Origin of the sequence: Nonomuraea turcica (assembly GCF_030718205.1) — a bacterium.
Classification (GTDB): domain Bacteria; phylum Actinomycetota; class Actinomycetes; order Streptosporangiales; family Streptosporangiaceae; genus Nonomuraea.
Genome location: NZ_JAUZQF010000027.1, coordinates 1 through 56,625, shown reverse-complemented (window position 1 = coordinate 56,625; position 56,625 = coordinate 1). Strand labels below are relative to the sequence as shown.

Sequence of the window (56,625 nt, the reverse complement as noted above, 5' to 3'; positions counted from 1 at the left end):
GTCATGGCGCTGGGCAGCGGCCTGTATGCGGAGTTCGCCGCCGTGCCCGCAGATCGGGTGGCCGTCCTGCCGAAGGACATCAGCATGATCGAGGCCGCGGCGCTGCCCACGGCCTGGCTGACCGCTTGGTACTGCATGCGGCGCCTGGCCAGGGTGGAGGCCGGCGAGACGGTGGTCGTTCAAGCCGCAGCCAGCGGGGTCGGCAGCGCGGCCGTGCAGATCGCCGCGCAACTGGGCGCGCGGGTGATAGCGGTAGCGGGCTCGGCCGGCAAGGCCGCGTGGGCGGCGGGCTTCGGCGCGCATGAGACCGTCGACACCTCCGACCACCCCGCGGAAGCGGCGGTGGCCGAGGTCATGCGGCTGACCAGCGGGCGCGGCGCGGACGTCGTCCTGGACGCGGTGGGCGGGCCTACGTTCGCGCACAGCCTGCGCCAGGCCGCCTACGCCGGGCGCGTGGTCGCTCTGGCCAACGTCGCGTTGGAACCGAGCATCATCGACACCCGTGACTTCTATCCCAAGAACGCCGCCATTCTCGGCTTTCAGCTCACCAATCTGCTGCAGCACGGCTACGACCCCCGCGACGACCTGCGGGAGATCGCCGGCCGGGTGGCGTCGGGGTCGTACCGGGTTCCGGTGGAGGCGGTCTTCCCGATGGATCGGGCCAGCCAGGCCCACGAGCGGCTCGAACGGCGTGACAGCCGTGGCAAGAACGTCCTCACGACTGCCGAGACCGGGTGAGCCCTCCGCTCGGCGGGCGCGCGCCGTGTGCTCTTCCCGGACGGCACGTGGGCGTGCCCCATGGAGGCGGCCGGGGTCGCCCTCGCCCGCTAAGGAGTCAGGTCAGAGCCGCCTCGCGGACCACGCCGTCGCTGATCTCCAGCACCCGGTCGGCCAGCGTGATCAAGCTGGGGTCGTGCGTGGCGACCAGGGCGGTGACGCCTTCGCTCCGTACGAGGGCGCGCAGCAGCTCCATGATCTGACGTCCGGTCTGCGAGTCCAGCTGCCCCGTCGGCTCGTCGGCCACGAGCAGGCGCGGCCGGTTCGCCAGCGACCTGGCGATCGCCACTCGCTGCCGCTGCCCGCCCGACAGCTCGTACGGCCGCTGGTTGGCGTGCTGCTCCAGCCCCACCAGGGCCAGCAGCATGCGGATGCGGGCCTCGCGTTCCTCGGCCGGCATCCGTACGAGCCGCATCGGCACCCCCACGTTCTCGGCGGCGGACAGGACGGGGATCAGGCCGAACGACTGGAACACGAAGCCCACCACGTCCCTGCGCAGTTCCAGCAGCGCCTCTTCCGACATCGCCGTGACGTCGTGTCCCGACACGGTGACCCGGCCCGCGTCCGGCCGGTCGAGGCCGCCGATCTGGTTGAGGAGGGTGGTCTTGCCGGACCCGGAGCGGCCCTTGATCGCGATCAGCTCCCCGGGAAAGACGGAGAACGACACGTCGCGCAGCGCCACGACCTCCTTGGGGCCGGTCCGGTAGACCTTGCGCAGCCCTTCCACCACGACCAGGGGCGAATCAGTCACTGGAGGGCTCCTCTCGGGACGGCCAGACGCCGATGTGGTCGGATTCGAGCTCCAGGCGTACGCGGCGCTCCATGTTGAGTGCGTTCATGAAGTCGCGCGGGAGCTGCAGCCGCCCGACCCGGTCGAGCACGGCGTACTCCTCGGCGATGATCTGGCCCTCGGCGCCCTCGCGGCGCAGCGTCTCGCTGCTGGTACGCCCGTCGCGAATGCCGACCGTCCGGTCCACCTGCTCCGACACGAGCGGGTCGTGCGTCACGATGACCACCGTGACCCCCAGCTCCCGGTTGGCGGTGCGCAGGGCGGCGAACACCTGCGCCGCCGTCTCGCTGTCCAGCTCACCCGTCGGCTCGTCGGCCAGGATGAGCTGCGGGGAGTTGGCCAGGGCGACGGCGATGGCCACGCGCTGCTGCTCGCCGCCCGACATTTCGGGGACCTTGTGGTTGGCGCAGTACGCCACGCCGAGCAGTTCCAGGAGCTCCATGGCCCGGCCCTTCCGTGCGGAGCCGGCGAGCTTCATCGGCAGCTCGACGTTCTCGCGCGCGTTCAGATACGGCAGAAGGTTCCGCGCCGTCTCCTGCCAGAGGAAGCCGACCACGGACCGCCGGTAGCGCAACCGGTCGCGCGGGCTCATCGACAGCAGGTCCATGCCCGCCACCCTGGCCACCCCGGCCGTCGGGACGTCCAGCCCGGACAGCACGTTGAGCAGCGTCGACTTTCCCGAACCCGACGCCCCGACGATGGCGACCAGCTCGCCCTTGTCGATCACGAGGTCCAGGCCCTGCAGCGCGACGACCTCGACGCCCTCGGTCTTGTAGATGCGGACGAGGTTGTCGCACACGATGTGCGCGTCACCGCCGAACGCGGCCTTCTTGCGCGTGGCCCTGGCTTCCAGCTCGGACAGGGTGCCGGACTCGGGCACGTCGGACACAGCGCCGGACTCAGGCACGTCGGACATAGAGCCGGACTCGGGCACGTCGGGCAGGGTCGGGTTCATCACGAATCTCCTACTCGGAGTGCGGTGCCGAGGCTGCGACGGCGGCCGATGGCGGTATACGCGTACGCGCCGAGCGCGGCGGCGACGATCAGCCCCGCCGCCAGCGCGCCAGGCGTGAGCAGGTTGGGGGAGTAGTCGCCGACGGGCAGGTCCCCGGCGTACGCGGACAGGTCCACACCGGGCCCGAGCGCGGCCGGCAACCCGAGCCCCAGCCCGAGCCCCACCAGTGCGGTGAGGAGAACCATGGGAAGCACCTCCAGCACGGTCAGCCGCCGCGCCTGCCGGTCCGACAGCCCGAGCGTACGCAGGAACGACACCGACCTGGCCCGGTCGGCGGCCCCCACGACCAGCGACAGGACGACGGCCACCAGCGCGTACAGCCCCAGCGCCACCGTCACCACGGTCAGCGTGGAGCGGACCGCGCCGGTGAGCGGATCGTCCCGGATCGCGGCCAGCGCCCGCTCCTGCGAGTCCACGGTGGACGCCGGCACCATCCGCGCCAGCTCGGCCGGCGGGACCTCGCCCTTGATCAGCAACGTGTTCACCTCGAGCCTGGGCAGCGCGCTCGTGGACATGACGATGAACTTCCCGCTGGACCAGAACCCGGGGACCGAATCGATCACACCCTGGGGGGTCACCCGCGGCCGCCCCAGCCACCCGACCTCGAACGCACCTCGCCCCCGCAGCTCGGGCGAGACCAGCGCGGATGTGCTGCCGGACAGTGCCGGCAGGCTGATGGGCGCGCCCGCGAGGAGCCGTCGCCACTGTGCCACGTCCACCGCGATGGCGGCGGCCCACTCGGGGGCGTTCGCGAGCTGCACCCGCCCGGTCTGCGCGAGCACCACCTGCTCCACGCCGTCCGTCGCGCGCACCTTCTCGATGACGGAAGCGGGGATCTCCCCGATCGACGTCACTTTGATCGGCGCCCCCACCAGCTGCCAGGACGCACGCACCTGCGTGCTCGCGATCCCCTCGGAGATCACCGTCGCGAACACCGACACCGCCAGCGCCGGCAGCAGGATCAGCACCGGCAGCCCGCTGGCAGAGCGCGCCCGGGCGGCCCTGGTCAGCCCCAGGAACGCCACGGCGGCACGGCCGCGTGCGGCCAGCCGTACGAGCAGCCGCAGCGGGTACGGGTAGCAGCGCAATGTGATCAGCGCGGCCGCGAGCGTCAACGCGACCGGCACGAACAACAGGAAGGGGTCCTGGGATAGCCCGCGCGCCCGCAGCAGATAGGCCCCCGCCAGCGCCAGCCCCACGACCAGCACCTCCAGCGTGACGCGCCGGGCGGACGGCCGGGCCGAGGCCACGTCGTCGCGCCGCTCGTGCAGCGGCGTGCGATGCGCGAACGACACCCGAACCGCGGCGAACCCCACGGCCGTGACCACCACGACCGCCGGGCCTGCGTGCACGACGGGCAGCACCGGCCCGGGCACGAGGAAGGACAGGGCGTACCCGGCCGCGGCCGCGGGCGCCACGGCGAGGCCGGTCAGTGCCGCCCCGGCGCCCGCCACCTGCCGGAGCGACCCGCCCCGTGCCCGCGCCAGCGCCAGTGTGTGCTCCATCCGGTCGGTCAGCGACCGGACCGCCAGCACGATCACGCCGAGCGCGACCGCGAGCAGCCCGCCGAGCGCCAGGTAGATCACGTTCTGCGCACTGGCGAGCGCCGCGCTGAAATCGCTGAGCAGGTTGGGCAGCCCGGTGTCCAGGCGGTGCGCGGTGGGGCTCACCACCTGGACCGACAGCAGCCGCTCGAGCTCGGCGACCGCGGCGCCGATGTCCGGCACGTCCAGCGCGCTCGCGGTCCGCCCGTCCAGGGGAAGGACCCAACGGTAGGTCAGGTTGCGGGACTCGCCGCTCAGCGCGGCGAGTCCCGCGTCGGACATCAGCGTCGTGACGTGGAACTCGAAGTCAAGCCCGCCCGGGGGCAGGTGCCTGGCGACGTGCAGGAGGTCGGCGTCGTGGCTCCAGGAGCGATCGTTCGGGTTCTTGGCCTTGAACAGGCCGACGATCTTCACGGCGACGTAGTCGCTCTCGCCCAGCACCTTGCTGTGGCCGACCGCGAGGCCCATCTCGCGCACGGCCTCGTCCACGACGCCCACCTCGATCAGCGGGATCGTCTCGCCCTCGTGGCGCGTCGTCGACACCGGGCCGGGCGCCCGGCCCTGGACCCAATCCACCCGCTGGTCGGCGTCGGACAACCAGCCGAGGTTGATGTACGTCCTCCCGCCGGTCCCGGCGACCGGCGTGCGGGAGGTCTTGGCGCTCATGTGACCGGCGGGCGTGACCAGCGGCCGAAGCGGCGCCGGGACGATCTGGCGCCATTGATGGTAGAGGGATGCGAACTGGCCGCGTTCGTGCAGATCCTGATCGGGAGTACGCGGCTCCGAGGCCACCGTCAGGTCGGTCTGCACGGCGGGAGCGGTGCTCAGCGACCGGCGCAGCGCCTGGTCGAACGACGCCTGCGTCGCGCGGGGCAGGCCGGCGACGAGCAGGCAGGCGACCGCCGTCAGCGCGACGAGCACGGCCAGGGTGCCCGCGTTCGCCCGGGCAAGGAGGGCAATTCTCATCGCTCCTCCAAGACGTGCCCGCGCCACAGGCGTCGCGCCAGCCCGGCGACGATCGCGAACAGCACCCCGGCCATCAGCACCAGCATCGCGGCCGTGGCCGTCCAGGGGATGTCGAGCAGCACGCCGGGCGTCACCGCCGACGCCTGCCCGGTCAGCACGATGTGCGGGACCACCAGCGTCCCGACGGCCACGGCGAGTCCGGCGCCGGCCGTCAGCGACAACCCGATGACGAATGCCTGCTCGATCGTCAGCAGCCCGAGCACCTGCCGGGAGCTGGTCCCGAGCGCCCGCAGGACGGCGAACTCCGCCCTCCGCTCCCGCGCCGCGACCGCCGCGTTCACCAGGAATCCGAGCGTCGCGAAGCCCAGCGCCGCGGCGAACCCCAGCATCAGTGCCCCTTGCAGCCCGCTGGCCAGCGGGTCGTCCCGCAGCGTGGCGGCCAGCTCGTGCTGGTCGACCGCGGTCACGTCCCATTCGGGGCTCTTGCGAAGCGTCGCCCGCGCCGGTGCGGTGTCGTCGGTGGCGAGCCACCACTCGGTGGCGGGCCTGGGTGGCTGCGCCGCGGCCAGCTCGTGCGCCTGCAGCGTGCCCCAGTCGGCGAGCACGGCCCTCTGGCCGGCCGCGGCGGTCGGCATGCTCTCCACGACACCCACCACCTTGATCTGCAGGACCCGGCCGGCGATGTTGACGCGCCCGGCCTGCCCGGCACTCATCTTGAGCGTGGCGGCCAGGTCGGCGGTGAGGACCACCGGCAGCGGGCCGAGGTCTCGCAGCGGCCCGAAGGCGGCCACGCCGGGCAGGACACCGGAGGGCTGGGGCACCGCCACGTCCCGGCCGTCCGCGCTCAGCCCGCGCAGCCTCAGCTCCGTCGGCGCGCTCGCGACGAGGCCGCGCAGCGACAACGGGTAGGTGATCTTCCCTGACCGCCCGGCCAGCGGCCGCAGATCGACGTCGATCCGGTTCTCGCCCTTCCGAAGCACGCCGAGCGGGAGGTCCCGCCACACGCCCAGCGCGTCGGACAGCACCAGCCGTGCCGGCACTTCCGCGTCCGTCGCGACCCGCACGGCGAGCGTGCGAGGCTGCCCGGGAAGATCCAGCCTGCCCGCCTGTTCGCCGACGAGGGCCCGGGACATCTCCGCGACCGTCTGCGCCGACAGGTCGGGGCGCAGCTGGAACAGCTCACCGAGCTGGGCCGCGTCGAGTCCGAGCAGCAGCGCGCTCTCGTTGCTCACCTCGCTCTGCCCGCGAAAGGCGGGTGCGGCCGCGGTGACGCCGGGCAACGCGCTGAACGCCGTGCCCCGCCCGAGCGACCCCAGCTCAGGCCCGTCCGGCGGCCCCGACAGCCGCAGGTCGGCCCCGGCCTGGTGGCGGGCCTGGTCGAGCTGGGAGGCCCGCCAGGTGGCGGCGGTGGTCATGGACAGGATGCCGATCGCGACCGCCATGGTGAGCAGCAGCGCGGGACCGCCGTACCTGAGCGGCCGTCTGCTCACCTGCCACGCCCCGAGGGCGGGGGCGAGCGTGGGCCGCCGGGAGGTCATCCGCTCGGCCAGCTTCGACACGCGCGGCACCAGTCGCAGCCCCAGCATGCCGCCCGCGAGCAGCGCCAGCGCGGGCCCGGAGATGATGAGCGGGTCGATGCCGAGCCCGCCCGCCGCCGTCGCGGTGACCGGCGCGCCGTAGCGCTGCAGCTGCCAGATCGCCAGCGCGGCCACCCCGAGCAGCCCCAGGTCCGCGCCCGCCCGCTCGATCAGCCCGCGCACACCGCCGCGGCCGCGCGCCGACATCTCCTCCACGTACGTGCGCCGCGCGCCCGCCAGGGCCGGCAGCATCAGCAGCACGGCCGACGCCAGGGCCACGCCGAACGACACGAGGAACGTGCCGAGGTCCGCCGACGGCGCCAGACGCACCCCCGAGGCCCTGATCCACGGCAGCTGATGGACCAGCGAGAGCAGCGGCGGGCCGAGGAACGGCGCGACGAGCGCGCACGGCAGCGCCACCAGCAGCGCCTCGCCCCCGGCCAGCGCGGCCAGGCGGATCGTGCCCGCGCCGCGCGAGCGCAGCAGCGCCACCTCCATGCGGCGGTGGTCGGCCAGCAGCCGCGCGGTGAGCATCAGCGCGTACCCGGCCAGCAACAGCAGCTGCAGCACCGGGATCAGCATGGTCGAGCGGGCCACCAGCGACGCGGTGTCGAGCTGGGTAAGGACTTCCGGCAGGCGGCTGGCCACCACGCAGCTCACGCAGCCGGCCGCGGTCAGCCGCTCGCCTACCTGGGCCACGGCGTCCGCCGTCGGGCGCAGCCGCTCGGGCGTCAGCGCGCTCAGGTCGGGCTCCGCCGTCCAGATGGCCCTGACGTTGGTGGCGAAGCGCGCCACGAACGTCTCGCGCGCCACCATCAGCGGCCCGTAGGTGGTGAAGTCGCCGCGCTCGACGCCCCTGCTCAGCAACTGCTCGCCGGCCCAGCGCTCCTCCGATGGGTCGCGAAGCTGGAAGACGCCGACGATGCGGACCGTGACCGGGCGCGGGTCGAGCCGGCCCTTCGTGACGATCTCCCTGCCGACCTCGAAGCCGGTGGCCGAGGACGCCGGCAGCGAGATCGCCGCCTCGATCGTCGATCCGCCGGCGCGCGGCCAGCTGCCGGAGATCAGCTCGGCGTGCCGGTCGAGCCCGTCGTAGCTGCCGAACCTGAGCAGCTCGGGCTGTTCCCTGCCGTCCTGGCCCGGCATGACATATGAATCGGAGCGGAAGCTGGTGGTGATGGCCGGGACCGCGGCGTAGGCGCGGGCGAGCTCCTCACGCACCGCCCGGTCGTACGTGGGGAAGGTCTCGGCGGTGATCTGGGCGCCGACGGTGGCTGCCGTCTGGCGGTAGGAGGCCGTCTCCATCGTCCTGCGCACGCCGGCGTCGGCGATGGACGAGGCGTACATGGTCAAGGCGACCAACGTGGTGGTCGCCAGCAGGATCGACCCGAACGCGGCCAAGAGGAGCAACGGCTCGCTGAAGGCCCTCTTGACGATCAATGGCCCCCGCATGCGTCCCATTGAATGCGCTCTGAGCGAAGGACCGGAAGGCGATCATCGCAACGGTGACGGACCCGGTATGCCCATGTGATATCGAAACTGTGACAAAAGCGCACACAAAACAAGAACGCCGCACCCTGATCCGGGTGCGGCGTCTGTCTGCCAGGTCTTACTTGGCGGCCAGCGCCGCGGCCTGCTTGGCGATCGCCGACTTGCGGTTGGCGGCCTGGTTCTTGTGAATGACGCCCTTGCTGACGGCCTTGTCCAGCTGACGGGCGGCGGTCTTCTGCAGCGCCACAGCCTGCTCGACGTCGCCCTGCTCGGCGGCCTCGCGGAACTTGCGGACGGCAGTCTTCAGAGAGGACTTGACCGCCTTGTTACGCAGACGAGCCTTCTCGTTCTGCTTGTTGCGCTTGATCTGGGACTTGATGTTCGCCACGAAGAAGCCTCGGTGAGAGTCTGGGTGATGGATGGGGCGCGCGGGCTCGAGAGAGGGCGCGCCACACGCAGTTGAACAGCATACCAATAACCTGGGGAGGCCGCTCAAATCAGCGCCAGCGTGTCATGTACTCTCGCCAGTCTTCTTCCGTGGCGGCGAAGTCCACGTAGAGGGCGAGGCCGAAGCGCTCGCGGCGGCCGTGCTCGGTCAGCGCCAGCCTAGCGCCCTCGGCGGCCATCGCGACGCTCTCGGCCGCGTCGGCCCAGGCCAGCCCGTGATCGTGGTAGGCCGGGGCGCCGATGAGCACCAGTTTGTCGTCGGGGGCCAGGTCCAGGGCCAGCTCTGCCTGGCGGGCCACGTAGCCGCCGTACAGTGACTGCAGCGGGGTGAAGGAGTCGTAGGTCATGACCGCGACCTGGTCGACGCGGCTGACGACCTGCTGGAAGTAGCCGTGGGACCAGTATTTGTCGTGGGTCAGGATCGCTCTGGCGGTCAGGCGCATGCCCGGGTACGGCTCGATCTGGGGGACCGACGTGGACAGGAGCTTCGTGTGCGGTCTGGTCCGCTCCAGCAGGTCCAGGAATTCGGCGTCGTCGTCGCCGATGGGCTCGAAGTTGTAGTGGATGCCGTCGTAGCCCTGCTTCATGATGGCGGCGACCCCGGCGAGGACGTTCTCGCGGGACCGGGGGTCGTCGAGGTCGAGGCCGTTCTTGACGCTCTGGCCGAGCCAGGCGGAGACGCGGACGGCAGGGAGGTGCTTGTGCATCAACGTCACGAAATTTGCGGCGTTGGGGTATTTGGACGGTTTTAAGCTGCCGTCCCACTCGAAAGGGCCGGAGTGCACGTACACGTCCTTGACGCCCGTGGTGCGCAGCCGTACCGCTAATTGTTCGACGTCGCGTTCCGTGCGGCGGCCGTCCACCCACATGTGGCCCAGCCAGAGGGCGTCGTTGCCGGTGCTCTTCGCCCAGGCCGCTGGCGCACCGGTAAACTGAAGGCGGAGCGCGGCGGCGAGGAGGCCGGCCAGCGCCACCACGACGACCAAGGCAAGCGCGAGCAGGCGCAGGCCGCGGCGGATGACGGTTCGGGCAATCACCTGGGCATGTCACCATGAAAGACGCTTGACCTCAACCCTGTCGAAACGGACTTCGGTGCGCACTCAGCCTGGCCAGACCGACCCCGCGTTGATCCGCAACTTCTGCATCATCGCGCATATCGACCATGGCAAGTCGACCCTTGCCGACCGGATGCTGCAGATCACCGGCGTGGTCGACGACCGCTCCATGCGCGCGCAATACCTCGACAGGATGGACATCGAGCGCGAGCGCGGCATCACGATCAAGTCGCAGGCCGTCCGGCTGCCGTGGGACGGCCATGTGCTCAACATGATCGACACTCCGGGGCACGTCGACTTCACCTACGAGGTGTCCCGTTCGCTGCAGGCGTGTGAGGGCGCGGTCCTGCTGGTCGACGCGGCCCAGGGCATCGAGGCGCAGACGCTGGCCAACCTCTACCTGGCCATGAACGCCGACCTACACATCATCCCGGTCCTCAACAAGATCGACCTGCCCGCGGCGCAGCCGGAGAAGTTCGCCGAGGAGCTGGCCGGGCTGATCGGCTGCGACCCGTCCGACGTGCTCAGGGTCTCGGGCAAGACCGGCGAGGGCGTGCGCGAGCTGCTCGACCACGTGGTCCAGACGGTCCCGGCGCCGGTCGGCAACGCCGACACGGCCGCCCGGGCGCTGATCTTCGACTCGGTCTACGACACCTACCGTGGCGTGGTGACCTACGTCCGGGTCATCGACGGGCACCTCGGCAAGCGCGAGCGCATCCTGATGATGTCCACCATGGCCACCCACGAGACGCTGGAGATCGGCGTCATCTCGCCCGAGCCCAAGGTCTCCGACCGGGGCCTCGGCGTGGGCGAGGTGGGCTACCTCATCACCGGCGTCAAGGACGTGCGCCAGTCGCGGGTCGGTGACACCGTCACCTCGGCGGCCAAGCCGGCCCGCGAGATGCTGGCGGGCTACGAGCACCCGAAGCCGATGGTGTTCTCCGGGCTCTATCCGATCGACGGCGACGAATACCCCGAGCTGCGCGAGGCACTCGACAAGCTCCAGCTCAACGACGCCGCGCTCGTCTACGAGCCGGAGACCTCGGCCGCGCTCGGGTTCGGCTTCCGCGTCGGCTTCCTCGGGCTGCTCCACATGGAGATCGTGCGCGAGCGGCTGGAGCGCGAGTTCGGGCTGTCGCTGATCTCGACCGCGCCCAACGTGGTCTACCGCGTGGTCATGGAGGACGGCAAGGAGCTCACGGTCACCAACCCGTCGGAGTTCCCGACCGGCGGCAAGATCGCGCAGGTCTTCGAGCCGGTCACCAAGTCCACCATCCTGGCGCCTTCGGAGTTCATCGGCGCGATCATGGAGATCTGCCAGGGACGGCGCGGGCAGTTGCTCGGCATGGACTACCTGTCGGAGGACCGGGTCGAGATCCGCTACACGCTGCCGCTCGGCGAGATCATCTTCGACTTCTTCGACCAGCTCAAGTCGCGCACCCGCGGCTACGCCTCACTCGACTACGAGCCGGCGGGTGAGCAGGAGGCCGACCTGGTCAAGGTCGACATCCTGCTGCAGGGCGAGCCCGTGGACGCCTTCAGCGCGATCGTCCACAAGGACAAGGCTTACACCTACGGCGTCGACATGGCGAAGAAGCTGCGCGAGCTGATCCCGCGGCAGCAGTTCGAGGTGCCGATCCAGGCCGCCATCGGGGCCAGGGTCATCGCCCGCGAGAACATCCGCGCCATCCGCAAGGACGTCCTTGCCAAGTGCTACGGCGGCGACATCTCCCGTAAGCGCAAGCTGCTGGAGAAGCAGAAGGAAGGCAAGAAGCGGATGAAGATGGTCGGCCGGGTCGAGGTGCCCCAGGAGGCCTTCGTCGCCGCGCTGTCCACCGACTCCAGCGCCGACAAGACCAAGAAGTAACGTCCGGAGCCCCGGCGGGAGACCGGCCCGGACGCACGCCATCCGCTCGTCCTGGGCCGCGTCCTGCTCGCCGAGCGGGCGCACCGGCTCCTCCTGTCTGCACGACTACCCTGAAAGCATGGAAGTGGTGCAAACGGCGCGAATGCTGCTTTCTCGCGTCACAGCCGACGACCTGCAGGCCGTGCACGAGCTTCACTCCGATCCGCGTACGAGCGAGTACAACCCCTCCGGCCCCTCTCCCGACCTGGAATCCAGCCGGGCCATGCTGGATCTGTGGCTCGCCGACTGGGACGAGCGCGGGCTGGGGTATTGGGCGGCACGGCTGCTGGGGGAGCCGGAGGTGATCGGTTTCGGCGGTTTGCGCCACGCCATCGTCGATGGCGATCACGTGCTGAACCTCTACTACCGGTTCCGGCCGTCGGCGTGGGGGCACGGGTACGCGCTGGAGCTCGTCGAGGCGGCGCTCCGGGTCGGCAAGGGCCTCGGGACGGTGGTGGCGGTGATCCGCGACATCAACATGCCGTCGCGGAGGGTGGCGGAGCGGGCGGGCATGCGCAAGGACCGCACGATTCCGTACGGGGGAGTGCCGAGCGACGTGTACGTCGCCTGAGCGGACCTTCAACGCCCGGCCCGGGATTCTGTCGGTGGCGCCGACTAGCGTCTCTTTCCGAACGCCTGTGCGACTGGAGGGTGACGTGATTGCTTCTGAGCGATTCGAGCGTGCCGCGGTGCTGGGGGTCGCTGTGGCTGAGGAGACGAGGCGGCTGCTGAGGCGGCACCTGGATGCGGCCGGAGCGGAGGGGGACGACGGCGCGGTGCTGGTCGAGGTGCCCCATCCCGATGCCGCGGTGGTCACCGCGCTGCTGGATGTGGCGGCCGAGTGCTTCGGCGAGCGAGGTGACTCGATCGAGGAGATCCGGCAGGCCGCGCTGGAGACGTTGTTACAGCTGGCCGGGTTCGATGCCGAGTCCCAGCTCGGCTGGGCCGAGCTGGGCGGCCGGTAAAGGGTTCGCCGGTCGACGTGCCGCTCGGTTACCGTCCTGTCATGCGCATTCTCTCCGTCAACGTGGGCACAGCGGTCGAGGCCGAATGGGCCGGGAAGATGGGGCGCACAGCCATCGACAAGAGGGCTGTCACGCACCGTGTCGAGGTCCACGCCAACGGGCTGGCCGGCGACGAGCGGGCCGACAAGGAGCACCACGGGTCGCCCGACCACGCCGTCTACTCCTACGCCAGAGAGGACTACGACTGGTGGGAGGCCGAGCTCGGACGGGAGGTGCGTGACGGGCGGTTCGGGGAAAACCTCACCACCTCCGGCCTCGACGTCAACGAGGCCGTGATCGGTGAGCGGTGGCGGGTGGGCAGCGCCGTGCTCGAGGTGACCGGGCCTCGGGTGCCGTGCGTGGTGTTCCGCAACTGGATGGACGAGCCCGGGTGGGTCAAGCGCTTCACCGACGCGGCGCGGCCCGGGGCCTACCTGAGAGTGATCGAGCTCGGCGAGCTGGGAGCCGGCGACGAGGTGGAGGTCGTCTCGCGTCCGGAGATCGGGGTGACGGTGGCCGACTGGTTCCGTGCACACCACGGGGACAAGGACGCGCTACGCCGCATTCTTGCCGTTCCCGGACATGACAGTCGATGGGACGAGATGGCGGAAAAGGTGCTGGCCGGGTAGAGGCCCCCTACCCGGCCAGCGATCCTCAGCGCAGGACCGAATACAGCGCCGAGGTGAGGGAGGCGCGCGCGTCGTCCTGGTCGATCGACCACATCATCGACCCGCCCAGTCCCTTGAGCCGGATGTAGGCCGCCTTCTGCAGCATCATCGCCGGATCGTCGTACGACCAGAACTCGTTGCCGTCGTAGAGCCACATCGCCCCGGTGCGCAGGTCCCGGTAGCGCTTGCCCGGCTTGTTCACCAGGTCCTTGTAGTCCTCGCTGCCCGGGGCCCACGTGCCGGGAGCGGGTCCGGTGGCGGGCTTGTAGAGGCCGTCACCGTCGCCGGTCACGCCGGTCCAGCCCTGGCCGTAGGCGGGCACCCCGACCACGATCTTGCGTGCGGGCGCCCCACGGGACAGGTAGTCGCGGACGGTCTGGTCGACGCTGTACTTCACCGGGTTCGGATCCCGCCGGTCGGTGAACAGGTTGCCGTTGTGCCCGGTCTGCGGCTCCCAGGTGCCGTGCAGGTCGTAGCCCTGGATGGTGGCGAAGTCGAGCTGGCTGAAGACGCGCCGTACCTCGAAGCCGGCGTCGATCTTGGCGGCGGCGGCAGGCAGGAAGGCGGTCAGTTGCGCGCCGCTCGCGTAGGCCTTGAGCTGCGAGCGCAGCTCCTGCACGAACAACGTGAAGTTCTGCTTGTCCTCGGGACGGATGACGTTCCCCTCGGCCCCGGACGAGCCCGGCCACTCCCAGTCCAGGTCGATCCCGTCGAACACGCCGGCCCCCGCGCCCGGCTCCAGCCCCGGCAGGTCGCCGCGCAGCCACAGGTCGATGCAGGAGCGCGCCAGCGTGGCGCGCGACTCGGCGGTGAGCACGGCGTCGGAGAAGTGCTTCGAGCCGGTCCAGCCGCCCAGCGAGATCAGCACCTTGAGCCCCGGGTGCTTGGCCTTGAGCTTGCGCAGTTGGTTGAGGTTGCCGTTCAGGGCCTGTCCGGGCGCGTCGGCCACGCCGTCCACGCTCTGCTCGGCCGGCACCGGCCGCTGCCAGTCCGCCCATGGGTCGGCCGAGTAGCAGGAACCCTCGGCGTTGACGAACCCGAACGCGTAGTTGAGGTGGGTGAGCTTGGCCGCCGCGCCCGTGGCGTCCACGTCCTTGACGTGGTAGTTGCGGCCGTAGATGCCCCATTGGATGAAGTACGCGACCCGCTTGAAACCGGCCTGGGCCTCGGCGGGCACGGAGACCGCCGAGAGCCCTAGCAAGAGCGAGAGCGTGATCAGGACCTTCTTCTTCACCGAGCGTCTCCCGGAGGATCAACTTATAGGAAACTTTCCTAATAAGTTGAGGCGATCGTAGAGCGCTCACACCAGCGCGTCAACGAGTCTGTTCACCTCGTCCGGGCTGGACAGCACCGACCAGTGGCGCGCGGGGTCGGACAGCAGCTCCAGCACCAGGTCGGCGGCCTCCGTCCGGGTCGCCGCGGCCGCGAGCAGGTCGAGGATGTGGTCGGCCGGCGGCTGCAGGAACGTGTTCGTCCACGCGGTGACCGGACCGGCCACCTCCTCCCACATCCGGCCGGCGACCGCGCGGGCGAAGGACACGTCGTACGGCCCGCCCGCGGCGATCGACTCGGCCGCGATCCACGCGCAGGCCGACCCCACGTTGGCGCCCTGCCCGGTCAGCGGGTCGTTGACGATCCAGGCGTCGCCCACGGCCAGCGCCACGCGCCCACTCGGCAGCGTGGCCACCGCCTCCCGCACGGTCGGCGTGATCGCCCCGCACCACGCCTCCTCGGGCCCGGCCGGCTCGAACGCGGCCGTGTCGATCCGCTCGCGCAGGCTCGGGGCGTGCTCGGCGATCGCCGCGAGCAGCGCGGGCCCCACGCCGGCCGGGTCCATCCGGGTGAGCGGCTCCAGAGGACCGCCCGGTATCGCCTCGACCAGGATCGCGGACGCCAGGCCCGCCCGCGTCAGCATCGGCATGCAGAAGATCTCACCGCAGGCCGGCGAGATGGCGGAGGACAAGGTCGTGCCGGCCCGCACCCCGTGGAACACGCCGGCGAACAACCTGCGCTGCGGTTCGCCGTACGGCGAACGCCCAGGATCACGCGGGAACAGCTCGGCCACCGAGCGCCGCCCCGCCGCCACCACCATGAGCTCGTGCTCCCGCGACCACCGATCCACCTGCGCCGCGTCCGGCTCCGTCCCCGTCACGACGATCTTCCCGCCCTTGCCGGCCAAGTCCTCCATGAGCGCGGGCAGCAACAGCCGGAAATCCACCACGCTGTACGGGTCCGCGATCCGCCCCGTGAACTCCAGCGGCGGCACGCCCTTGATCGAGAAACTCGCCGCGTCCACCAGGCATCCGGGATCGGCGTAGTGCTCGCACCCCAGCTCCCGCTCCCGCGCCCGCATGCCGCCCGTCCTGGCGACCGCGCCGGGCAGCCGCCCCGAACGAATGGCGTCCGCGTCGCCCACGCTGTACAGCGTCGTCTCCACCCCGAGCTGCCGCAGCCGCAGCGCGACGGTCAGCCCCGCGATCCCCGCGCCCACGATGCCGATGCCTGTCATGTCTCCCCCTCGGCCGGTGGACACCAGTGGACGCGAAGGCGCTTGAGACCGGCTTGGAGCACCCTTAACGGCCCGGCAGACTGGAGTAGTGCCATCCACCCTGCCTGACGGCGATCCCGCGCCCACCTCGGGCGAACTGCCCGACAGCGCCCTGAGCGGCCTCGGCGAGCGTCCGTTCGGCTTCTACGTCCACGTGCCGTTCTGCGTGACCCGCTGCGGCTACTGCGACTTCAACACCTACACCGCCGCCGAGCTGGGGCCGGGCGCCTCACACCGCGACTACGCGGACACGGCCGTCGAAGAGGTGCGCCTCGCCCGCCGCGTCCTGGGCGACGCCGAGCTGCCGGTGGAGACGGTGTTCTTCGGCGGCGGCACGCCCACCCTGCTGCCTCCCGAGGACCTGGCCAGGATCCTGGCCGCGATCGACTCCGAGTTCGGGCTGCGGCCGGACGCCGAGGTCACCACGGAGGCCAATCCCGAGTCCGTGGACCACTCCTCCCTGGAGAAGCTCCGCCACGGCGGGTTCAACCGGATCAGCTTCGGCATGCAGAGCGCACGCGAGCACGTGCTCCAGGTCCTCGACCGCAGGCACACGCCCGGCCGGCCGGCCGCGGCCGTGCGGGAGGCGAGGGAGGCCGGGTTCGAGCACGTCAACCTGGATCTGATCTACAGCACGCCCGGCGAGTCCGACGACGACTGGCGGGCCTCCCTGGCCGCGGCGATCGAGGCCCGGCCCGACCACGTGTCGGCCTACTCGCTGATCGTCGAGGAGGGCACCAGGCTCGCCGCCAGGATCAGGCGCGGCGAGCTGCCGATGCCTGACGACGACGTGGCCGCCGACCGCTACCTGATCGCCGACCAGATGCTGGCCGAGGCCGGCTTCCGCTGGTACGAGGTGTCCAACTGGGCCACGTCCGACGAGGCGCGGTGCCGGCACAACCTGCTCTACTGGACCGGCGGCGACTGGTGGGCGGCCGGTCCGGGCGCGCACAGCCACGTCGGCGGCACCCGCTGGTGGAACGTCAAGCACCCGGCCGCCTACGCCCAGCGGCTGGCCGCGCACACCTCGCCCGCGCACGCCCGCGAAGTGCTCGACGACGAGGCCCGCGCCGCCGAGCGGCTCATGCTGGAGCTGCGGCTGGCCTCCGGCTACCCACTCGCCGAGGTCGCGCCGGGCGCGCGAACGGCCGTGGCCGCCGCGCTGGCGCGCGGGCTGCTCGAGCCCGAGCCGTTCAAGGCGGGCCTGATGGTGCTCACGCTGCGAGGGCGCCTGCTGGCCGACGCCCTCATCAGGGACCTGCTCGTTTAGGTGATCAGGCGGATGGCGAACGGATAGCGGTAGTTCTGGCCCTTGTTCGTCGCCAGGGCGGCCTGGATGTGGAAGATCAGGGACAGGATCCAGACCACCGGCAGCAGGAGGGCGCCGATGAAGACGATCACCAGGATGCCCGAGATGACATAGCCGATGAACATCGTGATCTGGAAGTTGAGCGCCTCGGCCGCCTGGTCCCTGACGTAGGGGGACTCGTCCTTCTTCATCAGGTAGATGACCAGCGGGCCGAGCCAGGAGGCGAGCAGGCCGAGCAGGTGCGCCAGCATGGCCATCGTGGTGTCGTCGCTGCCGGGGCGGGGGCCGAACCTGCCGGGGACGTACGGCTCGCCGGGGCCCTGCGCGTAGCCGTAGCCGGGCGGCTGCTGAGACGCCTGCCCGTAACCCGGCTGGGGGCCGTAACCGCCGGATTGCGGCTGACCGTGGCCGGGCGGCGGCTGCTGCCCATAGGACGGCGGCTGCTGTCCATAGGACGGCGGCTGCTGTCCATAGGACGGCGGCTGCTGTCCATAGGAGGGCTGCTGGCCGTAGCCGGGCTGCTGACCATAGCCTGGCTGCTGGCCGTAGCCTGGCTGGGACCCCGGCTGCTGGCCGTAGCCGGGCTGGGAGCCGGGTTGTTGACCATAGCCGGGCTGGGAGCCGGGCTGCTGGCCGTAGCCGGGCTGCCCGCCGTACCCATAGCCCGGTTGTTGCGGGCCCGAGCCCTGGTCCTGCGGGATGTCCGAAGGGGACACCCGGCGCGTGGCGTCGTCGTCGGGCGGCGGGGGTTGCGACGGATCCTGGCTCATGGTGCCTCCGTAACGAAGTCGATGAGTTCCTCGACCCGGCCGAGCAACTCCGGCTCCAGGTCGGTAAAGGTCGAGACGGCGCCGAGAATGCGCCGCCACGCGCCCGCGGGCTCCATACGCCAGCCCAGGGCCGCGATCACGCCTTCCTTCCACGGCACGCCGCGCGGCACGTCGGGCCAGGCCGGAATGCGCAGCACGGACGGCTTGACCGCCTGCCAGATGTCGACGAACGGATGCCCCACCACGAGCACGTCCGGCGAGGTGATCTGGGCGGCGATCCTGCTCTCCTTGGAGCCGGGCACGAGATGGTCGACCAGCACCCCCAGCCGGCGTCCCGGCCCGGGGTCGAACTCGGCCACGATGGCCGGCAGATCGTCCACACCCTCCAGGTATTCGACCACGACCCCCTCGACGCGCAGGTCATGGCCCCAGATCTTCTCGACGAGGGCGGCGTCGTGCACGCCTTCCACGTAGATCCGACTCTCCTTGGCCACCCGTGCCCGCAGCCCCTCCACGGCGATGGAGCCCGACGCGCTGCGCCTGGGCCCGGCGGGGGCGGCCGTGGGCCGTACGAGGGTCACGGGCTTGCCGTCCAGGAGGAATGCGGCCGGCGCCAGCGGGAACAACCGCCGCCTGCCGAACCGGTCCTCCAGCGTGACGGACTCCTTGTCGCAGGCCACGACCGCGCCGCAGAAGCCGCTGTCGGCGTCCTCCACGACAAGGTCCGGCTCGGCGGCCACCTTAGGGATCTTGCCCTTGCCCGGCCGCCGCCAATTGCCCGCCAGCACATCGCCCTCGTACACACGGGGACCGTAGCAAATCACCCGCCGACCGCAAGGCGCTTGCGCGCAGAGCTACGGCGCATCAGGACGACGATGGTGGCGATGATCGCGAGGAGGACTCCCGCGCCGGGGACCAGGAACAGCGCGGCGGCCCCGCCGGCGACTCCGCCCGCGGCGGAGGCGACCGGCTTGCCGACGCCGTACTTGACGTCCGCCGTCTCCTGGTTGGTGCAGGTCAGCTGGTAGTCGCCCTTGCTCGGCGCATTGATCACGAGGATCTGCTCCCAGGTCACGCTGCCGACGGTGAGCGACTGGCTGCCGCTGGTCTCGGCGAGCTTGGCCTGGCCGGAACCGCCGGAGATCTGGCACTCGTAGTTGATCCGCGTGGTGGTGGCGACGTAGACGGCCGGCTTGTCGGCCGGGTCGACGGTCACGGTGATGCTCTCACCCGACGAGAACGTCTTGGTGGGGGCCAGGTCGGTCACGCTGCCGAGCACCCCGCCGACGAAGATGACGACGCCGACGATCCCGCAGATGACGGCGACGCCCCAGGCCGCCGTCACCCACCACAGGCTGGGCTTTACGGCTTTGGAATCGATTTGTGGGGGGAATTGGGGCTGTTGGCCGTATTGTCCGTACTGAGGTTGTCCGTACTGAGGCGGCGGGCCGTACTGGGCGGACGGGCTCCCGTACTGCTGCTGCGGTGGCGGAGGCGCGCCGTACTGCGGCTGCTGGCCGTAGCCGGGCTGGGGTCCGTACCCGGGCTGGGAGCCGGGCTGCTGGCCGTAGCCGGGCTGAGAGCCCGGTTGGGGTCCGTAGCCGGGCTGTGGCGATGGTGGCTGGCCGTAGTAGGGGTCCTGGCCGGGAGGCGGCCCGTACGACGGAGGTTGAGAATTGTCCGACATGTCGGCAAGTCTGGGCCCTGTCGCTTGTAAGACGCTAGCAACAGGATGGGAGTCGGCGTTATCGCACCTTGTGGGCGAGAGCCGTACACTTGGCACTCGGGAACACAGAGTGCTAGACACTTCGTTCCTGAAAGCAGAGGGCAGGAGGTGAGCACGTGCTCGACGATCGGAAATTGGCGGTGCTCCGCGCCATTGTCGAAGACTACGTGTCCACCAACGAACCGGTGGGCTCCAAGGCACTGGCCGAGCGCCACAACCTGAGGGTCTCCCCGGCGACGGTCAGGAACGACATGGCCGCGCTGGAGGAAGAGGGCTACATCACACAGCCGCACACCAGCGCGGGACGCGTGCCGACGGACAAGGGATACCGCCTGTTCGTCGACCGGCTCTCGCAGATCAAGCCGCTGTCGGGAGCCGAGCGTAGGGCGATCGAGACCTTCCTCGCCGGCGCGGTGGACCTCGACGACGTGGTCACCCGCACCGTGCGGCTGCTCGCGCAGCTGACCAGGCAGGTCGCGGTCGTGCAATACCCGACGCTGACGCGCTCGACGGTCCGGCACGTGGAGCTGGTGCCGCTCAACGACCGGCGGGTCATGCTCGTGCTGATCACCAACACCGGCCGCGTCGAGCAGCGCGTGATCGAGCTGCCCGAGGTGGTGGAGGACACCCGCATCGCGCACCTGCGCGCGGTGCTCAACGCCTGCCTCGACGGCTGCGGCCTGAGCAACGTGCCCGAGCTGGTCGCCGACCTGCCGGAGCGCCTGCCCGTCGAGGACCGGCCCGCGGTGGCCACGATCCTGTCGGTGCTGCTGGAGACCCTGGTGGAGCGGCACGACGAGAAGATCGTGTTCGCCGGCGCCGCCAACCTCGCCGGCGCCGACTTCTCCACGGGCCTGCGTGACGTGCTGGAGGCGCTGGAGGAGCAGGTCGTGCTCATGCGGCTGCTCGGCGAGACATCCTCGGACACCCCCTCTGCGCTCACCGTCCGCATCGGTTCGGAAAACCCTTACCTACGTGGCACATCCGTCGTCGCGACCGGATACGGTTCTGGCGACAACCAACTGGCCAGGCTCGGTGTGCTGGGCCCCACCAGGATGGACTATCCCGTGACGATGGGCGCCGTGCGTGCGGTGGCTCGCTACGTCAGCCAGATCTTGGCTGCATCATAAGAGGTCGATAAGTGGCAAACAGCGACTACTACGCCACCCTCGGGGTGCGCCGTGACGCCAGTCAGGACGAGATCAAGAAGGCTTACCGCCGCCTCGCCCGCGAGCTGCACCCCGACGTGAACCCCGACCCTGAGACCCAGGAGCGGTTCAAAGAGATCACGCAGGCCTATGAGGTGCTGTCAGACCCGAACAAGCGCCAGATGTACGACCTGGGCGGCGACCCCTTCGCCGGCGCGGGAGCAGGCGCGGGCGCCGGGGGCTTCGGAGCGGGCTTCCCGTTCAGCGACATCATGGACGCCTTCTTCGGCTCGGCGGCCGGCACCCGAGGGCCGCGCTCGCGGGCGCGCCGGGGCCGCAACGCCACCATCCGCGTCGAGCTCGACCTGCGCGAGACGGCCTTCGGCACCACCCGCGAGCTGGTCGTCGACACGGCCGTGCTCTGCGAGGTCTGCCACGGGGCCGGCGCCGCGCCGGGCACGCACCCCGACACCTGCGACATGTGCAACGGGCGCGGCGAGATCTCCCAGGTCACCCGCTCGTTCCTGGGCCAGGTTATGACGTCGCGACCCTGCCCGCAGTGCGGCGGCTTCGGCACCATCATCCGCCACCCCTGCCAGGAGTGCTCAGGCGACGGCCGGGTGCGCACCCGCCGTACGATCAAGGTCCGCATCCCCGCGGGCGTCGAGGATGGCACCCACATCCAGCTCGCCGGCGAGGGCGAGGTCGGCCCCGGCGGCGGCCCGCCCGGAGACCTGTTCCTGGAGATCGTCGAGCGGGCCCACGAGATCTTCGAACGCCGCGGTGACGACCTCCACTGCACCGTCCAGATCCCGATGACGGCCGCCGCGCTCGGCACCGTGCTCGTGGTCGAGACGCTCGACGGCGCCGAGGAGATCGACGTGCGCCCCGGCACCCAGTCCGGCCAGGTCATCACCATGTACGGACGCGGCGTGCAGCGGCTCAACGAGTCCGGCAGGGGCGACCTGCTGATCCACGTCAACGTCGAGACCCCGACCCGGCTCGACACCGCGCAGGAGGACCTGCTGAAGGAGCTGGCCAAGCAGCGGGGCGAGGAGCGGCCCCCCGGCAAGTTCGCGCCCGGGCAGCAGGGCTTCTTCTCGCGCCTGCGCGACGCGTTCAACGGCCGGTGACCGTACCCGTCTTCCTCTCGGAGGAGCTCGACGGACCCGAGCTGACGCTCGGTGGGCCCGAGGGGCGGCACGCGGCGTCCGTGCGCCGCCTGCGGGCCGGTGAGCGCGTCGATCTCACCGACGGAGCCGGTACGGTCGCCGAATGCGTCGTCCGCGAGGTCCTCAAGGACGCGCTCAGGCTCGATGTGCTGGCCCGCTACCGGGTCGAGGCGCCCCAGCCGCGGCTCGTCGTCGTCCAGGGACTGCCCAAGGGCGACCGGGGGGAGTTGGCGGTCGAGATGATGACCGAGGCGGGCGTGGACGCGATCGTCCCCTGGTCGGCCGCGCGCAGCATCACCCAATGGAAAGGCGACAAGGTCGCCAAAGGGCTCGCCCGGTGGCGCTCCACCGCGCGTGAGGCGGGCAAGCAGGCACGCAGGTTCCATTTGCCCGAGGTGACCGAGCTCGCCTCCACCGCGCGGGTCGAGGCGCTGCTGGCCGGCGCGGCGCTGGGGCTGGTGTTGCACGAGGAGGCGGCCGAGCCGCTGTCCGGCGTGCCGTTGCCCCCGGGGGGCGACATCGTGGTGGTCGTGGGGCCGGAAGGGGGCGTCTCGGAGGAGGAACTGGCCAGGTTCCAGGCGGCCAAGGCCGTGCCTGTGCTCCTCGGGCCCACGGTTCTGCGGACCTCCACGGCGGGGGTGGCGGCGGCAGCCGTGCTACTCACGCGTACCGGACGCTGGTGAACGCCCCAGAGCGCTCAGAAGACGCGCTATGTCTCAACGTGCTCAATCGTCTCGTAACGTCTCAAGGCGCTCAGTCGGCTCGTAACGTCTCGCGCGCTCAGTCGGCTCGTGATGTCTCAGGGCGCCGGCTTGTAACGTCTCAGGGGCGCTCACATGGCTCGTGACGTCTCAGGGCGCTCAGCCGGCTCGCGACGTCTCGCGGCGCTCAGCCGGCTCGTGACGTCTCACGGCGCTCAGCCGGCTCGTGACGTCTCACGGCGTCTGAGAGGCGTCCACGAGCGGGCTGGCCAGTTCGGTGGGCGCGTCGGTGGCGTCGTCGGGCGGGCACTCCTCCAGCGGGCACGCCGACGGCTGCGTGGTCGGATCCACGTCCGAAGGCGTCGGCGTGGGGGAGGCCGTCGGGCAGTCCTCGGCCGTCACGGCCTCGGAGGGGCACGGCGTGGACGTGGGTTTGGGGCTCTTCGACGGCCTGCTGGTCGAGTTCGCCGTCTTCGCCGGTCGCGGTGACGGGGTGTCCGCGGGAACCACGGCCGGGTTCCGGTCGGCGGTCGGCTCCGGGGGCGGCGGCTGCTGGGAGCGGGTCGTGGAGGAGTTGGACGGGACCTTGGAGGAGGTCTCGTTCTCCACTGGCTGGACGCTCTGCTGTTCGATGATCTGCGAGCGCAGCCCAGGAACGGCCATCACGATGGCCCCCGCTACGAGGACAGCACTGGCGGCGGCCGCGCCCGCACGCCACCAGAACAGGTTACGTACGCCGCGCCGCTCGATCCGGGCGCGGATGATCTCCAGTCCGTCCGGCGAGGGCACGACCGCGTCCGCCTCCGCGCGGAGCGCACGGCGAAGGAGGTCGCCGTGCTCGTCGGGGGGCTGGGTCATGACATTTTCTCCAGGACGGATCGCAAAGCGGCCATGCCACGTGCGGTGTGGCTCTTGACCGCGCCCTTGCTGATGCCCATGGCGTGAGCTATCTCAGCTTCGGACAGATCACCGTAATACCGCAGGACCAGTGCTTCTCTCTGTCGGGTCGGCAGGGCACGTAACGCCTCGATGACGGCGGAGCGTTCCAGCTCGCCGATCGCGCCGTTCTCGGCGCTCGGGGCGTCCGGGAGGCCCTTGGGAGCGTACTTCTCGACGACCGCGCGGTGACGCAGCACGGACCGGGACCGGTTGACGACGGATTGACGGAGGTAGGCGAGTGCTTTGTCGGGGTCACGCAGCCTACGCCAGGCGCCATGGATGGCGACGAACGCATCCTGCACGACCTCCTCAGCGGTTGCTATGTCGCGCACGAGCAACACAGCTAGACGCACCAATGACCGAAAATGCGCACTGTACAGCGCGGTAACGGCCATGTCGGCATCCCACCCGACTGGCACCGCCCCCATCGACCTGTCGGCCAGAAGGGTTTCGGTGGTCACATCAGTGGGACGCGCGGCCTTCCCAGAGGGTTTACGCTCTTCCGGTTCTTGAGGTTTCCCCGGTTCCTTAGGGTGCATTACGCCAGTCGTGTCCTCGCCAGGTGGCGCTCGCCCGACCCTGAATCGTCTTTTGTTCTGAAGTGTCGCACACACACCCTAACCGCGCGGATCTTCTCACGCACGACACCGACGATTACCGATTCGCAACGGACTCGCTAACGGGAGGGGTCTCGATAGGGTGCTGCTGTGAACGACTGTCTCTTCTGCAAAATCGTCGCCAAGGAGATCCCGGCCGAGATCGTCTATGAAAGCGGCAGGACTCTGGCGTTCCGCGACGTCAATCCGCAGGCTCCCACGCACGTGCTGGTGATCCCGAAGGGACACCACGCCAACGCGGCGGTGCTCGCCGACGCGGACGACGGGCTGGCCGACGACGTACTGAAGACCGCCCACGCGGTGGCCGTGCAGGAAGGTGTGGCCGACACCGGATACCGGGTCGTCTTCAACACCGGTCCGGGCGCCGGCCAGACCGTTTTCCACGTGCACGCCCACGTCCTGGGCGGGCGCGACCTCACCTGGCCTCCAGGGTGATATTGAGGAGAGCAATCCGCCGGGCCCCGGATACGATGGGCGGAGAAGCACACCGAAAGAGACCGGGAGGCATCAGGCCGCTGGCCTGCCCATGTCCGAACTACACGAATCCCGACGCACGGCACCTCCCTCGCGCACACAAGCCAAGGTGCTGATTCCGGACGAATACCCGATGGTCAGCCTCCTCGGCTCCCGTGATGAGCTGCTACGCGTCATCGAGGGCGCTTTCAGGGCCGACATCCACGTACGGGGCAACGAGATCACCGTCACCGGCAGCCCCGACGAGAGCGGCACCGTGGTGCGGCTCTTCGAAGAGCTCGTCGAGGTGCTGCGCAGCGGCGGCGAGCTCACCCCCGACGCGGTCGAGCGCAGCATCGCCATGCTCCGCATGACCTCCGACCGCCCCGCCGAAGTGCTCTCCCTCGACATCCTGTCCTCGCGCGGGCGCACGATCAGGCCGAAGACCGTCAACCAGAAGCGCTACGTCGACGCGATCGACAAGCACACGGTCGTCTTCGGCATCGGCCCGGCCGGCACCGGCAAGACCTATCTCGCCATGGCCAAGGCCGTGCGGGCCCTGCAGGAGAAGCGGGTCAATCGGATCATCCTCACCCGCCCCGCCGTCGAGGCGGGGGAGCGGCTGGGATTCCTGCCCGGCACGCTCTACGAGAAGATCGACCCCTACCTGCGGCCGCTCTACGACGCCCTGCACGACATGCTCGACCCCGACTCGATCCCTAAGCTGATGGCCAACGGCACGATCGAGGTCGCGCCGCTCGCATATATGCGCGGTAGAGCGCAACCAGTTGGCACAGGCGTGCTAACTCCGGAAGGCTACCGCTCTATCGGGGAGCTGGAGGTCGGTGACCTCGTCATCGGATCCAACGGCGAGCCGACTCCTGTGCTGGGCGTTTATCCGCAGGGGGAGAAAAAGATCTATCGGGTCTACAGCCAGGACGGTTCCTCGGTGCTCGCCTCCGAAGACCACCTCTGGACTGTCCGCACCCGTGACGACGCCAATCGGGGAAAGCCGTGGCGGGTCCTGCAGACGAAGGACATGATCGGTGACCTGCGGACGGCGCACTACCGCAAGTGGGAGTTGCCGCTGCTGAGCGCGCCCGTCTGCTTCCCTGAGCAGCCGGTGCCCATGGATCCCTACGCGCTCGGCCTGCTCCTGGGGGACGGGTGCATCACCGGATCGACGACCCCCAGTTTCGCGACGAACGACCCTGAGCTCGTCGAGTCGCTCGAGCGGGCTCTTCCCAGCGTGCAGGCGACGTGGAAGGGCGGACCGGACTACGTGCTCAAGCGGGTGAGGCAGCCCGGAGAGAGCGTGACGATCGCCAATCCGATCACCGACGTCATGCGGCGCCTGCAGCTTTCGGGCTCCGGGTCGTACACGAAGTTCGTCCCTGAGGTCTATCTCCATAACACACCGGAGATCCGGATCGCAGTTCTTCAGGGTCTGCTCGACGCCGATGGAGGTCCTGTCACCCAAGAGGGCCGCACGTGCAGGATCCAGTTCAGCACCGTGTCGCCGCGGCTTCGTGACGACGTCGTCTTCCTTGTCCAGTCCCTCGGGGGCGTCGCCTACGTGGGCACACGCCCCGCGACAGGCCGTAAGCCTGGATTGGCCAAGGGGCGGCCGGTGCGCCACCGCCACGATGCGTACATCCTCGACATCCGGCTTCCCGAGGGCATCGAGCCCTTCCGGTTGTCCCGGAAGGCAGAGATCTATAAGGCGTCCGGCGGCGGTCGTCCCATGCGCTACGTTGACCGCATTGAGCCGCGTGGTACGGCGGAGTGTGTGTGCATCCAAGTGGCTGCGGAAGACTCCCTCTACGTCACCGAGGATTTCCTCCTGACCCACAACACGCTCAACGATGCGTTCATCATCCTGGACGAGGCACAGAACTCCTCGGCCGAGCAGATGAAGATGTTCCTCACCCGGCTGGGCTTCAACTCCAAGATCGTGGTCACGGGTGACGTGACGCAGGTGGACCTGCCTTCGGGCACGGTGAGCGGGCTGCGGGTGGTCCAGGAGATCCTGGACGGCATCAACGACATCCACTTCTCCCGGCTGACCAGCGCCGACGTGGTCCGTCACAAGCTGGTGAGCGAGATCGTGGATGCCTATGGGCGCTACGACGCCACGGTGGCCGCTCAGGAGCCGAAGCAGATCCAGCATCGGGGGAAGCGGCGACCGTGAGCATCGAGATCAACAATGAGTCCGGCGTCGGGGTCGACGAGGAGGGCCTCGTGGCGCTGGCCGCTCATGTGCTCGGCGAGATGGGCATCAACCCGCTCGCCGAGCTGTCCATCGTGGTGGTCGACGAGGGCGCCATGACTGAGCTGCACGAGAAGTGGATGGGCGAGCCCGGCCCGACCGACGTGCTGGCCTTCCCGATGGACGAGCTGCGCCCCGGCGGCGGCGCGCGCGGCGACTCGGACGGCCCGGCGGATCCCGCGCTCTTGGGGGACGTCGTGCTCTGCCCGCAGGTGGCCGCCAGGCAGGCGAAGGAGGCCGGGCACAGCACGGCCGACGAGCTCGAGCTGCTGTGCACGCACGGCATCCTGCACCTGCTCGGTTACGACCACGCGGAGCCGGAGGAGCACAAGGAGATGTTCGGGCTCCAGGCCCAGCTCCTGGAGTCGTGGCAGGAGGTGCGCGACCCGCGGTGAACGGCTGGTTGCTGTCAGCCATCGGCCTGGTGATCATCGGTGGCTTGATCGCCAGTGCGGAAACGGCACTGACGCGCATCTCCAGGGTGCGCGCCGAGGAGTTCGTGCGGGACGGCAAGCGGGGCGCGGTGCGGCTGCAGGCCATCGAGACCGACCCGCCGCGTTACCTCAACCTGCTCCTGCTGCTGCGGCTGAGCTGCGAGCTGATCGCCACGGTCATCGCGACGTTGCTGTTCATCGACATCATGCATGACCAGGGCTGGGCCTACGTGTGGGCCGCGGCCGTGATGATCGTGGTCAGCTACGTGGTGGTCGGGGTCATGCCCCGTACGCTGGGCCGCCAGCACGCCGAGCCGGTCGCGCTGGCCAGCGCGCCCATCGTGTACGGTCTGACGCGCATCTTCGGCCCCCTTCCCAAGCTGCTGATCCTGCTGGGCAACGCGTTGACGCCCGGCAAGGGGTTCCGCGACGGCCCGTTCACCTCCGAGGCCGAGCTGCGTGACCTGGTGGACCTGGCGGAGGAGCGCCGGGTGATCGAGCCCGACGAGCGCGAGATGATCCACTCGGTCTTCGAGCTGGGGGACACGCTGGTGCGGGAGGTCATGGTGCCCCGCACCGACATGGTCTACATCGAGCGCGGCAAGTCGATCAGCCAGGCTCTGTCGCTGGCGCTGCGCAGTGGTTTCTCCCGCGTTCCTGTCGTGGGTGAGAACGAGGACGATGTCGTGGGCATTGCCTATCTCAAGGACATCGCCCGCAAGATCCACGAGGCGGGGGAGGGTGGCGGCAAGGAGCCGGTGGAGTCGATCATGCGCTCGGCTGCATACGTGCCCGAGAGCAAGCCCATCGACCAGCTCATGCGGGAGATGCAGGCCAGGCAGATCCACATCGCCATCGTCATCGACGAATACGGCGGCACCGCCGGCCTGGTCACGATCGAGGACGTGCTGGAGGAGATCGTCGGTGAGATCACCGACGAGTACGACCAGGAGGCGCCGCGCGTCGAGCGGGTGCCCGGTGGCGGCCTGCGGGTGACGGCCAGGATGCCGGTCGACGAGCTGGGTGAGCTGTTCGAGGTCGAGATCGACGTGGACGATGTGGAGACCGTGGGCGGGTTGCTGGCCCATGCCCTCGGCCGGGTGCCGATCGCCGGGTCCCACGCGGAGGTGGCCGGCCTGTCCCTGACTGCGGAGACCTTGGCGGGCCGTCGCAACCGCATCAGCACCGTCGTGGTTCACCGTGTTACGCCGCCGGAGGACGAGGCCGTCCCCGCCACGGCCGAACGTGACTAGTCCTCCCGCTCGGCCCCGCTGGGCGGCGACTGCGGTGCCGGTTGTGCTGGTCCGAATGTCCATCGCCGGGACCTCCTCGTCCCTTGGGAGGGCACGATGGCTGGTACGTGCCGGGCAGCGGCGCACAGGTGGTGACGTGGGCTGATCTGAGTGGGAGCGGCCGGGGGACAAATGCGGACGGATGCCGCAAGCGTTCTACAAGTCTTCTGCAAGCGACCTCCGGCACTCTCTAATCACGACATCCAGTGCGGTGGGTGTCAGAGGGGAAGCATCCGATCGCCGGGTGGGGTTCGCGGCGAGAGGATGGATCCAGGGGGACGACAGCGTCCCGGTCGGGTAGCCGGCTGAGACGCTGATCGGCGTAAAGGGTGTTCTCATCCAGAAAACCGGATGAGAACACCCTTTTTGCGTGTTGCTGGGACCTCCGATGGATTGCCGCATTAGTTGGTCGGGCAGGGTTCGCGCCAGGGGGGATCATGAGACGAAGACAGGGGATCATCGGTTGCGCCCTGCTCGCTTGCACCCTGGCGGGATGCGGCGGCGAGGGCGCGGAGAGCTTCATCGACCCGAGCGCCATGGCCCAGCTGCGCGAGGCGCTCCGTAAGGAGCCGCGGCTGCCCGAGGGCTTCACGGTTCGTCCTGAGCAGGCGTGGCGGATGCCGTTCGGCCCCGCGGACCGGAACTGCCGGGCGCTGCTCGAGCCGGCCGGCGGCCGTGCGCCCGCGCACGCGCTGACCGCCCAGGCGGCGGTGAGCTACCAGGGCGACGGGCTGGGCGAGCAGGCCGCGGTCGGCCTGGCCAGGTACGCGGGTGAAGAGGCCGAGGCGCATCTCGACGCGCTGGCCAGGGCACGGGAGTCGTGCCGGGCGGTACGCACCTCCTCCGGCACCGACCTGCGGCTGAGCGAGCTGCCGGTCGAGGACGCCGGTGACGAGGCCGTGGGGGCGCGGCTGCAGGGCCGGTTGCACGGCTATCCGTACGTGCTCGACGTCGTGTTCTCCCGGGTGGGCGACACGCTCGTGTCGGTGGTCCACACCGGCATGAACGACGTGGACAGCACCCGCACCCGCAAGGTGGTCGCCGCTGCGTTGGCCATGGCCGGCGCATAACCTAGTGCGCGTGACTCTCGATCCTGAAGACAGCAAGATCATCACGTTGGCGCGGGCGGCCAGGGCGCGTAACGGCACCCCTGAAGGGGCCGCCGTACGCGACGAGACCGGACGCACGTACTCGGCGACCAACGTGGCCCTTGCCTCACTCACGTTGTCGGCGGTGCAGGTCGCGGTCGCCATGGCGATCTCCAGCGGCGCGCGTTCCCTGGAGGCGGTCGCGCTCGTGACCGATGGCGAGCCGGGCCCCGGCGACGCGGCCGTGGCCGCGGAGCTGGGCGTCAAGTCGCTGCTCGTGGCCGGTCCCGACGGCACGCTGCGGGGCTGACATGCCGATGTCGCCGTTCCTGGCCAGGTTGCGGGAGAAGATCGGCTCCGATTTGCTCATGCTGCCGTCGGCGGCCGGTTTCGTGTTCGACGACGCGGGCCGGCTGCTGGTGGCCCGCCACGGCGACGTGGGGCTCTGGGCGGCGCCGGGCGGCGGCATCGACCCCGACGAGCGCCCGCAGGACGCCGTGGTCAGGGAGCTCAAGGAGGAGCTCGGCATCGAGATCGAGGTACGCGGGCTGATCGGCGTCTACGGCGGCCCCGAGTTCCGTACGCAATACCCGAACGGCCACCAGGTCGGCTACGTCGTCGCCGTCTACGGCTGCGCGCTCGTCTCGGGTGTGCCCGAGCCCGACGGAGTCGAGATCAACGGTTACCGATGGGTGATCGAGGAGGAGCTCGCCGAGTTGCGCACAACCCCGTGGACGCCGCTCGTGGCGCCCGAGGCGTTCACCTGGTGGCGTGAACACGCTCGTTGATGGGACACAATGCAGAGTGTGACTTCGCCAGACAGCCATCGCGCCGGATTCGCCTGCTTCGTGGGGAGGCCGAATGTTGGCAAGTCCACGCTGATGAACGCCCTGGTCGGGACCAAGGTCGCGATCACCTCGTCCAAGCCGCAGACCACCAGGCGGGCCATCAGGGGCATCGTGCACCGCCCCGACGCCCAGCTCGTCATCGTGGACACTCCGGGCCTGCACCGGCCGCGGACGCTGCTCGGTGAGCGGCTCGACAGCCTGGTGTTGTCGACGCTCACCGAGGTGGACGTGATCGGCTTCTGCGTGCCGGCCAACGAGCCGATCGGCAAGGGCGACCGGTTCATCGCCGACAAGCTGTCCGCGGTGAAGAAGACGCCCGTCGTGGCCGTGGTGACCAAGTGCGACCTGGCCTCCAAGCAGCAGATCGCCGAGCAGTTGCTGGCGGTGTCGCAGGTGGCGGAGTTCGCGGCGATCGTGCCGGTGTCGGCGCAGGCGGGCGACCAGCTCGACGTGGTGGCCGACGTGCTGATCGAGCACCTGCCGGAGTCGCCGCCGCTCTACGAGGGCGGACAGCTCACCGACGAGCCGGAGCAGGTGCTGGTCGGGGAGCTGATCAGGGAGGCCGCGCTGGAGGGCGTGCGCGACGAGCTGCCGCACTCCATCGCCGTGGTGGTCGACGAGATGTTGCCCCGCGAGGGGCGTGACGACCTGCTGGACATCTACGCTCACCTGTTCGTGGAGCGGCCGTCGCAGAAGGCGATCATCATCGGGCACAAGGGGGAGCGGCTGCGGGAGGTGGGCACCAAGGCCCGCACGCAGATCGAGGCGCTGCTGGGCACGCGCGTCTATCTGGACCTGCGGATCAGCGTACTCAAAGACTGGCAGCGCGATCCCAAGCAGCTGCGGCGGCTGGGTTTCTACGACTGACAGTTGGCAGGCGGCGGGCAGCGGCCGGCCCGCGCGGCTGACCTGTGGCGTGCTCTACGACCGGCCCGCGCGGTCAGTGGTCGGCCCGCGTGCGGCGGAACAACGCCAGGACCGAGAGCACCACGACCCCGAGCGAGCACGCCAGCGCCGCGAACCAGCCGAACCTGATCACCGGTGCGACCGACAGCAGTCCCAGGTCGATGGAGATCCGGTCCTGCACGCCGCTCCCCTCGGTTACGAACATCACCACCGCCAGCACGGCCACCGCACCAGGGACGAGCGCCAGGGCGGCGAGCCTCGGATGGGCGAGTAGCCCGGCCAGGCCGCACGCCAGCGCCACCAGCCCCGCCACCAGCGCGTAGATGCCGAACGCGTCGTCGATGCCGCGCACGTCGGCGGTCACCCCGCCGCCGATCAGGCCGATCTTCGCCTCCAGGCCCGCCCATGGCAGGACCGCGCAGAACACCAGGAGCGCTCCGGCGACGGCCACGGCCAGCGCGTGGCCGCGACGGGTGCCGGGCGGCGCGGGCTTGAGCTCTTCGGCCACACGATCACTGTATGACGGGGCCGCCCGTCCGGCCATCGTACGCAACGGAGTCATCACCATCGACGCAAGCCGCGTTTTCGCCCCATTCCAGGCGCGAACGCAGCTCCACCGCATCGCCGGCCAGGGCCGACACCAGCGTCCCTGACGCCGCCAGGGGCAGGACCACGACTCCGTCGGCCACGAGCGGTTCCTTCGCCGTCGTCGTGAGGAACGTGGTGCCGACGCAGCGGGCCCCGCCGAAGACGGCCGGCGAGGTGTCGAGCGCCGGGTCGCCGACGGTGAACTCCTGCCTGAGCAGCGGGCGGTCGCCGCAGGTGGCGTCGAAACGAGCGTGGCAGCGGCCAGGCTCCTCGCCGTACCGGCCGAAGACGATCTCCTCGCGCCACAGGACGCTCGCGTCCGGCTCCAGCGCCAGCCGTACGATCAGGCGGTGTTCGCAGCCCGCGGCGAGCACCGTCGGCTCGGGGGTGAAGCGGAGGGTCGCGCCCGCGCCCACCCGTGCGGTGATCAGCATCTCGGACTCGCCCTCGCCGGGTAGGACCAGCGTGCTCGCCACCGAGCCCAGCTCCAGAGTGGTACGGGGGGCGACGTCCACGTCCAGCGCCAGCCGGTCGCCGCCGAGCGGCCCGGCCGCCGTCGAGACGAGGTGGACGGTGTACGGGCCGGTCTGGCGCAGCGTCAGCGGCGGATCCGAGGCCATCCGGCTGATCATTGTTCGTCCGTCCGCCGCAGGCACGGTCGCGACGGCGGCACTGGCCCGCATCGCCCGTCGCCGCCCACGCCCTGCCCGAGCCGCCCCATCGGCGCGCACCCGTCCGCCCGGCCCAGCAGGTCCTACGTGCTCGCCCGGCCCAGCAGGCCCTGCGTGCCCGTGCTGGCCGCCATGTCCCGCAGGCGTCGTGCTCTGAGGCGTTTCCGTGTGCTGGACAGGCCTGGGGCGCTCGTCAGCGGCGGACTCGTCAGCGGCGGGCTCGGCGCCGGCGGGCTCGGCGCCGGCGGGCTCGGTCGGGTCGGGTGGCCGGGGCGGTGCGGCGGGCTCCGGGGCTTCGGCGGCCTCGGTGGTGCCGGTGGGCTGGGAAGGCATTACGAGACGGGGGCCGCGTGGACGTGGGACCAGGTCGTCACCCGTTCGGAGACCCAGTCGGCGACGGCGGCGGCAGTGGGCTCCTGCCTGATCGAGGTGAACAGCACCGGCCGCTCCCCGCGTACCTTGGCCGCGTCGCGGGCCATCACGCCCAGATCGGCGCCCACCATCGGGGCCAGGTCGGTCTTGTTGATCACCAGCAGGTCCGCCGTCGTGACCCCGGGACCGCCCTTGCGGGGCACTTTGTCACCGCCCGAGACGTCCAGGACGAAGATCTGCTCGTCCGCCAGCCCCCGGCTGAACGTCGCCGTCAGGTTGTCGCCGCCGCTCTCCACGATGACCAGGTCCAGCGGGCCGAATCGGTGCTCCAGGGTCTCGACGGCGTCGAGGTTCGCGGCGATGTCGTCGCGGATGGCGGTGTGCGGGCAGCAGCCGGTCTCGACGGCCAGGATGCGCTCGGCGTCGAGCACGCCGGCCCGGCGCAGGAAGTCGGCGTCCTCGGTGGTGTAGATGTCGTTGGTCACCACGCCCAGGGACAGCGATGGGCCCAGCGTCCGGCAGAGTGCGGCCACCAGGGCCGTCTTGCCGCTGCCCACCGGGCCGCCCACGCCGAGCCGCAGCGCCCGGCCGCGGCCGTCGGGTGCGTGGTGATGGTCGTCGTGATTGGCTCCCATGTACGGGTCCTTCCTTAGGAGACGAACAGCCTGATCTCGGCCTGCGTGTGCTGCTCGGCCAGGAGATCCAGTGCTGGTGCTGAATACGCGGGCAACGCCTCCCAGAGGGGGGCGAGGTGGGGGGCCGGGTGCGCGTTGGTGGCGGCGAGGTGGGCCTGGGCGGTCACGGCGGTGAGATCGGGGGCGAAGGCGGCCAGCAGCGCGTGCACGGCGACCGGGTCCAGGCCCAGCAGCCGGACCGCCGCCGTGGCGGGGCCGCTGATCGCATGGTACGCCGCCGCCATGGCCGCCTCCTCGGGCGTGGCCCCCGCCGCGTGCGCCGCCACGCCGAGCGCGATCGGGTGATGAGGATGGGGTATGGTCCGCGCCAGCTCGTCGAGGACGTCCGACGGCCACACCCGCCGGGCGACCCTGAGCAGCAGCCTGCCCTGCGTCCTGGAGGCGTCCCGCTGCGCAGGTGAGGCGGTCCGCGCGTCCACCTCGTCATCGAGCCGCACCCAGGGTGACACGTCGCCGCCATCATCCCTGCCGCGTCCGGCTGCCTGGCTGCCCCGTCCGGCCGCGTCACCGTGTCGGGCTGGAGTCGCGAACGTGTCCCCGCCGGGCGCGAGTGGCTGGTCAAGAGGCGCGTGGACGCCGTCAGTCGCGGTGCCGGTGGTCGCGTGAGCAGCGCCCGCGCCGAGGTGGGTGACGTCCCGGGTGGCCGTACTGGACGCCTGGAGGGCGGCGGCGGCTGCCAGGGCGGCGGCGAGCGTGCCGGAGGTGTGCAGCCGCCCCCGAAGGAAGCGGTCCAGCGACGGCACGTCGTGCACCGCCCCCGACGCGATGGCGCGTTCGGCCCCGCCCGAGTGGGCGTGGCCGCCGGCCGGCAGGCGGGAGTCGGCGATCAGGAGCAGAGCCGGGTTCATCAGATCGAATTCATCGCATCTCGCTGGTCAGAACAGGAAGTAACGCTGTGCCATGGGCAGGGTGGCGGCGGGAGCCGGCTCGATGAGGTCGCCGTCGATGCGGACCTCGAACGTGTCGGGCGCCACCTCGATCCTGGGCAGAGCGTCGTTGAGGGGCATGGAGGACTTGCCGCGCCGGCGTACGTCCGCGACCGGGACCAGCCGCCGGCGTACGGCGAGCCGGTCGGCGAGCCCCGACTCCAGGGCGAGCGGCGCGACGAAGTGGAGCGAGGTGGCGGCGGCCGTGACCGGCGAGGCGCCGAACATGGGCCGGGGCAGCACCGGCTGCGGCGTCGGAATGGAGGCGTTGGCGTCGCCCATCTGGGCCCAGGCCACCACGCCGCCCTTGAGCACCAGGTCCGGCTTGACGCCGAAGAAGGCGGGGTCCCAGAGGACGAGGTCGGCGAGCTTGCCGCGTTCGACGGAGCCGATCTCGTCATCCAGGCCGTGGGCGATAGCCGGACATATCGTATATTTCGCCACGTATCGGCGAGCCCGGAGATTGTCCGCCGGTCCCGAGCCCAGCGAGCCGCGTCGCCCCTTCATCACGTGAGCAGTCTGCCACGTACGGATGATCGTCTCCCCGATCCGCCCCATGGCCTGCGAGTCCGAGCCGATCATCGAGATCGCGCCCATGTCGTGCAGCACGTCCTCGGCGGCCATCGTCGACGGCCGGATGCGCGACTCGGCGAAGGCCAGGTCCTCCGGGATCGACGGGTTGAGGTGGTGGCACACCATGAGCATGTCGAGGTGCTCGTCGAGCGTGTTGACGGTGTGCGGCCTGGTGGGGTTGGTGGAGGAAGGCAGCACGTTGGAGTAGGCGGCGACGCGGATGATGTCGGGCGCGTGCCCGCCGCCCGCCCCTTCGGTGTGGTAGGCGTGGATCATCCGATCGCCGATGGCCTTGAGCGTCGATTCGACGAACCCGGCCTCGTTCAGGGTGTCGGTGTGGATCGTCACCTGCACGCCGGACGCGTCCGCCACGCTCAGGCACGCGTCGATGGCGGCCGGCGTGGTCCCCCAGTCCTCGTGCAGCTTGAAGCCCGAGGCCCCGGCCCTGAGCTGCTCGTTCAGCCCGTCGGAGCTGACCGTGTTGCCCTTGCCGAGCAGCGCGAAGTTCAGCGGGTAGGCGTCCAGCGACTCCAGCATCCGGCCGAGATACCAGGCCCCGGTGACGGTGGTGGCCTTGGTGCCCTCGACGGGCCCGGTGCCGCCCCCGACGATCGTGGTGACACCGGACCCGATGGCCTCGTCGAGCAGCTGCGGGCAGATCAGGTGGACGTGCGAGTCGACGGCCCCGGCGGTGAGGATCTTGCCGTTGCCGGAGAGGACCTCCGTGGACGGTCCGATGACCAGGTCCACGCCGTCCATCGTGTCGGGGTTGCCGGCCTTGCCGATGGCGTGGATGCGGCCGTCGCGGATGCCGACGTCAGCCTTGACCACGCCCCAGTGGTCGAGGATCACCACGCCGGTGATGACCAGGTCGACCGCGCCCTCGGCCCGGGTGGTCCTGGCCTGTCCCATGGATTCGCGGATCACCTTGCCGCCGCCGAAGACGGCTTCGTCGCCGGGACCGGAAGGCCCCATCGACAGGTCCTCGGTGACCTCGATGAACAGGTCGGTGTCGGCCAGCCTGATCTGGTCGCCGGTGGTGGGTCCGTAGAGGGCGGCGTAGCGGGCGCGTGAGATCTGGGCTCCGTCAGTCATCGAGCGGCCCCGCCCACTCCGGCCGCAGTCCCGGCACCACGCGGTTGCCGCCCAGTGGCACCAGCGTCACGTCCCGCTCCACGCCGGGCTCGAACCTGATGGCGGTGCCCGCGGGCACGTCCAGTCGCATCCCCCACGCCGCCTTCCTGTCGAACTCCAGCCCCGGATTGGCGGCCGCGAAGTGGTAGTGCGAGCCCACCTGAACCGGCCGGTCCGCCGTGTTGACCACCCGCACGGTCACGCGCTCGCGCCCGGGGTTGAGCGCGAGGAAGCCGTCGGGGTGGACGTACTCGCCCGGGATCACGGGATCGGCCTGTGCACGGTCACCAGCTTCGTGCCGTCCGGGAACGTGGCCTCGATCTGGACGCTCTCCAGCATCTCCGGCACCCCCTCCATGACGTCGGCCCGGCCGAGCACGGATCGTCCCGCCTCCATGAGGTCGGCCACGGTGCGCCCGTCCCTGGCGCCCTCCATGAGGAACGACGCGATGATGGCGGTAGCCTCGGGATGGTTGAGCCGCAGGCCTCTGGCCTGCCGCTCGCGCGCCACCCCGGCGGCGACGTGGATGAGCAGCCGTTCCTGCTCGTGTGAGGTAAGCCGCATGGCCGGACCATAGGAACCGGCCGTTTCCTGACTGTTGCCGGGTGATGTCGTGTTGGTTTCGCCGTGCGGCTGAGTCCCGCATATCGGATTAAGTGCATTTGTGAACGCGCGGCAATGGCGTCTTAACGCCCGGGATCTACCTGGGAAACCTCGCGGAGTCACCTTTCTGGCAGGAACGCCCGGCAGGAAGGAACCGCTGTGCGCACATATCGCGCGATCGTCTCCGCGCTCGTCCTCTTCACCCTCGCGGCCTGCGGATCCGACGCCCAACCCGCCGCACAGTCGAACGAGATCAAGGTCGGCCTGCTGCACTCGCTCAGCGGCACCATGGCCATCAGCGAGGTCACCGTCCGCGACGCCGAGATGCTCGCGATCGAGGAGATCAACAAGGCCGGAGGCGTGCTCGGCAAGAAACTCGTCCCCGTGGTCGAGGACGGAGCCTCCGACTGGCCGACGTTCGCCGAAAAGGCCACCAAACTGATCAGGCAGGACAAGGTCGCCACCGTCTTCGGCGGCTGGACCTCGGCCAGCAGGAAGGCCATGCTGCCGGTCTTCGAACGGTATAAGGCGCTGCTGTGGTATCCGGTGCAGTACGAGGGGCTGGAGAGCTCCCCGTACATCTTCTACACCGGCGCCACCACCAACCAGCAGATCATCCCCGGCCTGGACTATCTGAAGGAGCAGGGCAAGAAGAAGATCTTCCTGGTCGGCAGCGACTACGTCTTCCCGCGCACCGCCAACAAGATCATCAAGGCGTACGCGGCCGCGAACGGGATGGAGATCCTCGGCGAGGAGTACACCCCGCTCGGCCACACCGAGTACTCCACGCTGGTCAACAAGGTCACTCAGGCCAAGCCGGACGCGGTGTTCAACACTCTCAACGGCGACAGCAACGTCGCGTTCTTCAAGCAGCTCAAGAGCGCCGGCGCCACCGCCGAGAGCATGCCGGTGCTGTCGGTGAGCATCGCCGAGGAGGAGGTCACCGGCATCGGCGTGGACAACATCGTCGGCCACCCGGTCGCCTGGAACTACTACCAGACCACGCAAACCCCGGCCAACGAGGCCTTCGTCAAGGCGTTCAAGGCCAAGTACGGCGAGAAGAAGGTCACCTCCGACCCCATGGAAGCCGGCTACAACGCCGTCTACCTGTGGGCCGAGGCGGTCAAGAAGGCCGGCTCGACCGAGGTCGAGGCCGTCAAGAAGGCCGCGCCCGGCATCGCGCTCGAACGCCCCGAAGGACTGGTCACCATCGACGGCGAGAACCAGCACATGTACAAGACCGCCCGCATCGGCATCATCCAGCCCGACGGCCTGATCAAGCAGGTGTGGGACTCCGGCAAGCCGATCAAGCCGGACCCGTACCTCAAGGGTTACCCCTGGGCGTCCGGCCTGGCGGCCTCCTGATGTCAGCGTTCGCCAACCAACTGCCGATCGGGTTGTCGATCGGGGCGGTGCTGCTGCTCATCGCGCTCGGGCTGACGTTCACGTTCGGGCAGATGGGGGTGATCAACATGGCCCACGGCGAGTTCATCATGGCGGGCGCGTACACCGCGTTCCTGCTGCAGGACATGGTGCTCGCGCTGCCGGCGGCGTTCGTGGTGGCCGGGGTCATGGGGCTGATCCTGGAGCGGGGCGCCATCAGGCACTTCTACGGCCGGCCGCTGGACACCCTGCTGCTCACCTGGGGCGTGAGCCTGGTGCTGCAGCAGCTCGCCCGCGACCTGTTCGGGGCGCCGAACGTGCAGGTGCCCGCCCCCTCGTGGCTGGCGGGCGGGGTGGGCATCCTGCCGTACAACCGGCTGTTCATCATGGCCCTGGCGATCGCGGGCGTGGTCGCGGTCTGGGTCTATCTCAACAGGACCGGCCTGGGGCGGCGTACGCAGGCCGTGGTGCAGAACCGGCAGCTGGCCGCCACCAGCGGGATCGACGCCGGGCGGGTGGACATGCTGACGTTCTTCATCGGGTCCGGGCTCGCGGGCGTGGCCGGGGTGGCGCTGACGCTCATCGGGCCCGTCGGGCCGGCGCTCGGCACCTACTACATCGTCGACGCGTTCCTCGTGGTGGTCGCCGGCGGGCTCGGGCAGCTGCGCGGGGCGGTGCTCGCGGCCGCCGGGCTGGGGCTGCTGAACTCCTACGCCGAGTTCTGGTCGGACGCGTCGCTGGCGAAGGTGATCGTCTTCGCGGTCGTCATCGCGTTCCTGCAGGTACGGCCCCAGGGGATGTTCGTGCTCAGGTCGAGGGTGCTCACATGATCAAACGGAACCTGCCGTTCGCCGCCATCGCGGTGGTGGCGCTGGTCGCGGCGCCGCTGCTGCTGGAGCCGTTCCGGCTGGGGCTGCTCGCCAAATACCTGTGCTACGCGATCGTCGCGCTCGGGATCGGGCTGGCCTGGGGGAAGGGCGGCATGCTCACCCTGGGGCAGGGCGTGTTCTTCGGGCTCGGCGGCTACTCGATGGCGATGTACCTCAAGCTCACCGAGGCGGGGCCGGGCGGGCTGCCGGACTTCATGGTGTGGAGCGGGGTGGAGGACCTGCCCGCGTTGTGGCTTCCCTTCGCCAATCCCGTGTTCGCGCTCGGCATGGCGGTGGCCGGGCCGATGGCGCTCGCGGTGATCCTGGGCACGCTGGTGTTCCGGCAGCGGGTGCGCGGTGCGTACTTCGCGATCCTCACCCAGGCGCTGGCCGCCGCGCTGGTCATCCTGCTGGTCGGCCAGCAGGGGCTGACCGGCGGCACCAACGGCATGACCAACTTCTTCGACCTGTTCGGGCAGGACCTCGCTGAGGACTCCACCCAGCGCGGTCTCTACCTGGTCGTGGCGAGCGTGCTCGGGGTGCTCTACCTGGCCACCCGGCAGCTGGTGAACAGCCGGTACGGCCGGCTCCTCGTCGCGGTCAGGGACGGTGAGGACCGGGTGCGGTTCCTCGGCTACGACCCGGCCCTGGTCAAGACCGTCACCTTCGCCGTCTCAGCCGGCATGGCCGGGCTGGCGGGCGCGCTGTTCGTGCCGGTCGTCGGCATCATCTCGCCCGCGCTGCTCGGCGTGGTGCCGTCGCTGGAGCTGGTCGTCGCGGTGGCGGTCGGCGGGCGGCACGCGCTGGCCGGGGCCGTGCTCGGCGCCGTCGTCATGGGCTACGCCAAGACGGCCTTCAGCGAGCAGTTCGCCGACGGCTGGCTCTACCTGCAGGGCGCGCTGTTCATCCTGGTCATGACGCTCGCCCCGAAGGGGATCATGGGCATCCTGGGGAGGTTGCGACGTGCTCGAACTACGTGACGTGCACGTGGTGTTCGACGGCTACCGCGCGCTCGACGGCGTCGACCTCACCGTGCCCGAGGGCGAGCTGCGTTTCCTGATCGGACCCAACGGCGCCGGCAAGACCACGCTGATCGACGTGATCACCGGCCTGACGAAGCCCGCGGCGGGCGCCGTGCGGTTCGGCGGCTACGACCTCGTCGGCAAGAAGGAGCACCAGATCGTCCGGCTGGGCGTCGGCCGCACGTTCCAGACCTCTGTCGTGTTCGAGGAGCTCACCGTCCTGGAGAACCTCGACCTCGCCGCCAGCTTCCGCAAGCCGCTGTGGTCGCTGGCCAGGCGGCGCAGAGGCGTCTCCGAGGCCGTCGCGGAGGCCCTGGCCAGGACGGGACTAGAAGATCTCGCCGAGCGTTCAGCCGGCGTTCTCTCGCACGGCCAGCGCCAGTGGCTGGAGATCGGGATGCTGCTGGCGCAGCGGCCTCGGCTGCTGCTCCTGGACGAGCCGGTCGCCGGCATGTCCGGCGACGAACGCGAGCGCACCGGCAAACTGCTCACCGAGATCGCCGACGATCACACGGTGATCGTGGTGGAGCACGACATGGAGTTCCTGCGGCGGCACGCCTCGAAGGTGACCGTCCTGCACGAGGGCAAGATCCTCGTGGAGGGGTCGGTCGACCAGGTCAGCGCCGACCCGCGGGTGCAGGAGGTCTATCTGGGGAGGAGGCCCAAGGATGCTATCGGTAACCGCCCTTGAAGCAGGTTACGGCAGGGCACGCGTACTGTTCGGAGTCTCTCTGGAGGTCGATCCCGGCCGCCTCGTGTGCGTCATGGGACGCAACGGCGTGGGCAAGACCACCCTGCTCAACACCATCATGGGGGTGCTGCCCGCGACGGCGGGCACCGTCATGTTCGACGGGCGGGACGTGACCAGGCTGAAGCCGCACGAGCGGGTGCGGCTCGGCATGGGGTACGTCCCCCAGGGCCACCAGTGCTTCCCCCAGCTGTCCGTCCTGGGCAACCTCCTGGTCGCCGTGGAGGCCGCCAAGCAGCCGCAACGGGCCATCGACGAGGCACTGGACCTCTTCCCCGCACTCAAGCCCATGCTCAAACGCAGCGCCGGGCACCTGTCGGGCGGGCAGCAACAGCAGCTCGCCATGGCCCGCGCCCTGGTGACCAAGCCCAGGATGCTCATCCTCGACGAGCCGACCGAGGGCATCCAGCCGTCGATCATCCTCGAGATCGAGGCGGCCATCGAGCAACTGCACGCCTCCGGGCTGGCCGTGCTGCTCGTCGAGCAGTACCTGGACATCGCGCTGCGGCTGGCCGACCGGTTCCTCATCCTCGACGCCGGCCACGTCGTACGCACCGGGGAGGCCGAGGAGCTGCAACGCGAGGACGTCCGCCGCCTGCTGGCCGTCTAGTCGCCTTTGCCCGCCTGGTGGCTGGCGTACCCGCCGTTCAGCCCCTGTCCCGCGTCACTGACGAACGCCGCCCGCCCACGCCTGAGCCGACTGCACGATCTCCTCCAGCCGGCCGCTGTGCGCGCCGTGCCAGTAGATCTGGCCGCATGCCCGGCACCGGCCGTACACGTCGTAGTTGCGCCGCGTCCCGGCCTCCAGGAGCGGCGCGACCTCATGCTTGGCGACCGGCTCCAGCCGGCCGTTGCAGGCCGTGCAGCGCGTCCACGGGCGCAGCGGTGGGGAGAAGCGTTCGAGGAGGTCGCGTAGCTGGTCGGTGGGGCGGGAGCCGCGCACGTACGCGCCCAGCCACAGCGCGCGGCGGCGCAGCAGGCCGCGGTCCTGGGTGAGCAGCACCCGGCGCTCCTCGTTGGCCTGCGCCACGAGCGCGGGGTCGTCCCTGTCGTTGTGGTAGGCGGCGTCGATGCCGAGCAGGCGCAGCCGCCGCGCCAGCGTGCCCAGGTGCACGTCCAGCAGGAAACGCGGCTCCTCGGGCAGGGGTTGCGGCCGGGGCACCGGATGCACCTCCGCCACGTCGCCGGAGGCGAGCTGGTAGGAGGGGGACACGCCGCGGCCGGCCACGATCATCGGGCCCACTTCGGTCAGCGGGATGCCGACCGACTCCACGTGATGGCCCAGCGTGGACGTGCCGTCCGGGATCACCTCCTGCCATTCCTGGCGGCGGCTCACGGGCAGGAACATCCTCAGCTCTGGGGCGATGCGCAGGCGTGCGGTCACGAAGTCCATTCTGTGTCACCGGATAACGTGAATTCATGCTGATTAGCCGCCGGTCCCTGCTCGGGCTCGCCCTGCTGGCGGCAGGGTGCTCGGGCGGCGAGGCCCGGCCGGCCGAGCTGCGGCTGGTGACCGGGCAGTCCGGTGGGCTGTACGGGCAGCTTGGCGACCAGCTGGCCAAGGAGCTGCGGCGCGACGGGATCCCCGTGCGGGTGACGCAGACCGCCGCCAGCGTCCAGAATCTCGCCATGATGGCCGACGGGCGGGCAGACGTCGGGTTCTCGCTGGCCGACAGCGCCGACGACGCGATCCGTGTACGCCACCAGCCGGTGTCCGCGCTGGCAAGGGTGTACATGAACTACGTTCACCTGGTCGTCGGCGAGAGCTCGGGGATCGCCGAGGTCGGAGACCTGGCCGGGCGGGCGGTGTCCATCGGGGCGCCGGGATCGGGCACGGCGGTCATCGCCGCCCGGGTGGTGGCCGCCGCCGGGCTGGACGGGCCTCCGGAGATCGTCAGGCTGGAGCTGGACGCCTCCATCAGGGCGCTGCGCGGCGGCGAGATCGAGGCGTTCTTCTGGTCGGGCGGCGTGCCCACGCCCGCGCTGGCCGCGCTCGGCGACATCCGGCTGATTCCGCTGGAGGCGCTGGTGCCGGTGCTGCGGCGTCGCTTCGGGCCGGTGTACGAGCACGTGTCGGTGCCCGCGGACGCGTACGGGGCGGTGCGGCCGGTGCCGACGGTGGGTGCCCCCAGCTACCTGATGTGCCGGACGACGCTGCCGGAGGACGTGGCCTACACCGTCACCGAGACGCTGTTCCGGGCCCGTGACCGGCTCCAGGCGCCGTCGGCGCCCGGCGGGCGGCTCGACGAGCGGTACGCCATCGGCACCGGCGCCGTCCCGCTCCACCCCGGCGCCATCCGGTACTACCGCTCCGTCTATGGCTGAGCTCTAAGGCTCTGTTGGGCCCGGCAGGCGGAGCTCCACGACCAACCCGTGCGGTGCGGCGGGCAGCAGCGCCAACGTGGCCCCGCACGCCTTGGCCAGCTCGGCGGCGATGGCCAGCCCGAGGCCGCTGCCGGGCATGTTGGCGTGCGCCCCCGACCGCCAGAACCGCCCCAGCGCCTCGGCCCGCTCCTCCTCGCTCAGCCCCGGCCCGTCGTCGGCCACCCGCAGCACGCCGTCCGCCAGGGTGACGGTCACCGTCCCGCCCTTGGGCACGAACTTCTGGGCGTTGTCGAGGGCGATGTCCGCGATCCTGGCCGCCGCCTCCGGAACAACCGACATTTCCGCAACATCGGTGACCAACCGCACCCCCTTCGCCGCGTACACCTCTTCCCACGCCTCCAACCGCGGCCCCAGCTCGACGACCTTGCCGTCGAGCTCGGCGCCTGCCTCCACCCGGGCCAGCGACAGCAGATCCTCCACCAGCAGCGCCAGCCGGTCCAGCTCCGCCATGGCCTCCGCGTGCTCGGCCGCACCCTCGCCCCGCAGATGCGGCTCCAGGTTCTCCAGCCGCAGCCCGAGCACGGTGAGCGGGGTACGCAACTCATGCGAGGCGTCCGCCACGAACGCCCGCTGCCGCTCCATCGCGCCGGCGACCGCGTCGGCCATCGCGTTGAACCGCTCCTCCAGCCGCCGCAGCTCCGAGGGCCCCGCGCCGGGGTGCGCCCGCGCGTCCAGCCGGCCTTGCGCGATGGCCTGGGTGGTGCGGTCCAGCTCCGTGACCGGGCGCAGGATCCAGCGGGCCAGCCGCCTGGCCGCCAGCGCCGCGTAGGCCAGCGCGATCAGAGCGCCGACCGCCAGCCCGCCCCACACCAGCGACACCTCCAGCCTGGCCCGGTCGGTGGGCGCCTGCAGCAGCACCACGCCGGACAGTTGCGCGTCCCGGCCGGCCGGCTCGGCCAGCAGCACGCTCGGCGGGCCGAACGGGGTCATCGTGGGCAGGTCGTCGGTGGTGCGGCCGGACAACGCCAGGCGGGTCGCCTCCCGGTCGTCGGCGTCGAAGCGGCCGGCGGTGACGCGGATGGAGCCGTCGCGGTCCCGTACGCGCACGGCGGCGCCGTACAGGTCGGCGTAACGGGTGATCTCGGCGGTCAGCCCGGCGTAGTCGCCGTCCCGCGCGGCCTGGTCGGCCAGCTCCGCGAAGCGGGTGGCGTCGGCGCGGCGGTCCAGGAGCAGCCGGTTCGTCCGGTGCGAGGCGTACGCCAGCCCCAGCGGCACGGCCAGCGCCGCGATCAGGAAGACGATCAGCGTGGTGAACGTGACCACCAGCCGCGAGTTCACGTCGCCGAGCCCAGCCGGTAGCCCGTCCCGCGCAGCGTCTCCACCAGCCCCGGACGGCCCGTCTTCGAACGCAGCCCCGCCACGTGCACGTCCAGCGACCGGGACGCCGACAGCAGCGGGTCGCCCCAGACCTCGTCGAGGATCTCCTCCCTGCTGCGCACCACGCCCGGCTCCCTGGCCAGCAGCGCCAGCACGTCGAACTCCCGCCTGGTCAGCGTCACCGGCTCCCCGGCCACCGTCACCTGCCTGGACTCCAGGTCGATGCGGACGTCGCCGACGTTCACGACGTGGTCGCGCCGCGGCTGCGGCCGGGTGCCGCGCCGCACCACCGCCTCCATGCGCGCCATCAGCTCCGCCGTCCGGAACGGCTTGATCAGGTAGTCGTCCGCCCCTGACCGCAGGCCGCGCAGCACCTCACGCTCCTCGGTACGGGCCGTCACGACGATCAGCGGCACCGCCGACAACCGGCGCACGCGGCGCAGCACGTCGAGCCCATCCATGTCGGGCAGACCAAGGTCGAGCAGGACGAAATCGACGCCCCCCGCCAGGCGGAGGGCGTCGACGGCCAGCCCGGCCCGGATGACCTGATGGCCGTGCCGGGCGAGGGCCGTGATGAGCGCGGCGGCGAGCCGATCGTCGTCCTCGACCAGCAGAACTCGCATTAGCCCAGGTTAGACGCGCGCCGGCAGGGACCCCGCCGTGACCTGCTCGGCCCGCGACAGCGCGGCGTCGCGCGTTTCGCGCATGACCAGGTAGACCACGAGCGAGACCGCGGCGCAGCCGGAGACGTACCAGAAGAAGCCGGACTCGATGCCGGCGTTCTTGAACCACAGCGCCACGTACTCGGCCGTGCCGCCGAACAGCGCGTTCGCGATCGCGTACGGCAGCGCCACCCCGAGCGCGCGCACGTTCGTCGGGAACAGCTCGGCCTTCACCACGGCGTTGATCGACGTGTACCCGGTGATGATCAGCAGGCCGGTGAGGGAGAGCACGAGAGCTCCGCCGAAACCGCTCACCCCGCCCAGCGCCGTCATCAGCGGCACTGTGCCCAGCATCGACCCGATCCCGAACGTGATCAGCAGCGGCCTGCGCCCGATCCGGTCCGACAGCGCCCCCGCCAGCGGCTGCAGGCACATGAACAGGAACAACGCGCAGAAGCTCACCAGCGTGGCCGTCTCCTTGGGCAGGCCCGCGGTGTTCGACAGGTATTTCGTGAGGTAGGTCGTGTAGGTGTAGTACGCGACCGTGCCGCCCATGGTCAGGGCGATGACCAGCAGCGCCTCCTTGCGGTGCCCGAGCAGCTCGCGGATCGTGCCGCGGCTTTCACTCTTGACCTCGCGCTCCTCCTCGTCGTACGCCTCGGTCTCCAGGAGGTTGCGGCGCAGGTAGAACACGACGGCGGCGCCGAGCGCGCCGATCACGAACGGGATCCGCCAGCCGTAGGAGTCGAGCGCCTCCTTCGACATGGTGTTCTGCAGGATGATCTGCAGGCCGAGGCCGACGAGCTGGCCGGCGGTCATGGAGACATATTGGAAACTCGAGGCGAAGCCGCGGCGGCCGCGCGGGGTGGCCTCGGTGAGGTAGGTGGCGCTGGCCGCGTACTCGCCGCCGACCGACAGGCCCTGCAGGAGGCGCGCCACCACCAGCACCAGCGCGCCGAAGTAGCCGACCGTCTCGTACGTCGGCGCGATCGCGATCAGTAGCGCGCTCGCGGACATCAGCGTGACGGTGAGCGTGAGCGCCGCCTTGCGACCCTTCCTGTCGGCGTACCGGCCGAGCAGCCAGCCGCCGAGCGGGCGCATGAAGAAGCCGACGGCGAAGATCGCGGCCGTGTTGAGCAGCTTGGCGGTGTCGTCCCCCTCAGGGAAGAAGGACGCGGCGAAGTAGACGGCGAAGCTGCTGTAGACGAACCAGTCGTACCATTCGACGAGATTGCCGACAGAACCGCCGACCACGGCCTTCCACGGCACGCGTGCCTTGCTCACTCTGTACCTCCTGGGGGGAGTAGTTGCAGGTCAGAGCCTTACCCCAGAAGGTTGTTCGGACAAGGGATGCGGGGTCAGATCTAACATCCGCTTAACGTCGGTGCCTTACTGACGTAACTTCACCGCAACGGCGGGTTGGCCGATTTCGCCCTTTCGAGCGCCATCTCGCCCCACCACTCGCCCGCCTCCGGCGCCACGACGCCGCGGGCGGGGTCCTTCTCGCCGTCGGTGCCCCGCCGGCACCTGCCGCTGGACGCGCCCGCCTTGGTGATCCACAGGTAAGCGTCCACCAGGTCCTCTCCCGTGGCCGTGGTCGGGCGGTCACCGACGCCCCTGCCTGGAGGGTTGCACCACGTCTGCGGATCCTTGTAGTGCTCTGCCGGAGCCCATGTTCCCTGACCGTTCCTGGCGGTGTCGACGACGAAGTGCGGCATCGTGGGCGGGTCCACCGTGGTGGAGGACGGGCAGGTCTTGTCGCCGGTGGCCAGCCGGATGCCGATGCAGGCCGACAGGCTCTTGCCGTACGCGACGGCCCTGGCCGTGCGCTGATAGCCGGCCGTGTTGACGAAGAACCCGTCCACCTTGTCGATGCCCGCCCCGACCAGGCGCTCGGCCATGATTTCTGTGCCCGGGTAGAGATCCTGGCTGCCGTCGAGGTAGACGGCCGTGCCGGGGTTGGCCTTGAGGGTCTGAGCGGCCTTCCTGAGGTCCTGGTAGCGCTGGTCGGGGGAGCCCTGCGGGTCGCAGTCCTTCGCGCCGGAGATCTTGACCAGGCTGCCCGGCTCCAGGATCACCACGGCCTTGGCGCTCCCGATCTGGCCGGCCACACCCTTGATCCACTCCTGGTACGCGGCCAGGTCGGCCGGGGCGGCGGGCTTGCAGTCGCTCCCGGGCATGTAGTTGATCAGGAACACCGGGACGCCGCCGGCCTGCTCCGCCCCCGAGATCACCTGGTCGATCTTCGCCCTGACCTCGGGCTCGCCCAGGCGAATGGCGTAGGGGACGGCGGCCAGCTTGCGCATGAGCTCGGCGTCCTGCGGGCGCTCCTCGGCCCACTGGTCGGCCTGGCGGCTGGCGGCCGGCTCGGCGGGGGCGTAGAAGCGTACGTTGTCCTGGGCTCTGAGCGGGTGCTGGGCGGCGGCCTGAGCCGTGGCCTCGCCACGGCCCTTCTGATCCTGAACGCCGACCGCAGCGCCCTGACCGCGCCACACAAGGGCCGCCGACGTCCCGGCGACCGCCACGACCACTGCGGCAGCCACCGCCAGCAGCCTTCTCCGCCGCGCTGCGGCAGGCGTCACCGCGCTCTCCGCCGCCGCGCTCTCCGTCGCCGCGCTCTCCGTCGCCGCGCTCTCCGTCGCCGCGCTCTCCGTCGCCGCGCTCTCGGCCGCTGCGCTCTCCGCCGCGTCTGAGATCGCCTGGCCTGGGCCCGTCGCGCCAGGCGACGCCGCGTCCGTGTCCGTGTCCGCCGGCGTGGCAGGCGCGGGACCGGCGGCCGATGGCCGGGCGGTCGACGGCGGGGATGAAGCCGAGGCGCTGAGGCGGTCCAGCAGGTCCTGGGCCGTGGGGCGGTCGGCCGGAGTCTTGGCCGTGGCCGCCAGCACCAGGTCATGCAGCGGACCGGACAGACCCCGCAGGTCCGGGGGTTCGTTCAGGATGCGCAGGAGGATCGTGGGCACCGACCCGGAGCCGAATGGCGGGACGCCGCCCGCCGCGAAGCCCACCGTGCACCCCCACGAGAAGATGTCCGAGGCGGGCCCGATCCGAGCGCCCGACACGTGCTCCGGCGACATGTACGCGGGCGTCCCCACGATCATGCTGCTCATCTCCGCGTCGGCGAGCTGCGCGATGCCGAAGTCGATGACCTTGGGCCCCACCTGGGAGAGCAGCACGTTGGACGGCTTGAGATCGCGGTGCACCACCCCGGCCCCGTGGATGGCCCGTAACGCCATCGCCATGGCCGCGGCCAGCCCGTCCAACGCCGACCCCGTCAAGGGCCCCGACTCGCGGACGACGCTCTCCAGGCTGGGCCCCTCGACGTATTCGGTGACCAGATAGGCCACCTCCCCCTCGACGTCGGCGTCCAGGACGGGAGCGGTGCAGAACCTGGCGACCCGCTGAGCGGCCGCCACCTCGCGGGCGAAACGCCGCCGGAAGCCGGCGTCTGTGTCCATCCTGGCGTGGATCAGCTTGACCGCCACCCGCGTGTCGTCCGGTCCTTGACCCAGGTAGACGACGCCCATCCCGCCTTCGCCCAGCCGGCCCAGCAGAGCGTACGGCCCCACCCGGCGCGGATCCCCGTCTCTCAACGCCTCCAAGGTCATAGAAGATCAGGTTATCTCCCTCAGCGGCGGATGTTCCACGCCTACAGCGCGAGCCGCCACTCGATCCACTCGTCGAGGAACTCGAAACCCATGGCCTCGTTGATGGCGAGCATGTGGGCGTTGGAGGTGGCGTTCCAGGTGATGATCCGCTCGAGGTGCGGCTCGTGTTCGCGCAGCCACAGCAGGTTGCTGAGCTTGAGGAGCAGCCCCAGGCGATGGCCCCGGTGCTCGCGCAGCACCATCGTGTCCGCCTGGTTGCCCCAGCCGTCGGAGCGGTCGGCCTCGAGGTAGACGCGGGTGTAGCCGGCGGGAGCGCCGTCGGAGTCGCGGCGGGCGATCGTGGTGTAGCAGGTCACGCCGTTGGGGGTGATGCGCTCCTCGCGGTCGCGCAGGCGTTCGACGCTGAAGACCGCGTTCTCGAGGTCGGCGTCGCGCGGAGCGTCGTTCATGCCGTTCATCAGGAGGGCGAGGTCGGGCACCAGCTCAGGGCCGGCCGGTCCGATCCACCGTTCCAAGGAGTAGCCGTCGGCCTGGGGGAGCATGCGTTCCAGCGCGCCCCAGTCGGCCGTGCGCAGGTCGAGGGTGCGGCGTGCCTCCGCGAGGGACACCGTCATGCCGCGCGCCCGGGCGAACCGTGCGCCGACGCCGGTGCCGGGCGTCTCGGTGAGCAGCAGCCGCCTCCCATGCCCGCGCAACCGGTCCAGGGCGTGCTCGAACAGCGCCGTGCCGAGCCCGCGGGAGCGGCGCTCTGGCCGGACCACGAGCGGGAACAGCCATCCCATGTGGGTGTTGTCGAGCCTGGGCAGCGCGAGCCCGTAGCCGCCGGCCACCTTGCCGTCCTCCACCACCGCCCATGCCTCGGTCAGCTGCCCGGGCAGGTCTGTGCAGACGTCGCGGCGGAACACGGGGAGGGAGAGCAAGGGGCCGGGATCGTGGGAGTTGGCCGCCACGTACGCGTCGTGCAGACCCGCGATCAGATCCTCGTGCCGGCCTGGGTCGATGGCTTGGATCCTCATGCGGCCAGCAAAGCGCACCCGCGGCGGCCGGAGCGAATGAATTTCGATGGGCTCTCTATTGGCGGTAGTTCTCGACCTCGCCGGGCGGGCGCACGGCGGCGCCGTCGGGGTCCTCGCCCGCGCTGCGCCGGGCACGGCGCTGCCGGAGCAGGTCCCAGCACTGGTCGAGGGCCGTTTCCAGCTCCTTCATACGCGCGTGTTCCTCATCCGTCGTCACGTCGCCGGTCGTCAGCTTGTCGCGCAGCTGGTGCTCCTCGTCGACCAGAGCACTGATCTTGGTGAGTATCTCGTCGTCCCGCATGCGGATGACTCTAATTACTGCGTGATAGAACACGCCGTATGTCTGGTATCGCGCTGGTAAGGAAACCTGGCCCCCGTATTGCCGAGGGCATCGTCACCCATATCGAGCGCGAGCCGGTGGACTACGAGCGGGCCGCCGTCCAGCACGACGCCTACGTGGCCGCGCTGGCGGCCGGCGGCTGGCGGCCCGCGTACGCCAAGCCCGCGGATGACCTGCCCGACGCGCCGTTCGTGGAGGACGCGGTACTGGTGGCGGGGCGGCTGGCCGTGCTGACCCGGCCCGGTGCGGCCGAGCGGCGGCCGGAGGTGGAGTCCGTGGCGCAGGCCGTACGGGAGCTGGGCATGAAGACGGTCAGCATCGCGCCGCCCGGCACCCTCGACGGTGGCGACGTGCTGCAGGTCGGCCCCACCGTGTACGTCGGCAGGTCGACGCGCACCAACGACGCCGGCATCGGGCAGCTGACGGCCCTGCTGCCGGAGCGCCGAGTGGTGCCCGTGAACATGACCGGCGTGCTGCATCTGAAGTCGGCGGTGACGGTGCTCCCCGACGGGACGCTCATCGGCGATCCCAGGCACGTGGATCTGCCGCATATGCTGGAGCCGCCGGAGGAGTCGGGCGCGCACGTGGTGCTCCTGGGCGGCGACCGGGTCCTGATGGCCGCCTCGGCGCCCCAGACCGCCGCGATGCTCGAAAGACGCGGACTTAGTGTGACGAAGGTCGATATTTCAGAGTTTGAGAAGCTGGAAGGGTGCGTGACCTGCCTCAGCGTCCTGATCGACGGGTGATCGACGGGTGATCGGCGTCCTTCGGCGTTCTCAAGATATGAGATCCGGCCCAGCGCATCCCGAGACCTCTGGTAACGTTCATGTCATGCTGCGCGGGCTGCTTCTTAGCTGCCGCGGCGGGGGCCTCTGAGGCCGGCTCCCTCGCCGCGGAGCCAGTCGTGCGCGTCGGCCGCTTCCATTCGAAGACCGACGAGGAGCATCTGACATGACCGCCCAGCAGCCCAGTGCCATGCCGATCCATCGTTATCAGCCCTTTGAACCGATCCGGCTGACCGACCGCACCTGGCCCGACCAGGTCATCACCAAGGCGCCCCGCTGGTGCGCGGTGGACCTGCGTGACGGCAACCAGGCCCTGATCGACCCGATGGACTCCCACCGCAAGCTCAAGATGTTCGAGCTGCTGGTACGCATGGGCTACAAGGAGATCGAGGTAGGCTTCCCGGCCGCCTCGCAGACCGACTTCGACTTCATCCGGCAGATCATCGAAGAGGACCGCATCCCGGACGACGTCGTCATCCAGGTGCTGACCCAGGCCAGGCCGGAGCTGATCGAGCGCACCTTCGAGTCGATCGAGGGCGCCAAGCAGGCCATCGTCCACCTCTACAACTCGACGTCCACACTGCAGCGGCGCGTCGTGTTCGGCCAGGACAAGGACGGCATCACGGCCATCGCGGTCGAGGGCGCCAAGCTGGTCAAGAAGCTCGCCGACGCGACCGACGTGGACGTCTACTTCCAATACTCGCCGGAGTCGTTCACCGGCACCGAGCTGGAATACGCCGTCGAGGTGTGCGACGCGGTCAACGACGTGTGGCAGCCCACCCCCGACCGCAAGGTCATCATCAACCTGCCCGCCACCGTCGAGATGGCCACCCCCAACATCTACGCCGACCAGATCGAGTGGATGCACCGCCACCTCAAGCACCGCGACTCGATCGTGCTGTCACTGCACCCGCACAACGACCGCGGCACCGCCGTGGCCGCCGCCGAGCTGGGCTACATGGCCGGTGCCGACCGCATCGAGGGCTGCCTGTTCGGCAACGGCGAGCGCACCGGCAACGTCTGCCTGGTCACGCTGGGCATGAACCTGTTCTCCCAGGGCGTCGACCCCGAGATCGACTTCAGCGACATCGACGAGATCCGCCGGGTCACCGAATACTGCAACCAGCTGCCCGTGCACCCGCGCCACCCGTGGGGCGGCGAGCTGGTCTACACCGCCTTCTCCGGCTCCCACCAGGACGCCATCAAGAAGGGCTTCGAGCACCTGGAGCGCGACGCCGCGGCGGCCGGGGTGCCGGTGAACGAGTTCACGTGGGCGGTCCCATACCTGCCGATCGACCCGAAGGACATCGGGCGCACGTACGAGGCCGTGATCCGCGTCAACAGCCAGTCCGGCAAGGGCGGGGTCTCCTACATCATGAAGGCCGACCACCAGCTCGACCTGCCGCGGCGGCTGCAGATCGAGTTCTCCAAGGTCGTGCAGGCCCGCACGGACGAGCAGGGCGGCGAGGTCGGTGCGGCTGAGATGTTCGAAATCTTCCGGGACGAATACCTGCCCAACCCGGCCAACCGGTGGGGCCGCCTCAGCCTCATGGCCCACCGCCACGAGTCCACGGTGGACGACAAGGACCGCATCAGCGCCGACGTCCGCCTCGACGGGGAGATCCGCGAGGTCGAAGGCTCCGGCAACGGCCCGATCTCGGCCTTCATCGACGCCATCGCCGGGGTCGGCATCCAGGTGCGGGTGCTCGACTACGTGGAGCACGCGATGAGCGCCGGGAGCGACGCCAAGGCGGCGTCCTACCTGGAATGCGACGTCAATGGGCAGGTGCTGTGGGGCGTCGGCATCGACGCCAACACCACCACGGCGTCCCTCAAGGCCATCATCTCCGCGGTCAACCGCGCTTCCCGCTGACCTTCCTTAGTAGGTCCTTGGACTCCGGCCCCGCAATGACCTGCGGGGACGGTGCTCGGCACGCGGCCCACAAGGCCCTGCCCTGATCACTCGACCGCGCCTCGCGACCAACGGGAGGCGCGGTCGAGTTGTTTTATGTGCCGGGGGTGCAGTCGTAGAGTTCGCCGTAGCGTTTTTGGGCGATGCGCATGAGTTCGATCAGGTCCTTGATCGCATCCCTGCCTTTGGCGACCTGCGGCAGGTAGATGTCGATGAGGCGCTCTTTTCCCCCGCAGCGGAACTTCGCGCTCACTCGGTACGGCTGGTCGGCGAACGGCGCACTCCGCACGTATGCGGCCAAGCCATCACCAAGATCCTTGGGGAGTGTGACTCCGCCGTGCCTGGTGTAGACCTTACGCCTGTCGTCCATAAGGAAGTCCAAGCGCTCTCGCGACATCCCGGTGCCCTCCTGCATCCACCACACTTCGAGAGACCGAGGAGTCGTATCAGGAGCTCTGCAGTCGCCATCCTTTTCAGTGCCGTTGGTTCTCTCGCTGAGAGGCTCGATCGCACCACTGACGAGTCGAAACGCCTGCTCTGGTATGAACTTGCAGACATACGGGGCGGACTCCAGGACCGGCTGTGGAGTTGGGGCTGGTGTGGCGAGGATCTGCTGCTCGGGGGTACAGGCGGAAGCGAGCAACACGAGAGCGGTCAAAGCGACGCGCAGCTGAGAACGCCTCATTTGCCACCTTCAGTGGAGGATGGAACTTTAAGATCGAGATAGTCGTGTATCTCGCTGGTCCGGCGGAAAGTGCCGCTAAAACGATCCAGCAGGTCGTTCATTCCTCCCTCTGCGCGAGCCCACTTCAGGAACTGGCTGTATTCCTGAGGAGTCATCTGGGCAAAAGGCTTGAGCCTCGGTGGAGTACCAGTTACGAATGTCTGCTTGCGCGGGTTCAGATCGTCCAGCATGCCCTTGTTCAGCATGGCCGTAGTGAGCATTTGCTCCCCCAGTCGCTCCACCGCCAGCCGATCGTTTGCCAGCGCCGCGTGCGTCTCGTCCATGGTTCGCCCGTGCTCGAACATTCGCTGGGCGGCCTGTCTGGCGATCTCGTCGTACGCGGCTCCGGCGAACTTGTCGTACCCCTTGCCGAGCAACTCGCCGAACGCTCCTTTGGCCAGCTCTGTCACCTGCTTAGCCCCCGGCACCGGGAGCAACCCCAGGGCGCTACCTACCATGCTCTTCAGCGCCTCGTTCGCCTTCCGATCGTCCAGCCCCTGTGCGATCAGCACCTGCCTGCGGGTCTCCACGATGAAGCCGAAGGGTCTTGCTTCTGCGGCTGTACGATCCACCAGGAAATGCTGGATGTCGTCCATGTCGACTCGTCCGTCTCCGTTGCGGTCGTGCTGTTTAACGTCGGACTTTGTGAATCCGAGCCGCTCGGCATTGGAGACATTTAGACCGACCGGAGGCACGGATTCCAGTGCCGCTTTCATGTGTTCGGTCTGCGCTCTCACCAGTCCCTCGAACGCCGCGTCGTCGGCGGTGGCCAGCACGAGCGCATAGGCCATGTCCTTGGCCTCGACCTTGCCGAAGGCCGCATGGTTCAGGAGGAGCTCGGAGAGCTGCTCGATGTTGGCGGCGATTGCGCGGCCCAGTGGGTAGCCCAAGGGGGCGTAGCGATCGAAGAGATATCGGTTCTTGATCTCCAGATTTTCGGTGTCTTTGCTGAAGGCACCGCTTATTTGATCAGAGAGGGTTTTGATCATCTCGGCGGCGAGCTTCTTGGAGGTCGCGTCCTGGCCGGTCGTTGCGATCGTCAGCATGTCCCTGATCGGCTTGTAGTCGTTCAGGAAACGCGATGCGCTCCACCGGGTCGTGATCAGATAGTCGAGCACGGACTCCTTCCACCCGGCCGGCGTGTGATTCAGCAACGCCTGGGACGCCTCGCGACTGGACTTCGCCGCGTGGAACAGGTTGTCCACCACCGCTGATTGGGACTCCATACCGGGGCTCCCCGCCTGCGTTCCCGGCCTCAGCAGGGTGCCGAGGCCGAAGGCGCCGGCCAGGTCGATGATGGGGAGCTGCTTTCCCTTGACGTAACGGCCGAGCGGATCCTTGGCCGCCGCCCATTGGTCCTTGCGCTGCTCGTGCTCGTAGACGATCACGTCACGCCCGACGACCTCCATGAACTCCTTCGAGAAGGGAGGCTTCCCGTCGTGAGCACGCCAGATGAGTGCCTGGGCCTGGTAGCCGGAGTATTTCGTGTCGCCTGCCTTGTGCTCGGCCCGGCCCTCCTTCACCAGCCCCTTGAGGAAGTCGGCGCCCACGTAAGCGGGACTCCTCGGATCCGTCCCCTTGGCCAGAGCCGTGCTCAGCATGCCCAGGACCTTCTGCCCTTGTCTGGAGAGCTGGGTCACGCCCTCGGCGTCCTGACGCTTCTTGGCGTCGCGCAACTGCATGGCGATCGCCCCGGGCACCCGCGTCACGCCAAGCGCGCCCAGCGTGCGGAGGAATGACTTGACGAACTCCGGGTCGCCGGTCCGCGACGCGTATTTCTGCAGCTCAGCCAGTGCCTTACGATCGCCGTCCGCAGCCTTCAACGCGGCACGACCCGCCAGTGTCCCGTCCAGCAGCCCTTGGGCGGCCTCCAGGTTGTCAGGCACCTCCAGGAAGCTCCCCTTAGGAGTGCTCCTCCCGAAGGTGACCTTCTGCCGCTGCAGCTCGTGGACCAGTCTCTGCCGCCGCCGCAGGTCCGCGGCCTGGGTGGTGACTCGTCCGGCCAACTGTCGCAACCGCGTCGCCGGTGCGGTGTCGAGCCCGGCGCTCTTCAGCTCCCGGTGCAGAGCCTGTGCCAGCTCCTCCAGCCGACTGGCGGTCTGGGCGTGCTTGCTCGTCATCGTGTCGAATTCGGGCTGCTTGACCCCGCTGAACTCGCTCATGACTTGCCCGGAGTCGAGGCCAGCTTCTGTTTCGCGCTGTCTACGGCCTGCGCCAGCATGGCCCGTAGCTCCCGCTGGTCGGCATGAACCTGGGTGTCGAATCGGGCGCCCGTCGGTCCCACCCACGCGTCGTTCTCCATGAAGCGGCAGGCGGGATCGAGCGCCCACCAGTGCTCGTCCGACAGTCGCTGAATCCGCTGGGCAGCGGCCCGCATCGCCTCACGATCGAGCTCAGCCACGATGATCCTCCTCGTACGGCTCGCTGCACCAGAACAGATCAGGAGGCGGCGTCTCCCACGTCTTTCACACGCTAATCAACATCACGTCAACAGAACAAGCTTAAACGCAGTGAAAGGTATGGCGGGTTCGAATTTTGTTCGATAATGAACGTTTTGTCTAACTCGGGCGTGGGCTCCGGTTACCTTCAAAGAAGGAGAGCGCACGGAGTCAACGCGACTGCCTGGCCGACACACGATCTTCAGTTTCATCAGTTAGCCTCGATTCGTCAGGGGCTTGTTGACGTTCATCGAGTCCGCGGTCTTGCCCGTTATGTCCCCTGCGCGGTTGGGGCGGGCCGTCGCATGTCGCTGCGGGGGCGCCGGGTTCCACGGGCCCGGGGCTGGGCTCCTTCCTGGTCGTTGAGGTGAGGGTCCGGCGCTCAGGCGAGGGCCGG

The 56,625-nt window shown here is 69.9% G+C and carries 54 protein-coding genes and 3 pseudogenes (1 of these 57 only partly in view); 27 read left to right on the top strand and 30 right to left on the bottom strand.

Going from position 1 to position 56,625, the window contains the following annotated elements; genetic code table 11:
- Nucleotides 1–738, top strand: the 3' portion of a protein-coding gene (locus tag Q9G87_RS48035; protein WP_305923364.1) for a quinone oxidoreductase family protein. The gene continues 252 nt to the left of window position 1, outside the view; the window shows 738 of its 990 coding nt (coding positions 253–990); its start codon lies off the left edge, out of view; its stop codon occupies nt 736–738.
- Nucleotides 739–835: 97 nt separating this feature from the next.
- Here Q9G87_RS48035 and Q9G87_RS48030 read toward each other — a convergent pair whose 3' ends face one another.
- From Q9G87_RS48030 to Q9G87_RS48005, 6 genes are all read right to left on the bottom strand, one after another.
- Nucleotides 836–1,528: an ABC transporter ATP-binding protein gene (locus Q9G87_RS48030; protein WP_305923363.1), complete on the bottom strand. Its 693-nt coding sequence runs from the start codon at nt 1,526–1,528 to the stop codon at nt 836–838.
- Nucleotides 1,521–2,522 (bottom strand): ABC transporter ATP-binding protein, encoded by a 1,002-nt coding sequence (locus Q9G87_RS48025; protein WP_305923362.1) that lies wholly within the window; start codon nt 2,520–2,522, stop codon nt 1,521–1,523. The genes Q9G87_RS48030 and Q9G87_RS48025 overlap by 8 nt, the downstream gene beginning before the upstream one ends.
- The gene (locus tag Q9G87_RS48020) at nt 2,522–5,092 is read right to left on the bottom strand and encodes an FtsX-like permease family protein (protein ID WP_305923361.1); all 2,571 of its coding nucleotides are present in this window, start codon (nt 5,090–5,092) and stop codon (nt 2,522–2,524) included. Before Q9G87_RS48020 ends, Q9G87_RS48025 begins: the two co-directional genes overlap by 1 nt.
- Nucleotides 5,089–8,121, bottom strand: coding sequence for an ABC transporter permease (locus Q9G87_RS48015; protein ID WP_305923360.1), 3,033 nt, complete (start codon nt 8,119–8,121; stop codon nt 5,089–5,091). The genes Q9G87_RS48020 and Q9G87_RS48015 overlap by 4 nt, the downstream gene beginning before the upstream one ends.
- A gap of 157 nt (nt 8,122–8,278) precedes the next feature.
- Entirely contained in the window at nt 8,279–8,548 is a 270-nt protein-coding gene (gene rpsT / locus Q9G87_RS48010; RefSeq protein ID WP_305923359.1) for a 30S ribosomal protein S20, read from the bottom strand.
- Between the two features lie 109 nt (nt 8,549–8,657).
- The gene (locus Q9G87_RS48005) at nt 8,658–9,644 is read right to left on the bottom strand and encodes a glycoside hydrolase family 18 protein (RefSeq protein ID WP_305923358.1); all 987 of its coding nucleotides are present in this window, start codon (nt 9,642–9,644) and stop codon (nt 8,658–8,660) included.
- A 55-nt stretch (nt 9,645–9,699) separates the two neighbouring features.
- Between Q9G87_RS48005 and lepA the strand changes: the two genes are divergently transcribed.
- The 4 genes from lepA (at nt 9,700) to Q9G87_RS47985 (ending at nt 13,201) form a co-directional block, all read left to right on the top strand.
- Nucleotides 9,700–11,529, top strand: a complete 1,830-nt coding sequence (gene lepA / locus Q9G87_RS48000; protein WP_305923357.1) for a translation elongation factor 4 — start codon at nt 9,700–9,702, stop codon at nt 11,527–11,529.
- 118 nt (nt 11,530–11,647) lie between these two features.
- Nucleotides 11,648–12,139 (top strand): GNAT family N-acetyltransferase, encoded by a 492-nt coding sequence (locus Q9G87_RS47995; protein WP_305923356.1) that lies wholly within the window; start codon nt 11,648–11,650, stop codon nt 12,137–12,139.
- Nucleotides 12,140–12,224: 85 nt separating this feature from the next.
- Complete coding sequence (locus Q9G87_RS47990; protein ID WP_305923355.1) at nt 12,225–12,533, top strand: hypothetical protein; 309 nt, start codon at nt 12,225–12,227, stop codon at nt 12,531–12,533.
- A 41-nt stretch (nt 12,534–12,574) separates the two neighbouring features.
- Complete coding sequence (locus tag Q9G87_RS47985; RefSeq protein WP_305923354.1) at nt 12,575–13,201, top strand: MOSC domain-containing protein; 627 nt, start codon at nt 12,575–12,577, stop codon at nt 13,199–13,201.
- Nucleotides 13,202–13,226: 25 nt separating this feature from the next.
- Here the strand turns inward: Q9G87_RS47985 and Q9G87_RS47980 are convergent, their stop codons facing one another.
- On the bottom strand, nt 13,227–14,474 hold the full coding sequence (locus Q9G87_RS47980; RefSeq protein ID WP_305923353.1) for a glycoside hydrolase family 18 protein: 1,248 nt from the start codon (nt 14,472–14,474) through the stop codon (nt 13,227–13,229).
- A gap of 66 nt (nt 14,475–14,540) precedes the next feature.
- Entirely contained in the window at nt 14,541–15,749 is a 1,209-nt protein-coding gene (locus tag Q9G87_RS47975; RefSeq protein ID WP_305923352.1) for a styrene monooxygenase/indole monooxygenase family protein, read from the bottom strand.
- Between the two features lie 88 nt (nt 15,750–15,837).
- On the opposite strand from Q9G87_RS47975, the gene hemW reads away from it, so the two are divergent.
- The gene (hemW, locus tag Q9G87_RS47970) at nt 15,838–17,058 is read left to right on the top strand and encodes a radical SAM family heme chaperone HemW (RefSeq protein ID WP_305923351.1); all 1,221 of its coding nucleotides are present in this window, start codon (nt 15,838–15,840) and stop codon (nt 17,056–17,058) included.
- On the opposite strand, the gene Q9G87_RS47965 is transcribed toward hemW, so the two are convergent.
- The 3 genes from Q9G87_RS47965 to Q9G87_RS47955 are packed head-to-tail and all read right to left on the bottom strand — an operon-like array spanning nt 17,055 to nt 19,554.
- On the bottom strand, nt 17,055–17,867 hold the full coding sequence (locus Q9G87_RS47965; RefSeq protein ID WP_305923350.1) for a DUF4870 domain-containing protein: 813 nt from the start codon (nt 17,865–17,867) through the stop codon (nt 17,055–17,057). The genes hemW and Q9G87_RS47965 overlap by 4 nt on opposite strands.
- Nucleotides 17,864–18,670, bottom strand: a complete 807-nt coding sequence (locus tag Q9G87_RS47960; RefSeq protein ID WP_305923349.1) for a DUF3097 domain-containing protein — start codon at nt 18,668–18,670, stop codon at nt 17,864–17,866. The genes Q9G87_RS47965 and Q9G87_RS47960 overlap by 4 nt, the downstream gene beginning before the upstream one ends.
- 17 nt (nt 18,671–18,687) lie before the next feature.
- On the bottom strand, nt 18,688–19,554 hold the full coding sequence (locus Q9G87_RS47955) for a polyadenylate binding domain-containing protein (protein WP_305923348.1): 867 nt from the start codon (nt 19,552–19,554) through the stop codon (nt 18,688–18,690).
- A gap of 155 nt (nt 19,555–19,709) precedes the next feature.
- On the opposite strand from Q9G87_RS47955, the gene hrcA reads away from it, so the two are divergent.
- The 3 genes from hrcA to Q9G87_RS47940 are packed head-to-tail and all read left to right on the top strand — an operon-like array spanning nt 19,710 to nt 22,596.
- On the top strand, nt 19,710–20,723 hold the full coding sequence (hrcA, locus tag Q9G87_RS47950) for a heat-inducible transcriptional repressor HrcA (RefSeq protein ID WP_305923347.1): 1,014 nt from the start codon (nt 19,710–19,712) through the stop codon (nt 20,721–20,723).
- An 11-nt stretch (nt 20,724–20,734) separates the two neighbouring features.
- Entirely contained in the window at nt 20,735–21,874 is a 1,140-nt protein-coding gene (gene dnaJ / locus Q9G87_RS47945; RefSeq protein ID WP_305923346.1) for a molecular chaperone DnaJ, read from the top strand.
- Nucleotides 21,871–22,596 (top strand): 16S rRNA (uracil(1498)-N(3))-methyltransferase, encoded by a 726-nt coding sequence (locus Q9G87_RS47940; protein ID WP_305923345.1) that lies wholly within the window; start codon nt 21,871–21,873, stop codon nt 22,594–22,596. Before dnaJ ends, Q9G87_RS47940 begins: the two co-directional genes overlap by 4 nt.
- 252 nt (nt 22,597–22,848) lie before the next feature.
- Here the strand turns inward: Q9G87_RS47940 and Q9G87_RS47935 are convergent, their stop codons facing one another.
- Nucleotides 22,849–23,472 (bottom strand): hypothetical protein, encoded by a 624-nt coding sequence (locus Q9G87_RS47935; RefSeq protein WP_305923344.1) that lies wholly within the window; start codon nt 23,470–23,472, stop codon nt 22,849–22,851.
- A complete protein-coding gene (locus tag Q9G87_RS47930) occupies nt 23,469–23,981 on the bottom strand; it encodes a SigE family RNA polymerase sigma factor (protein ID WP_080047132.1) in 513 nt (170 codons plus the stop codon). The genes Q9G87_RS47935 and Q9G87_RS47930 overlap by 4 nt, the downstream gene beginning before the upstream one ends.
- Before the next feature lie 279 nt (nt 23,982–24,260).
- Between Q9G87_RS47930 and Q9G87_RS47925 the strand changes: the two genes are divergently transcribed.
- The 10 genes and pseudogenes from Q9G87_RS47925 to era all read left to right on the top strand — a co-directional run bounded on the left by Q9G87_RS47925 (nt 24,261) and on the right by era (nt 31,421).
- On the top strand, nt 24,261–24,605 hold the full coding sequence (locus Q9G87_RS47925; protein ID WP_305923343.1) for a histidine triad nucleotide-binding protein: 345 nt from the start codon (nt 24,261–24,263) through the stop codon (nt 24,603–24,605).
- A 91-nt stretch (nt 24,606–24,696) separates the two neighbouring features.
- Nucleotides 24,697–25,401, top strand: a pseudogene (locus tag Q9G87_RS47920) (PhoH family protein); the annotation flags it as partial.
- Nucleotides 25,390–26,199 (top strand): annotated as a pseudogene (locus Q9G87_RS60990) (LAGLIDADG family homing endonuclease); the annotation flags it as partial. The pseudogenes Q9G87_RS47920 and Q9G87_RS60990, both read left to right, overlap by 12 nt.
- Before the next feature lie 279 nt (nt 26,200–26,478).
- Nucleotides 26,479–26,814: pseudogene (locus tag Q9G87_RS47910) on the top strand (PhoH family protein); the annotation flags it as partial.
- Nucleotides 26,811–27,287 (top strand): rRNA maturation RNase YbeY, encoded by a 477-nt coding sequence (ybeY, locus tag Q9G87_RS47905; protein WP_305923342.1) that lies wholly within the window; start codon nt 26,811–26,813, stop codon nt 27,285–27,287. The pseudogene Q9G87_RS47910 and the gene ybeY, both read left to right, overlap by 4 nt.
- Nucleotides 27,284–28,579, top strand: a complete 1,296-nt coding sequence (locus tag Q9G87_RS47900) for a hemolysin family protein (RefSeq protein ID WP_305923341.1) — start codon at nt 27,284–27,286, stop codon at nt 28,577–28,579. Before ybeY ends, Q9G87_RS47900 begins: the two co-directional genes overlap by 4 nt.
- A 476-nt stretch (nt 28,580–29,055) precedes the next feature.
- On the top strand, nt 29,056–29,688 hold the full coding sequence (locus Q9G87_RS47895; protein WP_305923340.1) for a hypothetical protein: 633 nt from the start codon (nt 29,056–29,058) through the stop codon (nt 29,686–29,688).
- Nucleotides 29,689–29,698: 10 nt separating this feature from the next.
- Nucleotides 29,699–30,016: a cytidine/deoxycytidylate deaminase family protein gene (locus Q9G87_RS47890; RefSeq protein ID WP_305923339.1), complete on the top strand. Its 318-nt coding sequence runs from the start codon at nt 29,699–29,701 to the stop codon at nt 30,014–30,016.
- Nucleotide 30,017: 1 nt separating this feature from the next.
- Complete coding sequence (locus tag Q9G87_RS47885) at nt 30,018–30,494, top strand: NUDIX domain-containing protein (protein ID WP_305923338.1); 477 nt, start codon at nt 30,018–30,020, stop codon at nt 30,492–30,494.
- 18 nt (nt 30,495–30,512) lie between these two features.
- The gene (era, locus tag Q9G87_RS47880) at nt 30,513–31,421 is read left to right on the top strand and encodes a GTPase Era (RefSeq protein ID WP_305923337.1); all 909 of its coding nucleotides are present in this window, start codon (nt 30,513–30,515) and stop codon (nt 31,419–31,421) included.
- Nucleotides 31,422–31,494: 73 nt separating this feature from the next.
- On the opposite strand, the gene Q9G87_RS47875 is transcribed toward era, so the two are convergent.
- The 7 genes from Q9G87_RS47875 to Q9G87_RS47845 are packed head-to-tail and all read right to left on the bottom strand — an operon-like array spanning nt 31,495 to nt 36,983.
- Complete coding sequence (locus tag Q9G87_RS47875; RefSeq protein WP_305923336.1) at nt 31,495–31,968, bottom strand: hypothetical protein; 474 nt, start codon at nt 31,966–31,968, stop codon at nt 31,495–31,497.
- A gap of 4 nt (nt 31,969–31,972) precedes the next feature.
- Complete coding sequence (locus Q9G87_RS47870; RefSeq protein ID WP_305923335.1) at nt 31,973–33,052, bottom strand: urease accessory protein UreD; 1,080 nt, start codon at nt 33,050–33,052, stop codon at nt 31,973–31,975.
- Nucleotides 33,052–33,726, bottom strand: a complete 675-nt coding sequence (ureG, locus tag Q9G87_RS47865; protein ID WP_305923334.1) for an urease accessory protein UreG — start codon at nt 33,724–33,726, stop codon at nt 33,052–33,054. The genes Q9G87_RS47870 and ureG overlap by 1 nt, the downstream gene beginning before the upstream one ends.
- A gap of 14 nt (nt 33,727–33,740) precedes the next feature.
- The gene (locus tag Q9G87_RS47860; RefSeq protein ID WP_305923333.1) at nt 33,741–34,634 is read right to left on the bottom strand and encodes an urease accessory protein UreF; all 894 of its coding nucleotides are present in this window, start codon (nt 34,632–34,634) and stop codon (nt 33,741–33,743) included.
- Between the two features lie 27 nt (nt 34,635–34,661).
- Nucleotides 34,662–36,380 (bottom strand): urease subunit alpha, encoded by a 1,719-nt coding sequence (locus Q9G87_RS47855; RefSeq protein ID WP_305923332.1) that lies wholly within the window; start codon nt 36,378–36,380, stop codon nt 34,662–34,664.
- Entirely contained in the window at nt 36,373–36,684 is a 312-nt protein-coding gene (locus Q9G87_RS47850) for an urease subunit beta (RefSeq protein WP_305923331.1), read from the bottom strand. Before Q9G87_RS47850 ends, Q9G87_RS47855 begins: the two co-directional genes overlap by 8 nt.
- Complete coding sequence (locus Q9G87_RS47845; protein ID WP_138710073.1) at nt 36,681–36,983, bottom strand: urease subunit gamma; 303 nt, start codon at nt 36,981–36,983, stop codon at nt 36,681–36,683. The genes Q9G87_RS47850 and Q9G87_RS47845 overlap by 4 nt, the downstream gene beginning before the upstream one ends.
- 198 nt (nt 36,984–37,181) lie before the next feature.
- Here Q9G87_RS47845 and urtA point away from each other — a divergent pair, with 198 nt between their 5' ends.
- The 5 genes from urtA to urtE are packed head-to-tail and all read left to right on the top strand — an operon-like array spanning nt 37,182 to nt 41,654.
- The gene (gene urtA / locus Q9G87_RS47840; RefSeq protein WP_305923330.1) at nt 37,182–38,387 is read left to right on the top strand and encodes an urea ABC transporter substrate-binding protein; all 1,206 of its coding nucleotides are present in this window, start codon (nt 37,182–37,184) and stop codon (nt 38,385–38,387) included.
- The gene (gene urtB, locus Q9G87_RS47835) at nt 38,387–39,235 is read left to right on the top strand and encodes an urea ABC transporter permease subunit UrtB (protein WP_305923329.1); all 849 of its coding nucleotides are present in this window, start codon (nt 38,387–38,389) and stop codon (nt 39,233–39,235) included. The genes urtA and urtB overlap by 1 nt, the downstream gene beginning before the upstream one ends.
- Entirely contained in the window at nt 39,232–40,254 is a 1,023-nt protein-coding gene (gene urtC / locus Q9G87_RS47830) for an urea ABC transporter permease subunit UrtC (protein ID WP_305923328.1), read from the top strand. Before urtB ends, urtC begins: the two co-directional genes overlap by 4 nt.
- Entirely contained in the window at nt 40,238–40,987 is a 750-nt protein-coding gene (gene urtD, locus Q9G87_RS47825; RefSeq protein WP_305923327.1) for an urea ABC transporter ATP-binding protein UrtD, read from the top strand. The genes urtC and urtD overlap by 17 nt, the downstream gene beginning before the upstream one ends.
- Nucleotides 40,965–41,654, top strand: coding sequence for an urea ABC transporter ATP-binding subunit UrtE (gene urtE / locus Q9G87_RS47820; RefSeq protein WP_305923326.1), 690 nt, complete (start codon nt 40,965–40,967; stop codon nt 41,652–41,654). The genes urtD and urtE overlap by 23 nt, the downstream gene beginning before the upstream one ends.
- 54 nt (nt 41,655–41,708) lie before the next feature.
- Here urtE and Q9G87_RS47815 read toward each other — a convergent pair whose 3' ends face one another.
- The gene (locus Q9G87_RS47815; protein ID WP_305923325.1) at nt 41,709–42,437 is read right to left on the bottom strand and encodes a Mut7-C RNAse domain-containing protein; all 729 of its coding nucleotides are present in this window, start codon (nt 42,435–42,437) and stop codon (nt 41,709–41,711) included.
- 26 nt (nt 42,438–42,463) lie between these two features.
- Between Q9G87_RS47815 and Q9G87_RS47810 the strand changes: the two genes are divergently transcribed.
- Entirely contained in the window at nt 42,464–43,369 is a 906-nt protein-coding gene (locus tag Q9G87_RS47810) for a TAXI family TRAP transporter solute-binding subunit (RefSeq protein WP_305923324.1), read from the top strand.
- A gap of 3 nt (nt 43,370–43,372) precedes the next feature.
- On the opposite strand, the gene Q9G87_RS47805 is transcribed toward Q9G87_RS47810, so the two are convergent.
- From Q9G87_RS47805 to Q9G87_RS47780, 6 genes are all read right to left on the bottom strand, one after another.
- The gene (locus Q9G87_RS47805) at nt 43,373–44,707 is read right to left on the bottom strand and encodes a sensor histidine kinase (RefSeq protein ID WP_305923323.1); all 1,335 of its coding nucleotides are present in this window, start codon (nt 44,705–44,707) and stop codon (nt 43,373–43,375) included.
- The gene (locus tag Q9G87_RS47800) at nt 44,704–45,369 is read right to left on the bottom strand and encodes a response regulator transcription factor (RefSeq protein ID WP_305923322.1); all 666 of its coding nucleotides are present in this window, start codon (nt 45,367–45,369) and stop codon (nt 44,704–44,706) included. The genes Q9G87_RS47805 and Q9G87_RS47800 overlap by 4 nt, the downstream gene beginning before the upstream one ends.
- Nucleotides 45,370–45,378: 9 nt before the next feature.
- Nucleotides 45,379–46,692, bottom strand: a complete 1,314-nt coding sequence (locus tag Q9G87_RS47795; protein ID WP_305923321.1) for an MFS transporter — start codon at nt 46,690–46,692, stop codon at nt 45,379–45,381.
- Nucleotides 46,693–46,811: 119 nt separating this feature from the next.
- Nucleotides 46,812–49,013, bottom strand: coding sequence for a glycoside hydrolase family 6 protein (locus tag Q9G87_RS47790; RefSeq protein WP_305923320.1), 2,202 nt, complete (start codon nt 49,011–49,013; stop codon nt 46,812–46,814).
- 41 nt (nt 49,014–49,054) lie between these two features.
- Nucleotides 49,055–50,029, bottom strand: coding sequence for a GNAT family N-acetyltransferase (locus Q9G87_RS47785; RefSeq protein WP_305923319.1), 975 nt, complete (start codon nt 50,027–50,029; stop codon nt 49,055–49,057).
- 55 nt (nt 50,030–50,084) lie between these two features.
- Complete coding sequence (locus Q9G87_RS47780; RefSeq protein WP_305923318.1) at nt 50,085–50,330, bottom strand: DUF2630 family protein; 246 nt, start codon at nt 50,328–50,330, stop codon at nt 50,085–50,087.
- Nucleotides 50,331–50,368: 38 nt separating this feature from the next.
- On the opposite strand from Q9G87_RS47780, the gene ddaH reads away from it, so the two are divergent.
- Both ddaH and leuA read left to right on the top strand, forming a co-directional pair.
- Entirely contained in the window at nt 50,369–51,115 is a 747-nt protein-coding gene (ddaH, locus tag Q9G87_RS47775) for a dimethylargininase (RefSeq protein ID WP_305923317.1), read from the top strand.
- A gap of 205 nt (nt 51,116–51,320) precedes the next feature.
- Entirely contained in the window at nt 51,321–53,027 is a 1,707-nt protein-coding gene (leuA, locus tag Q9G87_RS47770) for a 2-isopropylmalate synthase (RefSeq protein ID WP_305923316.1), read from the top strand.
- A 133-nt stretch (nt 53,028–53,160) separates the two neighbouring features.
- Here the strand turns inward: leuA and Q9G87_RS47765 are convergent, their stop codons facing one another.
- The 3 genes from Q9G87_RS47765 to Q9G87_RS47755 all read right to left on the bottom strand — a co-directional run bounded on the left by Q9G87_RS47765 (nt 53,161) and on the right by Q9G87_RS47755 (nt 56,191).
- Entirely contained in the window at nt 53,161–53,436 is a 276-nt protein-coding gene (locus Q9G87_RS47765; RefSeq protein WP_305923315.1) for a hypothetical protein, read from the bottom strand.
- A 311-nt stretch (nt 53,437–53,747) separates the two neighbouring features.
- Entirely contained in the window at nt 53,748–55,952 is a 2,205-nt protein-coding gene (locus Q9G87_RS47760; protein ID WP_305923314.1) for a hypothetical protein, read from the bottom strand.
- A complete protein-coding gene (locus Q9G87_RS47755) occupies nt 55,949–56,191 on the bottom strand; it encodes a hypothetical protein (protein WP_305923313.1) in 243 nt (80 codons plus the stop codon). Before Q9G87_RS47755 ends, Q9G87_RS47760 begins: the two co-directional genes overlap by 4 nt.
- Nucleotides 56,192–56,625 lie beyond the last annotated feature (434 nt).

Bases quoted from the DNA above. Each gene is read 5' to 3' on its own strand.
- Q9G87_RS47985 (WP_305923354.1), top strand. From the start codon at position 12,575: ATGCGCATTCTCTCCGTCAACGTGGGCACAGCGGTCGAGGCCGAATGG.
- Q9G87_RS47860 (WP_305923333.1), bottom strand. From the start codon at position 34,634: ATGAACCCGGCTCTGCTCCTGATCGCCGACTCCCGCCTGCCGGCCGGC.
- Q9G87_RS47810 (WP_305923324.1), top strand. From the start codon at position 42,464: ATGCTGATTAGCCGCCGGTCCCTGCTCGGGCTCGCCCTGCTGGCGGCA.
- Q9G87_RS48020 (WP_305923361.1), bottom strand. From the start codon at position 5,092: ATGAGAATTGCCCTCCTTGCCCGGGCGAACGCGGGCACCCTGGCCGTG.
- urtC (WP_305923328.1), top strand. From the start codon at position 39,232: ATGATCAAACGGAACCTGCCGTTCGCCGCCATCGCGGTGGTGGCGCTG.
- Q9G87_RS47995 (WP_305923356.1), top strand. From the start codon at position 11,648: ATGGAAGTGGTGCAAACGGCGCGAATGCTGCTTTCTCGCGTCACAGCC.
- Q9G87_RS47930 (WP_080047132.1), bottom strand. From the start codon at position 23,981: ATGGGGGCGGTGCCAGTCGGGTGGGATGCCGACATGGCCGTTACCGCG.
- Q9G87_RS47760 (WP_305923314.1), bottom strand. From the start codon at position 55,952: ATGAGCGAGTTCAGCGGGGTCAAGCAGCCCGAATTCGACACGATGACG.
- Q9G87_RS47955 (WP_305923348.1), bottom strand. From the start codon at position 19,554: ATGTCGGACAATTCTCAACCTCCGTCGTACGGGCCGCCTCCCGGCCAG.
- Q9G87_RS47765 (WP_305923315.1), bottom strand. From the start codon at position 53,436: ATGGACGACAGGCGTAAGGTCTACACCAGGCACGGCGGAGTCACACTC.
- Q9G87_RS47845 (WP_138710073.1), bottom strand. From the start codon at position 36,983: ATGCGGCTTACCTCACACGAGCAGGAACGGCTGCTCATCCACGTCGCC.
- Q9G87_RS47790 (WP_305923320.1), bottom strand. From the start codon at position 49,013: ATGACCTTGGAGGCGTTGAGAGACGGGGATCCGCGCCGGGTGGGGCCG.
- Q9G87_RS47800 (WP_305923322.1), bottom strand. From the start codon at position 45,369: ATGCGAGTTCTGCTGGTCGAGGACGACGATCGGCTCGCCGCCGCGCTC.
- urtE (WP_305923326.1), top strand. From the start codon at position 40,965: ATGCTATCGGTAACCGCCCTTGAAGCAGGTTACGGCAGGGCACGCGTA.
- leuA (WP_305923316.1), top strand. From the start codon at position 51,321: ATGACCGCCCAGCAGCCCAGTGCCATGCCGATCCATCGTTATCAGCCC.
- ureG (WP_305923334.1), bottom strand. From the start codon at position 33,726: ATGGGAGCCAATCACGACGACCATCACCACGCACCCGACGGCCGCGGC.
- Q9G87_RS47815 (WP_305923325.1), bottom strand. From the start codon at position 42,437: ATGGACTTCGTGACCGCACGCCTGCGCATCGCCCCAGAGCTGAGGATG.
- Q9G87_RS47870 (WP_305923335.1), bottom strand. From the start codon at position 33,052: ATGCCTTCCCAGCCCACCGGCACCACCGAGGCCGCCGAAGCCCCGGAG.
- urtB (WP_305923329.1), top strand. From the start codon at position 38,387: ATGTCAGCGTTCGCCAACCAACTGCCGATCGGGTTGTCGATCGGGGCG.
- Q9G87_RS47895 (WP_305923340.1), top strand. From the start codon at position 29,056: ATGAGACGAAGACAGGGGATCATCGGTTGCGCCCTGCTCGCTTGCACC.
- Q9G87_RS47965 (WP_305923350.1), bottom strand. From the start codon at position 17,867: ATGAGCCAGGATCCGTCGCAACCCCCGCCGCCCGACGACGACGCCACG.
- Q9G87_RS47855 (WP_305923332.1), bottom strand. From the start codon at position 36,380: ATGACTGACGGAGCCCAGATCTCACGCGCCCGCTACGCCGCCCTCTAC.
- Q9G87_RS48025 (WP_305923362.1), bottom strand. From the start codon at position 2,522: ATGAACCCGACCCTGCCCGACGTGCCCGAGTCCGGCTCTATGTCCGAC.
- Q9G87_RS47885 (WP_305923338.1), top strand. From the start codon at position 30,018: ATGCCGATGTCGCCGTTCCTGGCCAGGTTGCGGGAGAAGATCGGCTCC.
- Q9G87_RS47935 (WP_305923344.1), bottom strand. From the start codon at position 23,472: ATGACCCAGCCCCCCGACGAGCACGGCGACCTCCTTCGCCGTGCGCTC.
- Q9G87_RS47780 (WP_305923318.1), bottom strand. From the start codon at position 50,330: ATGCGGGACGACGAGATACTCACCAAGATCAGTGCTCTGGTCGACGAG.
- Q9G87_RS47975 (WP_305923352.1), bottom strand. From the start codon at position 15,749: ATGACAGGCATCGGCATCGTGGGCGCGGGGATCGCGGGGCTGACCGTC.
- ddaH (WP_305923317.1), top strand. From the start codon at position 50,369: ATGTCTGGTATCGCGCTGGTAAGGAAACCTGGCCCCCGTATTGCCGAG.
- Q9G87_RS47785 (WP_305923319.1), bottom strand. From the start codon at position 50,029: ATGAGGATCCAAGCCATCGACCCAGGCCGGCACGAGGATCTGATCGCG.
- Q9G87_RS48015 (WP_305923360.1), bottom strand. From the start codon at position 8,121: ATGCGGGGGCCATTGATCGTCAAGAGGGCCTTCAGCGAGCCGTTGCTC.